Source organism: Allomuricauda sp. CAU 1633, assembly GCF_017313225.1.
Taxonomy (GTDB): domain Bacteria; phylum Bacteroidota; class Bacteroidia; order Flavobacteriales; family Flavobacteriaceae; genus Flagellimonas.
In genome coordinates, this window is sequence record NZ_JAFLNE010000002.1 from 574,325 (window position 1) to 631,995 (window position 57,671).

Sequence of the window (57,671 nt, forward strand, 5' to 3'; positions counted from 1 at the left end):
ATTGTGTGGTTCGAAGAAACCGTCCACGGGAATGATGCACCGCTGGTTCTCCCAACAGTAGCGGTACACGAAATGGTCGAAGAGCTTTTCGGATTTGGCATTCAGCCCCCCAAAGGTCTTTGGGTTCTTGAAATACTCCGTATAGTTTTCCTGCTTTTCCTTGGGGGGCATGATGCCCCACATCGCCGGGAGCATATTGTTGGGCTCTTCCTGGCCCAAAGTCCACATAACGGGATGGCTCCATCCATTGGCATGGAAATAAATGAGTTCCAGGTCGGTGTCAATGTCACCGTACATGGCCTTTACGGAAAGGAGTTTTTCCAGTTCCTTCCGTTCCCGGGTCTGTCTGGTCGAGTAGCACATCTTGAGGTTGAATTATGCTGTATTAAGATAGGCAAAATTGTTAAAGTTTTGAAACGGGTCAACCCTTTCCGTACATTTGGATATTTTCCATATTATAGGAATAAATCCAATATTTGTATGAAACCCACCATTCTCCATCTCGATTTGGATACCTTCTTCGTCTCCTGTGAGCGGCTGCTGGACAATCGTCTGATGAAGCGGCCCCTCTTGGTCGGTGGGTTGGGGGACAGAGGAGTGGTCGCGGCCTGTAGCTATGAGACCCGACGCTTTGGGGTGCATTCAGGGATGTCCATGAAAGTGGCCCGTAGGTTATGCCCAGAGGCCACCGTCATCAAGGGCAATGCAGGGACCTATATGAAGTTCTCGGACAATGTGACCGAAATCATCAAGGAGAGTGTTCCGGTCTTTGAAAAGGCCAGTGTGGACGAGTTCTATGCGGACCTTTCGGGTATGGACCGTTTTTTTGGCTGCTATAAGTATGCCTCCGAAATGCGCCAACGGATCCTGAGGGAAACAGGACTGCCCATTTCCTTTGGGCTCTCCCAGAACAAAGTGGTCTCCAAAGTGGCCACAGGGGAGGCCAAGCCCAACAACCAGATGAAGATCGACCTTGGACTTGAAAAGGAGTTCTTGGCGCCCCTACACATCCGTAAACTGCCCTCGGTGGGGGAGAAGACCTATGGGCTTTTGTCCAATATGGGGGTGACGACCATACAGACTGTACAGGAGCTGCCCCTTGAAATGCTGGAAAGTGCTTTTGGGTTGCACGGGCGGACCGTATGGATTCGGGCCCAAGGGCTGGACAATTCCCCCTTGGTCCCGTTTCATGAGCGGAAGTCCATTTCCACGGAACGTACCTATGGGAAGGATACCACCGATATGGTTAAACTGGAGACCACCTTGTTCGCCATGGCGGAGAACCTGGCCTATCAACTCCGAAGGGCCAACAAGATGACGGGCTGTGTGAGTGTGAAGATTAGATATAGTGACTTTAAGACCTATACGAAGCAGAAACGGGTACCCTATACGGCTGCGGACCATGTTTTGGTGCCCTTGGTGAAGGAGCTCTTTACCTCCCTTTATGACCGGAGGATGCTGATCCGACTAGTGGGGGTCAACTACAGCCATATCGTTGGGGGACATTATCAGATCGACCTTTTCGCCGATGATGAAAAACTGCTCAACCTCTATCAGGCCATGGACCGGGTGCGGAACCGTTTTGGGGAGTCCAGTTTGATGCGGGCCTCGGCCATGGGCGCCCATAGTATAGGAAGGGGAGGCAACCCTTTTGACGGACAACCGCCCATCTTATTGGCGCATAGACAACAATAGCATGTACCTGAACTGCCACACCTATTATTCCCTGAACTACGGGGTGCTCTCCGAATCGGAGCTCTTGGAGTTGGCCCGTTCCCATGGGGTGGGCGTGCTGGCCTTGACCGATATCAACAACAGTTCAGCGGGGATGAACTTTGTGCGACTGGCCAATGAGAAGGGAATACGTCCCATTCTGGGGATTGATTTTCGGAATGGGAATGTGCAGGAGTTTGTGGGGCTGGCCCAAAACAACGAGGGGTTTCGGGAAATCAATACCTTTCTATCCGAACACCTGCACAAGGGAACTCCCATTCCCTCCGTGGCACCGGTTTTTGAACATGTGCATGTGATCTATCCCTTCGAGAAGATCCAGGAAGAGGAACGGACGGATTTCAAAACCTATGAGTACATTGGGGTATCCATCGAAGAGCTTCGGAAATTGCGGTTCTCCAAGTATCGGGAATTTAAAGACAGATTGGTGTTGTTACAGCCCGTGAGCTTTCGAGGCAAAAAGGATTTCAATACCCATCGCTTGCTCCGGGCCATAGGCTTGAACACGCTGTTGAGCAAACTCCCCCAGTCCGAAGAGGCCAGACCTACTGATACCATGCGGTCTATTGATGCATTGAGAAAGGCGTTGGCCGATTTTCCGCATATCTGGAAGAATACAGAGCGGCTCATGGACTCCTGTTCCATTGCCTTTGGATTTAGAAGTGAGCGGGTTTCCCAGAACCAGTCCCGTTTTTTGGAGTCCAAGGCCTTGGATGTGCAGCGGTTGCGGGAATTGGCCTTGGATGGGTTGCCCCGATGCTATGCCCATCCTACGGAAAAGGTCAGGGAACGTATGTTCCGGGAACTGCGTACCATCCAAGAGTTGGATTTTGTGTCCTATTTTTTGATCAACCATGATATCGTCTGCTATGCCAAGTCCAAAGGTTATCCCTATGTGGGCAGGGGGAGTGGGGCCAACAGTCTGGTGGCCTACCTGATCGGGATCACCGATGTGGATCCCATTGAACTGGACCTGTATTTCGAAAGGTTCATCAATCCCTTTAGGGCCTCGCCCCCGGATTTTGACATTGATTTTTCCACCTGGGACCGAGATGATGTGACGGCCTATATTTTTAAACGTTTCGAGCACGTGGCCCTATTGGGTACCTACAACACCTTTAAGTACCGGGCTGCCGTTCGGGAACTGGGCAAGGTGTTCGGCCTGCCCACCGAGGAAATCGATAAGCTCAGTGCGGGTAGGTACGAACAGGGCACATTGGATGAACTGGCCCGATTGGTACTGAAATATGCCACCTATATCCATGGGATGCCCAACTACATCAGTGTGCATTCCTCGGGGATTTTGATCTTGGACCGTTCCGAGCACTATTATTCGGCCACCACCGTTCCGCCCAAAGGGTTCCCGACGGTGCAGTTCGATATGATCATTGCCGAGGATGTGGGCCTGTTCAAGTTTGATATTTTGGGGCAACGGGGATTGGCCAAGATCAAGGAAGCTGTGGAGGTCATTAAGGGTAACCAACCCGATGCCTTACTATGGGACATCAAGAGTATAGAGGCGATGAAACAGGATGCCAATATCAACCGGTTATTGAGCCAGGGGAGGGCCATAGGGGCCTATTATGTGGAATCCCCTGCCATGCGGGGGCTGATGAAAAAACTACGGACCCATGACTACTTGGGACTGGTGGCGGCCAGTTCCGTAATCCGCCCAGGGGTGTCCTCCTCAGGGATGAAGGATGAATATATCCGAAGGGAGCGGGAAACGGAGCGTCGAAAGGAGGCCAATCCCATACTTTTAGAGATCATGCCGGAGACCCATGGGATCATGGTCTATCAGGAGGATGTGCTGAAAGTGGCCCATCTGTTTGCAGGACTGGACCTTGGGGAGGCCGATGTGCTGAGGCGGGGGATGAGCGGAAAGTTCCGCTCCCGGGAGGAATTCCAGGCGGTGAAACTCAAGTTTTTTGAAAACTGTAAGCAGAGGGTGCATGATGCCGCACTGACCCAAATGGTCTGGGAACAGATAGAGAGTTTTGCAGGCTATGCCTTTGCCAAGGGGCATTCCGCTTCTTATGCCGTGGAGAGCTACCAGAGCCTGTATCTGAAATGCTACTTCCCTTTGGAGTTTATGGTGGCCGTGCTCAACAATGGGGGAGGGTTCTATGATACGGAGCTCTATGTCCATGAGGCTAAGATGTGGGGAGGCATTATCCATCCGCCATGCATCAACCGCAGTGACCATGTCAATGTCATTTATGGGAAGCATATCTATTTGGGACTGGGACAGCTTCGGAGTCTGGAACGTTTGGTCATCCAACGCATTTTGAACGAAAGGCAGCTCCATGGCAAATTCCGGGATTTTGATGATTTTATCGACCGTGTCCCCATTTCCATCGAACAGTTGACCATCTTGGTGCGTATCGATGCCTTTCGGTGTTTTGGGGTGCCCAAGAAGCAAGTGCTTTGGCAGGCCGTGTTCAAGACCAAGACCCATCGAAAGGATACGGTCCAGAAACTGCTCTTTAAACCTAAACACAGGCATTTTACACTACCGAATTTGCCTTCCCATCCCATTGAGGATGCCTATGACCAAATGGAACTCTTGGGCTTTCCGCTATGCGGGTATTATGAACTCATGGACGGCAAGGTGAAGAGCCGCTTGACCGCCGGTGACTTTGAGGCCCATGTCAACCAAAGGATTTGGATCTATGGATCCATGGTACATACCCGTTTGAACACCACGTCCAAAGGGGACACCATGCGCTTTACCACCATGCTCGATCTGGAAGGCCACTTTTTTGATTGTGTCCACTTTCCCCAAACCATGGCATCCACACCCATTCACGGAAAGGGTATCTATCTATGCCACGGAACGGTGACCGAAGAGTTCGGGCATTATAGTCTGGAGGTGGTCACGACCCTCAAACAACCCTTGCAACCCGACCCGAGGCAAGTGGACCGAGCTGTTTTAAAAGGCTAGGGGATCCATAGCACTTAACTGTAATTAAAGTAGGTCATTTTAAGGACCATCCAAAATCGGTGACTGTGTTCATTCCACTCGTTCAATGGATTGGAAATCTTTTATTTTGATGGGAAAATCCCATCGATTGTTTCCTTTTTGCTTCACCGTGATAACAATTTCGTGGAGCCCTTGAATTTCTGGGGAATAGTTTTCAATATGGTCAAAATCGTTCTTTGAGGATTGGATGATTCCCGAAAGTATTATGCCATCACTTGTTTCCAAAGTGACCAATTCATTGGTAAAGATTTTGATATATTTTGCTCCCATGGGTACCAAAGATAATCGATTAATGGGTGCCAAATAGTTGTCCACTTCAATCTCATTGAATCCGATCAATACTGCCCAAAGATAAACCCGGAAAATATTTCTCGGACAAGGGACGGCATAAAGCCGTTGCCATTGTCACTATTTATTCCGTTTCCTTCCCACTCCAAAATTTTCACTTGCGTTTGCTGGCCTGCCACTATTGTTCAATTTAAAACGCAGATCATGGAAAAACAAAACGTAGTGCAACTGGATTTTGGCTTTGAACTGGAGCCAGCGAAAACACCCACTCAAAACCTAAGCCCCAAGTCTTTCAAAAAGGCTAAATCCGATTTTGTCCTTGACTTTATGGACTTATTGCAAAGTCCCATCATTGTGTATCCATCACAATGGCAGGATGCCGTGCCCAAAGACCTTTTAAACAATATCACAATGGCCCGGATGTTGACCCAGGTGCGTGGGGAACACATGGCCTCCTTGACCGAGGTTGTGGCCTATATGATGCCCAGGACATTCGAATCTCCCATGCCCAGTGAATGGGTGAACATTTACACATGGTGCGGGCTCCAGTATGCCAAGACCTTCAAAAAAACAGGGCAGATGGAGGCCATGGAGGAAGTGGCACCAAAGCAACTGTCCGAATATGAGATTGGACTTTTGAAAAGGTTAAGGGTCTGGATCTATGAGAAGCGACGAAAGGCCTTAAAGGATAGCATGAAAACTTCAATGCCCAAGTTGAGTGGACCTTCCCCTAACAATCAGGGAGAGCTGTTCCAGAAAGACTAAAAGGAAACCGAGTTCCAAAATTACTGATCCATTACTATCGCAATAGTTGATGTATTAACATTTGGCCAATATGGAAGTCGTCCAAACGGATTTTTGGTACGACCTTTCTTTGCAAACCCTTCTTGGGGCTTTGCCGGAAAAGGCCGCAAATCCGTCCGTTCGCCCAACAAATTTTAAGGGGTCCTTAATAAAAGAAGCCCTTGTTGTTTTTCGGGGCATCGAAAAACAGGGCAGGGCCCAAGGACTTCCCATCAGGACACCATCGCCTGCAGTCGCTTAACTTCCCGTACGCTCCCTTGCCAATGGGTCAGATGGAATTCCTATGGCCCTCATTGAACCTGTCAAGGCCAAGACAGGTTTTGTCTAGAAATAGGGTTTCCACTTCCTTGAAAACCTTAAGGTTTTGCTACGTCGCGGAGCCTCTCGATTTCAGTCCAAAAGCCTTGACAGAACCCCCTTCTTTTATTGTGCTACGCACGTAAGAAGCAAACAAACGCCCCTTAAAATTTGGGAAACAAAGACCAAAAAAATAGAGGGGAAATTTTTAACCCTGTTTGCTGATCTGTCCAATAATGGAAGTCGGTAGACCTTTAAAACTTTTTATCATGAGTACATTGAGAAACAAAGTGCAGTTGATCGGAAACGTGGGGCAGGACCCCACCATCACAGACCTTGACAAAGGCAAACGTGTGGCACGGTTCACCATGGCCACCAACGAACATTACAAGAACTCGGAAGGGGAACGGGTGACCAATACCGAATGGCACACCATCATCGCATGGGGGAAATTGGCCGACATCATCGAAGGGTTTGTGACCAAGGGCAAGGAAGTTGCCATCGAAGGGAAATTGACCTCCCGTTCCTATGAGGACAAGGAGGGAAATAAAAAGTATGTGACCGAAGTGGTGGCCAGTGAGATCCTGCTTTTGGGTGGTGGTGATAACAATACCACCGAGTAAAATGGATAGGGGGTGTCCAAGACACTTGGCACCCCTTTCTTTTTTAATCAATAATTCAAATGAAATGGAACATCATGTCAATGAAATACAGATCAGTTACCGGGAAAAACTAAGCACCCTCAAATCACTTTCCATAACCAATTCCAAGGATGTGGCTGAGCTTCTCTTCAAAAATTGGGATTCCGATACCATCGGTTTGAACGAATGCTTTAAAATCCTTTTGCTCAACCAATCCAACAAAGTCAAAGGAATATACCCGCTCTCCATTGGGGGTATCACGGGAACCTTGGTAGATATGCGCATCCTTTTTGCCATTGTCCTAAAGACCCTTTCCGTTGGGATCATCTTGGCGCATAACCATCCATCTGGCAAGTTGAAGGCAAGCACACAGGATATACAATTGACCCAAAAAATCCAACAAGCGGCCCTGCTGTTCGATGTTAAGGTTCTAGACCATATCATCCTTGCACCCGATGGCCGATACTACAGTTTTTCAGATAACGGATTGTTATAGTGTGTTGGACGATAATGGGACAAACTATTGCTTTGGAACAAGCAAAGGACAACAAAGGAACCCAATCAATATGATTGGGTTTTCCTATGCTCAATTACTAAGTTTTTCTATCTTTAGCTTGTTGCTGAATGGCAATTAAAATATACGGCGATTCAATTTGACTTTCCTTTTGTCCGTATTCTTCGATTTGGCTTTTCGTAAAAATGCAACGGGTTTTTTTAACCTGGTTGTGCGATTCATTTTTGTGCTTCCGCACAAAAAGGAGAAGCAAGAGGATAGCGTGCTGGCGCAGCGCTACCGATCATATTTGCTCCGCAAGGTCCCTGTTTATAGGGGTTTTGTGGGATTTTTAGAATAAGGGCCTTGGGCATTTTTAGCGTAAAAATGCGCTGGGGCCAGTAAAACCAAGGAATTTTTAAGCTAAAAATGGACAAAGGATACGAAAAGGAACCATTTCGGACCGTGTGCATCAAGATATCGGTGCTCCAAAAATTCAAGGGCTTTTCCAAACGACAGGGGAAGTCCCATTCCATGACCCTATTGGCCATGGTGGAGTTTTTTGAATACAATGGGATCTCTCCCAACGAACGAATGCACGAGACGATCGCAAGTCTCAAATATTTGATAAAACGTAGGTTCAATGCCATGGTGGCCATTATGCGCAGTATAGAAAAGGAACAGACCCTGCCCACGGTCAGTATGATCCAGGCCCTCTTTGAGCAGGAACTGGAACCGGAAGAGGGTGATGAATGGGAAGGGGACTTTGAGTTTTTTGAAAAGCAATTGACTGAGATCAACACCCCGACCAATCCCGAACTCTTGGACAAAGAGACCACGGTGCCCAAGATCGTGCATGAACGGTTGAAGGAACAACTGGAGGAACTTAAAACTGATTTTGGCCATGTATTGGACCATGTTTCCGTGGCCAAGAACCACTTTGGAAAGGACCACCTCAAACTGGATCTCAAACTAGGGGCCATCGAAAAATACCGCACAAAACTCAAAAATATATAAACATGTACATCGCCATCACACGCCAACACTTGGGAGACAATTACCATGGTAGTTCCCGGGACTTGGTCAATTATCTGGAAAAGGAGAACGAAGGAAAAGCTCCAGAAGACCAAGAACTGTTCTTCAACCAAACGGAAAACAATATCGATACGGAGCGTGTCATTACCGAGATCGATGCCAATACGTCCAAATTGTCCAAACGAGACCCCAAGTTCTATTCCATAATGGTCAGTCCCTCCCAAGCCGAGCTCAACCATATCGGAAACGACCCCGAAAAACTGAAACAGTATACCCGGGAACTGATGAAGACCTATGCGGCCTCGTTTTATCGGGACAAGGAAGTGACGGTAAAAGATGTGCTATATTTTGCAAAATTGGAGCGGGAACGTACCTATTCCGAAAAAGACAAAAAAGTCAAGGAGAACCAAGTCTATGCCAGTAAGATATTGGAACTGCAACACCAGATCAGGGCCATCAAGGAGGGTAGGGAGCAAGGGAATGTGGCCAAATTTCAAGAAAGGATAAATGCTCTGGAAATAGAAGCACCCCATAAACTCAATGGCAAGCGCATCGTTCCCGGGATGGCCAAGGAAGGTCACCAGAGCCATATCCATATTATCGTAAGCCGAAAGGATGTGACCAATTCCCAAAGCCTTTCCCCGGGCTCCAAGTTCCGAACTTCGGAAACAGTGCTTAACGGCGAAAAAGTGAAACAGGGGTTTGACCGGGACAAGTTCTATCGAGCTTCGGAGAAGACCTTTGATAAACAATTTGCCTACAGAAGGAACTTTGTGGAGACCTACCATGCCCGAAACCTCATGGACAAGGACCCCAAACAATTCTTTGCGGCCCTCTTGGGGCTTCCTGCCAATGAGAAACAGGCTGCCAGACAATTGTTGTTCAAGGCAGGGGTAAAAGTGTCCAGTATTCCTGTCAACAAGGCACAGTTGGCCTATAAGGCCATGATGAAACTGAAAAAAGCAATCGGAAAGGCCATGGAATCGGGATCTATTGGAATTTAAAAAACAGTTTTATGGAAAATTTAGGGTGGGTCTGGATAGTAGCTTTTTTGGCAATCGGAGGGGTTATTTCCATTGTGGTCAATCGATACCTCAAATATGGGTTTGTTATTTGGACTTTGGTGATTGTGATATCGATCTTGGTCGATAATTTGATTTTTGGACGTGATGGTTTTTTAAAAGATGCATTGATCCTGTGGTTGCCCATGCTATTTGTGCATGTGGTGATTTATGGTCTGGTGGACCACTACAAATTGGATAAGAATCCTTCCAAGGTCTTTGAAGTGAAAATGAAGGTAAGGGGCAGGTCCTTGGTATTGGGGAATATTCGGCGTGGTGTATCGGTGATGGCCTCAGCAGGGAGTGGAAAGACCGAAAGTGTCATCTATACTTTTTTGAAGCATTTTCAGAAGGAGAATTTCTCTGGGGTCATCCACGACTATAAGGATTTTGAGATCACCGAAATGGCCTGTCCCTTATGGGAACGGGAACAAATACCTTTTAAGATCGTTTCCTTTGGTCCGATCTATAACCGGGTGAATCCAATTGCCCCCAAATATTTGCCCGATGAGGAAAGTGTGCATGAGGTGTCCCGGGTGCTACTGGAGAACTTGATGGAGCATCGGGACTCTGATGAGAACAGTACGTCCAGGTTCTTTAAGGATGCAGCTGAAGGTTTGGTCAGTGGGTTGATTTGGCGATTGAAGACCGATTATCCACACTATTGTACCTTGCCCCATTTGATGGCCGTATTCCAACAATTGGCCACGAAGAGCTTGATCAAGTTTTTAAGGGGGAATATTACGTCCCGGGCCATGGCCGATGCCTTTATAAGTGGTATTGGATCAGAACGACAAACGGCAGGGGTGCTAAGTACCTTGGCCAATGGGTTCAAAAAGATCAGTACCCGGAAGATTTTTATGGTGCTATCAAAGGATGAGATTTCCTTGGATATCAATAATGAAGACAACCCATCTGTGATGGCCTTGGTTAACAATCCCCAAAAGGATGCTTCCCTTTCCCCGGTGATCGCTACGATCATCCATACGATTTCCAAACAGATGAGCCAACGGAACCGGAAACCTTCTTTTATGTTATTGGAAGAAGCCTCGACCTTACGGCTGTTGAACATGCACCGCATCCCGGCCACCTTGCGGAGCTATGACATTGTGAGTGTCTATGTGTTACAGGATAAGATCCAGAATGATATGATGTACGGGGAAAAGGCCAGTAAAGCAATACTGTCTAATTTATCGTACCAATTCTTTGGGAAGGTCAATGACCCGGACACGGCTAGATACTATGAGCGGTTTTTTGAGTTGGTCAAGATACCCACTAGGAGCGTGAGCAAGAGTTCGGGATTAAACTTGGAGCGGCGGATCACGGAAGGGGAGAAGGAGGTGTCCAAACGCAGGGCCGAAGTGTTCTTTCGGTTGAAACAGGGGGAGTTTGTGGTATTTGCCGATGGGCGGGACCGGAAGGTCCGGTTTCCAAGGCCGGAAATTGAAAGGAGTTTGCCTGAGCCTTTGGGGATTTCAGAGTTGGAATTGGAGCAACATTACCTGAAAGTGCATCATGATATTGGGACTATTTTTAAGTGAATAGGAAGGTTAATTGTGTTTTTAAATTATACATTATGCTTTGAAAGTGTAAAAAATCAATTGAGATATTCCCTGTTTAATGGCATTAGCAAAAAATGTTTTAACCTTTTTTAAATAAGTGTTCGGTAGTATAATAAATTGTTTGATCAAATCTTCTTTCTGGGCTTAGATTTTTTTCACCTCCATTAAGGATTATGTCTTTTAGCACAGAAGGAGGTAAGATTGGATTAAATCTTCTAGCGGATTTCATATAATTGCGAGTGACCTTTCCGCTTAAAGCAAATTCTTTGTCACTTTGAAGTCCAAAAGTCATTTGGGCATAGATGTTTTCAATATTTGTTTTGCCGCCTCTTGAAATTTCATACAGTATTCTTGCTAATCTTGCGGAACTTCTTAAATACCTATTTAAATCTTTTTTTGAGTTTTCTGAACGGTCAATAAAAGTTCTACATAAGGCAAAGTCACTCCAAACAAAAATATCAAATGCGCTATCACTGAGGATTGGTGACTGTCCTTGGGTTTTCCATATTGGTTGTAATAAGAACGGTTTTTGCTTTACATAAAAGTCTTTTTGAAAATTATTAATTGTATCAAGTAGTTCTTTTTGATGCGAATATATTTCTACTTTATTATCCCAATGTTGAATACTTGAACACACGGGCTCAAATATTTCTCGTATTCTTACAAAATCTGACTCGCAGGAAGAAGCCATTCCTAGGGCGCAATAGGAAGTTGTGGCAGGTCTAATAACAAGTTCCGAGCCCCAATTTTCTTCTTTTTCCTTATATGTAGTTGAGTCGGGAATCACCGTTAGTTTAACTTCTAAAGGCCGGCACCATTTATCTTTATCCTTAATTACTAAATCTATACCTTTTATATCATCAAAAGCATATTTCTGGTAAGGATCATATTTGGATTCAAAGTTAAAGGTAATTTCAGATGAAGGTTTTGTTGTATTGAATAACCTGTCAATTGAAATTTCATCTGCTACAACATTTAAATTTTCATCCAATTTAAGATAAACAGCCTTTAACATCTTTTCCCTCATATAGCATGCGAGGGAAGCAGGAAAAGAAGAATTGAACTGATTCTTTCCCCATAGGTCCTTTCCTTTTCTATTAGAGTTATGTATGCCGAATAATGATGGTTTGTCCATAAAATGTTGACGTCAATATTTTGACGTCTAATTTTTTACAACTATTTTAGCAAATGTAAGTTTTCTAGAATAAAGATTAATAAATATGAGAACCATCGATTTGTTTGCCGGCTGTGGAGGTTTATCCCTCGGATTTCAAAATTCAGGTTTTGAAATTTTAAGGGCTTATGACAATTGGGACAAGGCGGTTGAATGTTATTCTGGAAATTTTGATCATGAAATCTACCAGCAAGACTTAAATGATGTGAATCAATTGATAGACAACTTGAAGCATATTCAAGTTGATATTATCATAGGTGGACCTCCTTGTCAAGATTTTTCTCATGCAGGTAAACGAAGTGAAGGTGCTAGAGCTGGGTTAACTCAATCATTTTCTGAAGTAATTTCTTCTGTTAGACCCAATTGGTATGTAATGGAAAATGTTGATAGGGCCGTCAAAAGCCAATCCTATAAATCTGCGAGAAAAAAGTTTAAAGAATCAGGTTATGGTATAACAGAAATTGTTCTTGATGCAAGTTATTGTGGTGTTCCGCAAAAAAGAAAGAGATTTTTTTCCATAGGAAAGTTGGATGAGAGGGACGGTTTTTTATCAGAAAGAATAAAATTATCTCAAAGTACAACGCCTATGTCTATACGAGACTATTTTGGTAATTCTTTGGGTTTCGAATACTATTACCGCCACCCAAGAAATTACAATCGTCGAGGGGTTTTCTCCATTGATGAGCCTGCACCAACGATGAGAGGTGTAAATAGACCGATCCCTGCAGGATATCCTGGACATGCAGGGGACCCTGTTGATATCAATGACGGTGTTAGGTCATTGACTTATCAGGAGAGGGCGTTGATCCAGACCTTCCCAAAGAATTTTAAATGGGTGGGAAGTAAAACCGCTATTGAACAAATGATTGGCAATGCTGTTCCAGTGAATTTGGCTGCTTTTGTTAGTAGAATAATAAGAGACTATCAAATTGAAGAATGGAGATTAATAGAAGAGGGGAGTTTAGCCGTGAATTTTTGAAATGGCTACAAGAAAAAAAAGCCCTCAAGAAACGTTCCTCACAGGATGTTATTTCACATTTAATCAGGGCAAGTAAATTTATCAATTTGTTTCAGAGTGAACTAAATGGAGAGGATTTGGTATACCTTTTAGGTAAAAATGCTGAATTTGTTACATTGAGCTCCGGTGTTAAATCTCATTTGAGAAGATCAATAAGGCTTTTTTGCGAGTTTAGAGAGTATTTTACAAAGGCAAATTCTCCAAAACTTTTTTGATAGATTAAACTTTTAGAGCGAAGGCTTACCACTTATGTAATGTACCAATAAGAATTTGGTGAACTTTAAGGCAGTTAATTTATTGTGCCCTTTGGGTTTGCGGCTTTGATGTTCCTATATTTTTCCTCAAGAATTGATTTTTCCGGCCAAAAGTCTTTTGGTGAACAATTTAAGGCCGTGGCTATTAAATTCAAGTGAACTATGTTGTACTTTGCTTTTTTTGATGGAGCTTCAATTTGTGAAATAAAGCCAATATTTTTTCCGATGGCTAAAGACAATTCTTCTTGGGTTATCCTCTTAGCCTCCCTTATATCTCTAACTTGAGATATAATATATCTTTCTATTTCATCCAAAGAATCATGCATTCATCAAATTGAAACAAAATCCAAAAGAAAAATTATGTACTATAGTACATAATGAATAAAATTGTTATATTCGTCACTATAAATTTATATTGCGATTCTTCGTATAGATAATATTTGAAGCTATCGCTTTGAATCTCGCTTTTGAAAACTGGTAAATTTTAAGTACACGAGACGATAAGCAGATTGGCTCACGACCCGGGCGTGGGCTCTCTTATTCGTGTACGGGTATACCAGTACCTCAAAGGCGATAAGTTGAGTTTTCACGCCCAACTTATTTCTTGGCGTTAGTTTTCTTTTAGTTATTCTTTTTCGATGTGTCGCTGACCTTAATTTGGTTATGGGAAACATTTGGCAATTCTTTTATGTAGGTTTCACTCCGTGCTTTTGTCCTGTTTTTGGGACATCGCATTCGGTGTTCGATATCCTATTCAAGAAAAAGCCCAAGAATCCCATTTGATTCAATCTTTGGCTATAGTTATGGGATACACGCTGCACTTTTCTCGGTTTATCGATATTCTTTTGTCCCATAGCTGACACATCCATTTTGGGGTATCCAGCCCTAACACAGATTCATAGTCTTTTCAAAAGGAATCCAATTTCCAAGGGCTTTTGCTGCTTGGACAGGGCGGCCTTTGTCCGAACCTTGATCCTTTAGGGAAGTTACGATTTTGTTGTGATTTCCAGCAAGAAAGCATAAAAAACCCTGGACAGGGTAGTAGATGTCCAGGGGGATTCAATTAAAACTAACGCTTTAATCAAACGAACTCAAAATTATGAAGAAATCATTGAAACTTTTAGGTAGGAAACCGTTGTTCCTGCTCTTTTATCTTTTTTTATCGAGCCTGTCCATGGAGCATCTGATAGCAGGCAACCCCTTGGAGCCACCCCAGGCCATGGTCACTGGAAAGGTTACGGATATTGGGGGATTACCACTTACAGGGGTCAATGTCAGGGTGGAGTCCAAGAATATAGGGGCCATTACTGGACTGGACGGTACCTATTCCATTGATGCCGATGGCAGTGATGTGCTGATCTTCTCCATAGTGGGGTTCAAGTCATTGCCCATGCCCATTAATGGAAGGGATGTGATCGATGTAACCATGGAAGAGAGTGTGACCGCATTGGGAGAAGTGGTACTCAATGCAGGTTATTACACGGTTTCTGGGAGGGAACGTACCGGTAGTATCGAAAAGGTCACCACAGTGGACATTGAAAAACAGTCCATTTCCAATCCTTTGGCCGCCCTTCAAGGTCGTATGGTCGGGGTGGAGATACAGCAAACCTCGGGTTTGCCAGGGGCCAATTTCAGTATCCAGATCAGGGGAAGGAACAGTATCCGGACCGGGGGGAGTGAACCCCTGTACATTGTCGATGGGATGCCATATGCGTCGGAATCCCTAGGGGAACAACAGGCTTCCCTTTCCTTGCCAGGTAGGGGGATCAGTCCCCTGAACAACATCAATCCAAATGACATCGAGAGCATTGAGGTGCTCAAGGATGCCGATGCAACGGCCATTTATGGTTCCCGTGGGGCGAACGGGGTGGTGCTTATCACCACCAAGACGGGAAAAGTTGGGAAGACCAAGGTCGAGCTCAAAGTAAACACGGGGCTTGGTAAGGTCTTTCGAACCATGGACCTCTTGGATACAAGGGAATATCTGGCCATGCGGAGGGAAGCCTATGCCAATGATGGGATATCCGATTACCCGAGCAATGCCTTTGATGTGAACGGGACTTGGGATTCTGACCGCTACACCGATTGGCAACGGAAGTTTTTTGGCAGGACTTCATTTTTGACCAATTTCCAGGCATCCGTATCAGGTGGCGATCAATACACGACGTTCCTGATCAGTGGGAACTATTATACGCAGACCAGTGTGTTGCCCAAGGATTACCGGAATGAAAAGGTATCCGGTCTTGCCAATATTAGGCACCGCACCGTAGGTGGTAGGTTGTCGTTGCAGCTATCCACGCAGTTTGTGGCCAATGTGAACAATCTGCCCGGAGATGCCTCCTTGGTACGCCAGGCCTTTTCCCTTGCCCCCAATGCACCGGACCTCTACAATGGGGACGGTTCACTGAACTGGGAGAATTCCACATGGGTCAATCCCGTCGCTGTTCTGGAGCGTGACTATAGGTCCAATGCCTCCACCCTGATCAGCAACCTCAAAGTGGACTATCAGCTGTTCGGCCCATTGGCATTTAAGGCCAATTTGGGCTATACGGAGAACCATCTCAAGGAGATTAACACGACCCCTTCCACAATATATGACCCCATATACGGGGTAGGACCGCAATATTCAAGTGCCGTCCACAATACAGGGAAACGGACATCATGGATCGTGGAACCACAGCTCCATTTGGACCTTTCCCTTGGCTCCACACAACTGGATGCCCTGGCCGGGGCATCATTTCAGGAGAGCAGAAGCAATAGGCTGTCCATCAGGGCCTCCAACTTTAGTAGCAATGACCTGATTGAGAACCTGACTGCTGCCAGCAGTTTTTTCCCCTATGCCGATGTACAGGACCAATATCGGTACCAAGCCGTTTTTGGTCGAGTCAACCTCAATCATTTAGGACGGTATATCCTCAACCTGACCGGCCGGAGGGACGGGTCAAGTCGTTTTGGGCCCAATAGGCGCTTTGCCAATTTCGGGGCCGTGGGGCTTGCATGGCTGTTCTCAGAGGAAGGGTTCATCGCCAATGCCCTGCCGTTTTTGAGCCATGGGAAGCTCAGGGCGAGCCATGGTTCATCGGGCAATGACCAGATCGGGAACTATCAATACCTCGATACCTATTCCTTTGGCAGTGCACAGTACCAGAATGTCATCGGGATCTATCCCACTCGGCTCTTTAATCCTGATTTCAGTTGGGAGACCAATAAAAAGTCGGAGGTGTCCCTTGAACTGGGATTTTGGAATGATCGTTTGTCCCTGAGCGGTAGCTATTACAGGAACCGTTCCTCCAACCAATTGGTGGGCATCCCCTTGCCAGGGACCACTGGTTTCGGTTCGGTCAATGCCAATCTGGGGGCCACAGTGGAAAATACGGGATGGGAACTGGGACTGACCATGGTCAACATCCAAAATGGAGACTTTCTATGGACCACAGGGCTGAACCTGACCATTCCCAAAAACAGGCTGGTGGCCTTTCCCGATCTAGAGGAATCCACCTATGCCAACCAGTTGGTGGTGGGAAGTCCGCTTAACATCAACAAGGTATACAGGCTCAATGGGGTGGATCCCGAGTCCGGACTGTTCACTTTTGAGGATTTCAATGGGGACGGTATGATCAGCGCACTGGAGGACCGAGAGGTGGTCAAACGACTGGACCCCAAGTTTTATGGTGGTCTGGACAATCACATTGGAACAGATCGGTTCTCTTTTGATGTTCTGTTCCAGTTCACCAAACAAATGGGTTGGAACTTTTGGTCCTCGGCCCCAATCGTAGGGGGCGGCACCAACCAGCCCATCGAAGTATTGGCCCGATGGCAGGAACCTGGAAATGTAGCTCCCTACCAACGATTTTCATCGGGCAGTGATTCCATGGCCAATCAGGTCTTCAGGACATTTGCCCAGAGCGATGCGACCATAAGTGATGCCTCCTACATTCGGTTGCAGAACGTATCGGTATCCTACCGGTTGGCCGATGGGCAAAGGGATGGTTTTGGATGTGAACTGTTTCTCCGGGGGCAGAACCTATGGACGATCACCGATTATCTTGGGTTGGACCCGGAGACACGCAACAAACAGACCGTACCCACCTTGCGCATCCTTTCATTAGGGACACGTTTAACCTTTTAAAATGACACATTATGAAATTTAGTTATAAAGAATTGATTATGTGCAGGGTGTTGCAACTAGGTCTTTTGGCCATGCTCACCTGTGCGCTTTCCTGTGAAAAATATTTGGAAATAGATCCACCGAACCATCAACTGATAGGGGAGGTGGTGTTCCAGGACGGTTCGACCGTTGAGGCCGCTTTTGCCCATATTTATGCGGAAATGAGGGACTATTCACCCGTCTCGGGCGATATTTCCGGTATATCCTATGTCATGGGGCTTTATGCCGATGAATATGATCATTTCAGTGAGTACCAACAGAGTGCCCGGAGTTTTTATGACAATGCCGTTCTACCATCGAACACTACCGTACTCAGCCTTTGGAATTCCAGTTATGGGCTTATTTATGCCGTCAACAGGATATTGGAGGGCGTGGGCTCTTCCACATCCCTGTCCCAGGTCGAAAAGGACCGGTTCATGGGGGAGGCCTATTTTTTGAGGGCATTTCTGCACTTCCATTTGGTCAACCTCTTTGGGGATGTCCCATATCTGGATTCCACGGATTATCGGGTGAACCAGGATGTCTCTAGAATGGATACGGAATCGGTGTACCAAAGGCTCGTGTCGGATCTGACCTTGGCCAATGAACTGATGTCGACATCGGCTGATGATGCACTGCACTTTCGCCCAGATCCTTGGGTGGCCAGTGCACTCTTGGCACGGGTGTACCTCTATAGGGGTGATTGGGCCTTGGCCTTGGAAGAATCCATTGGGGTCATTGCGAGCAGTGGCCGTTCCTTGGAAGCGGAATTGGGGTCGGTCTTTAAAAAGGGGAGTGCCGAGACCCTATGGCAGTTGGATCCCGGGACCCAGGGGTACAATACCGTGGAGGCCTATACCCTTGTCATCCTCAGTTCCCCGCCCGCGAACATTGCCTTGGCCCAACCGCTATTGGACAGTTTTGAGGAAGGGGACCAGCGCTTGGTTGATTGGGTCGGTTCCTTCTCCGATGGAACGGATACCTGGCTTTTTCCCAATAAGTACAAGCTTTATAATGCCACGGCCGAAACGGAGGAATGCTCCATACTTTTTAGGTTGTCGGAACTGTATTTGATCGCAGCGGAGTCCAGTGCCCAACTGGGGGAGCTTGACCAGGCCCTTGGGTACCTCAATGCGGTCCGTGCCCGTGCCTCGCTTCCATTGCTCCCGGATATGGGACAAGAGGAGGTCTTGGATGCCATTTACCATGAGCGGCGCATTGAACTCTTTTCCGAGTTGGGACATAGGTTCATGGATCTCAAAAGGAGCGGTAGGGCAGACCTTGAACAGGGCATTTCCAAACCAGGGTGGGATGCCACCGATATCGTACTTCCCATACCCGAACAAGAACTCATTAAAAACCCAAACCTATTACCACAGAATGATGGATTTTGAAATACAAAGCGGAATAATTGTGAAACGCTTGAAAGGGAAACAATCTGAAATACGTTTGTTTTTATTTATTATTTGGTTAGCGGCCTGCCCTTTTTTGGGGCAGGCCAATTGTGGGATCAAGGGGACAGTGGAGCAAGGACGACTGGTCTTTGAAGTGCTGGAGGAAGGGCTCGATCTGCCCATGCTCCTTGTACGGCACGGTTCCAGTCAATTACAAGTGGTCTGGTCCCGACAGGGCGATTTCATCGAACTGCGTACAACTTGGATCAATTCCCTTGCGGGCGTACGCATACCCATGTACGGAAACACCCGCATCCGTTCGAACATCCTTGGACGTTATGCCATAATAAGGGAGCGGTCTTCCAAAGACTCCTTTTTTATCGATGTGACCGATCTGTTCCTAAAGGCCGAAATCCCATGGCCCTTTTCCAGCAAGGAAACCGTAATTCCATCCTTGTCCTATATCAAAGGGGTACGGTATTTTGATAATGAGACCATTATTGAGACCACCCGGACGCAGGCCTATAAAGAAAACCGAACGAGCCTTGACATGACCTTCAGCCTATACCGCCTGCCAAAGCCCATGCAACCAAGATTGTTCGACCATAGGATGGCCTATTCATACGAAAATCGATATAATAGTCAAGAAAGCATGCCCCTGACCGCCAAGGGAAGCATTATGCGCTGGCGGTTGGAAAAAAGGGACCAAGGAGCGGAGACCAGCGTACCTGTTGAGCCCATCGTATTTTATTTGGACCCCAAGATCCCTGAAAAATGGAAACCGTATGTTAGGGCAGGGGTGTATGAATGGCTGCCTGCTTTTGAAAGGGCGGGGTTCAGCAATGCCATAGAGGTAAGGGATGTACCCAAGGGGGATAAGGATTTTTCGCGTACCAGCTTGAACCGGTCCATGATTCGTTGGAAGGTCCTTGAGGATGTGCGTGGCAGTGAAGTTGGCGGTTCCACTATATGGGCCGTTACCGACTATCGCAGCGGGGAGATCATAAAAGCGGATATCTTGTTGGGCATGGACATCAACGACAAGAGTGACGAATATTTTGTCCGCTGTGCACCCTTGGACAAGCGGGCACAGGCCTATCCTTTTCCTGATGACCTTTTAGGGTCGCTCATCCAATCCACAACGGCGCATGAGGCGGGACATGCCTTTGGGATCCGTGATGCCAATTTTGGGGAGTTCGCCTATCCGCTTGAAAGGGTAAGGGATATTGAATGGTTGAAAACAATGGGGCATACCCCGAGTATCATGAATTATTCCCGACACCACCATATTGTACAGCCCGGGGACAGTGTGCCGCCCTCCCTGTTACTACAACGGGTGGGCCCCTTGGACAGGTATTATATCCAATGGGGCTATCAGCCTTTTCCACAGGCGGACGGGCCGGAAGAGGAACTACCCTTTTTGGAGCCTTTGGTACGGCAACAGGACTCCCTTCCATGGTATCGGTACAACTCTAGGCTTTTTGAATTTCTTGGCCCAGGTAGTGCGGAGGAGGTCTCCGATAATGATGATCCCATCGGGAGTACCCTGCTTGGCCTTAAAAACCTGGAACGAGTCATGGGTTTGATTCCCAGTGCCAATCAAGATAAGAGGGACGACCAACTGGTAAAGCGGCTCCATAGGAAAACCCTGGATTTTTGGTACAAGCAGATGCGCCGGGTCCTTTCAATGATTGGGGGCTATGCCATCCAGAACAGATCGGGTGCGCAGAAAGGAGCTATATACTCAGCGATTCCCATGGTGGATCAAAAGAAGGCCTTGGCATTTCTGTTGGACCATGCCTTTGAAGTCCCGAAGTGGTTGGCCGAACCTGATTTTCAGAAAAAGTATGGTTATTCCACCAATGCGGATTACCTGTTGAACCGACAGCACACGTTGTTGGAGGAATTCATGGATGCACTCCGTATGAAACGCTTGGAATATACGGAGGAGTCCATCCTTGGGGAAGCCGTCGTCCAACCCTTGCTTTCTGACCTGCGGGCGGGGCTTTTTAGGGAGCTTGACATACGGTCGCCGATTGTGGATCGACGGAGACAATGTCTGCAAGGGGCCTATCTCTCCCTGTTGGTGGAAGGGGTTTCTCAAGGCAATTATTACAGTAAACAAGGGATGGGGAACACCAATATGATTTATTCCGATTATTCCAAGAGTGTGATGTTTTCTGAGCTTATGGCCTTAAGGGTATCCTTGCACGATGCATATGACCGCACATCGGACACCAATACATTGGGGCATATTCGGATGTGTCTGTTGGAATTGGAAAAAATGGGGCTGCCCTGAGTGGAATGTAAAAGGAGCTTCAAAAGAAGCTCCTTTTTTTGACCTAAAGATAGTCTCTCTTTAACTCGGTGTGGCACGATGTCCCATCCTTGAAACGAAAATAGGTGTCATTCCCAATGGTACAGGAATATTCCCCATTTGCCTTACATTGGACTTGCACCTCGTTACAGGGCTCGGAAGGATTGGTGTTTGGGACATAACCAGGAATGAAGGCATTATCCTCATTCATCGGTTGGTCGATGGCCGTAAAGGCACTGGCAACAATGGCAAAGACAATGGCCATGGCCGGAATTAAAAACTTGATCGCTCTTGTTTTCATAATAGTAATATTTAAATGTTATGATCTACTCTGTTCACGGGTTTTCGATCTTTCCCCCACTACTGGCCAGTAGGATTTTTATTTTTCGTGGTCAGGGTTCCCTGTTGATTTGGTAAAATAGGCATCGACCAATTGATATATGGAGAGGTGGCGTCCCATCAAGGCCACCAGATGATCACCGAACAATTTGAATTCCTTTAGGCGTTGTCCCTCGACATGATGGATGTAAAAACTGAATGCATAGGTGCCTTCTTTCCAATCGTACACATCGATGATGGAGGCCTCATCCAACATGTCCGTGGGTTCATTCTTGCCTAGACGGTTGGAGTGTATCATAAGGTACCGGTCATATAGTGCGGTTTCCAAATTGATGAACAAGGGTGGGGCGGACATTTCTGTGGTTCCCTTTTCCGATAGGGAGGTCAGTTTGATCTGGGGCTCTTGTACGGTGTCGATGGTGCTGCGCTTTTGGAGGGTGTGGAGCCGATCGTCCAAGATCAGATATTGGTTCCGATAGAAATATACATAACCGATATGTCGCTGGTCAGGAGTAATGGTAAAAGCACCGTCCACATCAAAGATCCCATCCAGTTTTCTCTCGAGTATGTCAGGGTGGAGGGTTACCGTGAGACTGTCGTCCCTTTCCATGAGCCCGAGTACGGACCTTCCTGTTTTGGCACTTATGGACCTGATGGCAATACGGTTGCTGTCGATGGCTTGGGCCTTTGAAAAATACGCCCGGTCCTTGGCCCATACCGTGGCCTGCCAGTTGTCGGTACTGCCCCGTAGGATCATTGGGGTGATTCCATCCAAGGCAAAGAAATAGGGGGGTAGGACCTGAATGTTCAGTATTTTGGTGCGCACGGAGTCCAAATCGGTTTCCAGGCTCAGTTCGATGTGTGTGGTGTCCCTGTCCCCTAACCGGATACGAAGCAGGTGCAGGGGCGCGGTACTGTTCCCGAGGTAGAGTATGTCCTTATCAATTCCCGCAATGTAATACGAATTGTACCCAAGGTCAAGGTCATAAGATTTGATGACGGGATGGGGCGGGTACCTTCGTGTAAAGGCATTGTTGCGGTGTACCTGTTTTTCGGAGGCAAGAAAAAGAAGGATGACCACTGCTATACTTACGCTTAGGGTTCCAAAGAGTTTGAAGTATATGGGTTTTGTGCTCATGATCGACTGGTTTTTGAGGTTGACTTTGTTCCTGTGGCAAGAATGGCCGATAAGGCCATAAGGATGAAGAACAGGTTGAAGGCGATGTGCTCCGTCCAGCCCAGATCCTCAAGGACGCCACCACAGGAACAGGGAACATAGTCACTGAAGTTGAGCACCAAGATGATATAGGTGGTGAACATGGTCATAAGGCCAAGGGTGGCATATAGTGCCTTTAACCTTGTGGTCTCCCACAGTAATAGGAAGGCCAAGATATATTCCGTAACGGGAACGTGCCAGGCCACCCAGTCCGCATAGGCCGTCAGAACCGGGGACTGTCCCAGTTGTATTTTGAACTGTCGAAAGTCCCACAGTTTACTGGTGGCCGCATAGATGAACAAAATGACATAGAGTATACTGACCGAGTAGGGCAACCAGATCATGATGTATTTTGAACCTTTCATATCTTTTGTATCGATATGGCAAAGTTCGGGGGTCGGATTTATTTGTAAGGGAGTTTTGCTTGTCCCAGAGGGAGTAAATGGGAACTATCGGGAGGTTTCCCTTAATTCACTTGGGGACAGCCCGTACTTGTCCTTGAAGGCCCGGGAAAAATGGGCCGGGCTCTTGAATCCCGTCATATGGGCAATCTGCTTCAGGGAAAGGTCACTGTGCTGGATCAATGTCCTGGTCTTTCGCAGGCGTTCCTGGACCAGGCACCGGAATATGGTGATGCCGTAAAGCTGTTTGAAGCCATATTTCAATTTATACTCATTGGTCCCCATTTGTAGGGCCAGGTCCTTCAACTGCGGTAGATCTTTCTCGAGGTTGTTGAGGATCATATCATGGACATCCCTGATCATTTGGATGTCCCTTGGGCCCAAGATCACCTTGGGCTCCTTGATGCCCTTGGTCAGCTTCATCGTTTTTTTGGGTCGCCCCGTTTCAAAGGGTTCCCCTTTGGAAAAGAATACGGTGTTCAACAGGATTTTTCGGCCTGCCCCATCAAGGGATTTGAAGACCGAGATGTGGCAATCATTGGAAAGCAAGAGGCCCTGGTGGGTCATCAACTCCAAGTGGAGGACCGTTTCAGAACTATCCCTTTTCAAGAGTTTGGACAGCTCTTTGGCCCATTTCTTTCGGGAAATTTCGGTCATCAGATCGGTGAGGCCCTTTCCGATCACGTCCTTGGGCAGACAGGACAGGAGGGAACAGGAACCATTGGTGACCATCTCAATGGTGCCATTGGCATCCATGAGCAGGGAAAGTTGTATGATGCACTGTGGGGTATGGTGTGCATTGGCAAAACCTTGGTGGACAAAGGAGGCCCGGATCTCCTCGTTGACCATGTTGAGCATGACCACCAAGGAGGCGATATTGTCATTCTTTTCCGAAGGCTCAAGGCTATGGAAGAAATTGCCCTTGGCCATTTCCAAGAGCATGTTATGAATTCGTTTTACCCTAAAGTCATCACTGTTTGGCATGCGATTTATGGTTTGTCATTGTAATCATCTTCCACTCCCAAGAAGGCAAGGGCTTCCGATTTATTCGTAAAGGAACGCGTTGGGACACTTTTGGGATGGGTCTCCAAGTAAATGGAACTGATCACATCCGTGATCGGGGGGTCGATCAAAAATGCGATTGTGGTGATCCATTGTGAGCCTTCCAGGGCAAGATAGTCCCTTGCCGGTTTGTTGATGTTGCGTACCTCACGGATATCGCACAGCACGGGCAATTCCCTCCCCTGTTGCAACTGCATCCGGTCCCTGACGATGATCTCGGCGGCCTTGAGGTCGATATGGGATACCTTCTTGTATATGATATGTAACAGCTCATCGGTCAACAGGTAAATGGCATAGTTGTTCTCATGTGTTTTTCTCATCTTTTGAAAACTGGTTAGCATTTTCAATTTACAAAAATAGTGGCAATGGGTTTTTTGTTGGATAGTGATTGCTTGAATGAAAAGGAGTTTTACTTGCCTAAAACGGAATAATGCTTGACTGAAACGGAGTAATATGAATTATCAGTTCATATAATCCGACAATTGCCATTACTTTTTATGATAATTCAAACCAAACACGATGGCAAAGATCAAACACCACAATTTTTTGAACACCGTACATGAAGTATTTACCGATGCCAAAAATGCAGGGGTGCTCCATCTGTATGCTGGGGGCAACTCCTTTTCGGGCAGGACCATTGAGGTCAAGGGCAGGGAACTGTACCATTTCGGGACCACGGGCTATCTGGGACTGGAACAGGATGTGCGGTTAAAGAGAGCGGCGATGGAAGCCATTGATAGGTACGGTACCCAATTCCCATTGTCCAAATCCTATATTTCGAATCCCTTGTACAGGGAACTGGAGGAGTCCGTCAAAAAAATGTACGGGCAGCCCATTGTCATCACCAAGAACAGTACCCTTGGTCATATGGGGGTCATTCCCAGTGCGGTGGACGACGATGATGTGATCATTCTGGACCATCAGGTACATTGGAGCGTGCAGAATGCCGCCAAGATGCTCAAGACCCGGAGTGTTCCCATTGAGATGATACGTCACAACCATTTGGAAATGTTGGAGGACAAGATCAAGAAGTACCGTGATACGAAAAGGCACATTTGGTATATGGCCGATGGTATCTACTCGATGTTCGGGGACTATGCCCCGGTCAATGATTTGATGGTGCTTTCCAAAAAATATCCACAGCTCCATTTTTACTTTGACGACGTGCATGGCATGAGTTGGGTGGGCAAAAACGGTACGGGCTATGTTTTGGACCAATTGGGCGAACTGCCCGAAAATGTCCTTTTGTTCGGGACCCTGAGCAAGACCTTTGGGGCCAGTGGGGCCGTATTGGCCTGTTCAAATCCACGGCTGTACGACAAGATCAAGACCTTTGGTGGACCGCTCACATTTTCGGCCCAATTGGAACCGGCCTCCGTGGCCGCAGCGATGGCCTCGGCCCAAATACATCTATCCCCCGAGATATATGAACTGCAAAAGGAACTGCGCAAGCGTATTGATCACTTCAATGGATATCTGTCGGATACGGGACTGCCCCTTATCGACCAGAATGGATCCCCGGTCTTCTACATTGGAACAGGAATGCCCAAGACAGGGTACAATTTTGTGAACCGTCTCATGCGGGAAGGGTATTTTGTGAACCTGGGGATATTCCCCGCGGTCCCTGTCAAGAACACAGGGGTCCGCATCACCATTTCGCGGCATAACCAACTGGAGGAGATAAAGACATTGGTGGAAGCCATTGAGCATCATTTTCCGAAGGCGCTGGAAGAGACCCATACGAATGCTGACCGGGTGTTCCATGCCTTTAAATTGGAACCCCGCATCAAAAGCGTTCAGAAAGTTGTGGATGGGCCACAAGTCGAAGTGTTGGAATCCATTGAGCAGGTGGACCGGGCGGAGTGGAACTGTTACTTGGGGGGACAGGGCGTCTATGATTGGGACGGTCTGAGGTTCTTGGAAGTGGTATTTCAGGGAAATGCGAAACCTGAGCACAATTGGATGTTCCGGTATGTGATGATACGGGACAATAACGGGGTTCCCATTTTAGTGGTCTTTTTGTCCCTGTCCCTCTGGAAGGATGATATGCTGGCCGATGCCAAGGTGTCGCAGGCCATAGAAGAGGAGCGTTTGACCCATCCTTACCATCTGTCCTCACAGGTGCTTTCCATGGGATGCCTGTTCACTGAAGGATCCCATATGTACTTTGACCCGTCCCATCAATGGTCGGGGCGGGCAAAGCATGCTCTCTTGGAATGGATGGAAACGCAGGAACGGAACTTGGGCGCCAAAATGACCGTGCTACGGGATTTTCCAAAGGAGACTCCTTGGAACGATACGTTGTATGGCCATGGGTTCTTGAGGGTACGAATGCCCAATTCCTGTGCCGTGCAACTTAAGGGAGCGGAATCCATCGAAACCTATGTGCAAGGCCTGTCGTCAAGGAACCGTAGGCATTTCAGAAAGGATATCAAGCCTTTTCTTGGACGGGTCAACAAACAGGTACTTCCAAAACTTGACCGTTCACAGTTGGTACAGGTCAAAAAGCTGTTCGGGGAGGTACAGGCCAGAAATTTAGGCCTGAACACCTTCTCCTTTCCCGATTCCCTATTTGAACGAATGAACGAAAGCCCTTTATGGGAGTTCATCCTGTTGAACCCCCTTGATCAAACGAATAGGGTACTGGGGGTGATGTTCTGTTACAACAACATTGGTAAGGTATATGTACCGGCATTTGTGGGGATGGACTATTCCACATTGGAGGAGTATGCAACCTATCGGCAGTTGTTGTACCGGACCATCGAACGTGCCATTGAACGGGGTTTTCCCAATATCGATTTTGGGATGACCGCCGCGTTTGAAAAAAGAAAACTCGGCGCTACGGTACAGGATAAGTACGCCTACCTTCAGACCGATGACAATTTTATATTAGAACTGCTCGGGGTCATGGAGGGCCAACATTGAGGGGAAGCTGTCATGAAATACCAAAAGCTGCTATCTGAATTCGAGGCGCAATTGGATGCACTGGAAAATGGGAACGGGGATGTCCTCTTCAAAGCGGAAAAGGGAATCGTGCTGGTGGAGAAGAGTATCCGGAAGCTGCAAAAACAAATTGCGGGGAAGACCTTTGTCACCCAAGCGGATGAAATCTATTTCTTCAAGCACGTCAAGCCCCAGATATTCAGCAAACTGATCTATTATGTCAAGCTCTTCAATATCGAGAGCAAACGCCCACGAGGGAAGAACCCTTCCCAGATCAAATACCTCCAGCACCAGATCGATAAGTTCCAGACCTTTTTCAACGATAACCTTGAATTCTATAATTATTACCGCCGTGGTGCCATGTCACTGGACGAACGGTATTTTGTCAGGGGCAACCGAGATCTGCGGCTTCCCCTAGAATCTTTCCACTTTTTGATCGATGACCAGTTCTCGACCTGTCAGGACGGGACCGTGGCCACCATTATGGCCTATGATATGCTCATCGTATACCTGAGAAAAGAAGTGGATGACCTGAACAATTCCCTCGAACCCCAAAAGAACACACCTATGGAAAAACCCTCTAAATTATTCTGGACCGGTAGCAAGACCGACCTGATCGAACTGCTCTACGCACTCCATGCCAGTAGTTCCATCAATAGTGGAACAGTGGACATCAAGGAACTGGCTTCCCATTTTGAACATTTTTACAATGTGGACCTCGGCAATTACTACCATACCTTTATCGATATACGCTCCAGGAAAAGTAGCAAGACCCGCTTTTTGGACAAGCTCATCGAGATGCTGAACCAACGGATGGATTCCTTGGATGAGTGAGATACATTTTTTCCCAAGTTGGTACCAACTTGGGAATTTTTGTTTGGTATCATTTTGATGCCCAATATTCCGAATTATTGTTTTAATGTTGTTTGCAGTGTGGCTCAAAACCAACCGGATAGCACCCTATTTTATTAAAAAAAATCGTTACCAAGTTGGTACCAACTTGGGATATTATTCGAAAAAGCTTTTTCAGTTTTGTACTTGAAAGTCAAATCTGTGGAAGGGCCGCCAAATGAAATTAAAGTAGTATGGTGGTCCTTCTTTTAAAAATACAAAATTATGGGAGCAACCATCATCACAACTGAAGATTTAAGAGAATTCAAAATGGAACTCTTGGATGATATCAAGGAGCTGATACAAAAGGAAAACGGAGACCACAACAAGAAATGGCTCAAATCAAACGAAGTAAGGGAACTATTGGGGATTTCCCCGGGGACCCTCCAGAACCTCCGTGTCAATGGTACACTGCCCTATACCAAGATAGGCGGGGTTCTGTATTATGAGTACCATGAAATCATGGAAGTTCTTGAAAGGAACAAGATCCATAACCGAATCTAAGTTTTGGAGGAAATCAATTATATCAGACATTTGAACGGGGTCTTTGGCCAGTTTGCCAAGGATGGCCGTTTGAACCCAACCCATATCAGCCTCTATATGGCCCTCTTCCAACTATGGAACTACAAACTGTTCCGGGAATCGTTCCATGTGGATAGGGAAGAAGCCATGGATATGGCAAAAATCGGCTCCAAATCCACCTATCACCGCTGTATCAAGGAGCTCTCCCATTGGAGCTACATCAGGTATGCCCCATCCCATAATCCCTATAAGGGAAGCAAGATCAAGATGTTCAATTTCGGGACAAGTGATGGACAAGCACCGTACCCGGACCATCCCAAAAATGGGACAAGTAATGGACAAGCACTGGTACCTAACAACAAACCAGTACAAACCCCTGAAAACAATAAAAACGATTTCAAACAGAAAAAAAATAATAAAAAACAATCCAGTTCCAAGAAAACATTGGCAAAACAGGATGGCACTGTTCCAAATGGGGACAACCTTAGGACCAGTAGGGACAAAGACTACAATCAACCACTTTGAAGTACAGTGCACCACATATCATCACAGAGGGCAGTTCCCAGTATGAATTGGGATTTCTTAAAGGACGTGAAATCCAATATGATTTTGAAAAGATTTTGACCTATCTCGATGCCAAGGGTAAATTGGTGTTCGGCAAAAAGTTCAAGATCTATCGTGAAGATCGTGAAATCTTGTATAAGCTCAGTCTTTATTTTATCCGAGACAAGGATCGGTGCGAACAATTGGGCATTGATGTGGATAAAGGATTACTGTTGTCGGGCCCCGTGGGATGCGGTAAAACCAGTCTGATGAAACTTTTGAAGCTTATGGTACCGCATAGGAAACCCTATGAGGTTATCCCGAGTCGCAATATTGTGTTTGCCTTCAACCATTTGGGATTTAAGATCATTGGGGACTATGGGAATTCCCATTCTTTTTGTTTTGATGACCTAGGGGTGGAGCCCGACGGGGTTCATTTTGGTAAAGAATGCAACGTGCTCGCGGAAATATTGTTGTCACGTTATGAATTGTTCATGGGTCATCGTATCAGAACCCATGCTACCACCAACCTGAATGCCCGAGAGCTCGAGGAACGCTATGGCAATCGAGTGCGGTCACGCATGCGGGAGCTATTTAATTTGGTCGCATTCAATGGAAATAGTAGGGATAAGAGAAACTGAAAAGGTTCATTTGGCAGCCATTTCATATACAGCTAAAATGTTTTCAAGGAACAGATTCAAGATAAGTACCGCCGCTGCATAAATTACAAAGGTTCCCAGTAATCGTACCCATGGAAGCGATGCATTTGCCCTAATATAAACTTCATCAAAATACTCTTTTTGTTTGTTTAGGTATGCTTCCTTTTGAAAGCTTACAAATCTTGGGTCTGTCTGACTATCCTTGTATAATTTCAATAATTGCTCGGTTTCATTTTGGTCCATTTTGTTCAGTTTGCCTTGTTCGACCAAATAAAGTGTAGGATAACCCGATTCATTGAATTGCGAATAATTCCTAAACTCCTTTACAATGTGGGGGCAACTGGCCATGTATATCATATTGGCCAAGATAAAAAGAAGACCCACGGCAAAAAGTACATACCATCGGAACGGAAATTCTAAGTTTATCGGAATGGGCTCCATGGAAATGAGGTCAAAAGAAATTTCAGGTGGAACATTTTCTAAAAGTTTGGCAAGCATTGGAATAATAAAAAACCAGATATAACTCTGCTTTGCAATCTTACTGTTACCTATTCTTTCAATGGCCGTCCACTTTAAAAGCACCTTTTCCCTAAGGAACTTTTTTATTGAAAATTTGTTGGTCGTCGCTTTTGTCATGGTATCATAGAATTGAGATTTTGAAGGTGTCAGGTCTTTGTCATGGCCTGTGCAAAAGCGATATCATTTTCGCTGTTGACTGTCATGGACACTCCTTCCAGGGACCAATCAATATTTAGGTGTTCTTCAACCAATGAGGCCAACACCTCACGATCGGTATGTAATAAAACTTTATATTTCATTTGACTTTTGGTTTATACATTTGTTTAAGCCTAATTTCAGTCTTCAATTTCCTGCAACAGCCTTTTAAGTTTTGCCATTGCCTCTTTGTTGTCGGCAAGGTTCTCCTCCATGGCCTGAATCACTGTTCTTGACAAATGGCGTCCTAAGGGCAATTCTGGGGTGACCTCTTTGCCAACAGTACTAGTAAGTTGTAACGCTTCCCTGGTCTCCTTGTCCAAAATGATGGTAACCTTTTTTGACTCCACGAGATATTCGTCACCAAAAGTCTTTTTCATTTCCTCTGCTTGCCAAAAGGTCGCATTAAGTACCCCTACCGCAGGTGCCACAATCTGTGCCCTATAGGGAACCGAGTCTTGGTCTGATGGCTTCTTTTTATTGGAATCCATGTTGCCAATGGTCAGGAAAAGGGGACACATTTTATCACGGATGTCCTTAAAGTCCGGATCATTCTTTACGATAGCCTCAAAGGCATTGTAAAGTCTTCTTGTGACCGTTCCGCCAATATTGTCATAATAACCTGCATCCATAAACTGTCCTACCCCTTTTACCCTTCCCACCGGACTTAAAAATGGGAAGCGTGCGGACAGGGACATCGCCGTTGAATATTTTATGGATTTGGATTTATGTAAACTATCCCTGTTGAAATCGTTTAAAAAATCATTGAACACATTGAGATTTCTATAATCCTTGGAAAAGTCCACTGGGCTTATCAAGGAGTAGTTACCTTTTTGGACATTTACGGTGTTGATAATGAGTAGGGGTGGGGTCCCAAGAGTGCTTGGGGGCTGTTTGGACAAAAATTCCTCACCAAGGTCGATGTCCTTGAAAACCGCCGAATAACCCTTCTCCCATTCAAGTTCCAATAAACTTGACCTATCACAAAAATCCCAAATACCTAGGATGCTCTGAAAGAAATCCCTTCCCAAGAGTGCTGCAACCGAAGTGGATAGGTAATCGTTAAAGTATATGCTACTTGCCTTATAGGTGAATACGTCACCCTTTGGGTTTTTTAAATTTATGGTATCGTTCTTATGATAGTTATGCGATGCAACGGCATAGAACATGGCATTGCCTACCATTCCCCCTGATGCGCCGGTCATGGAAAAAAGATTTCGGTCAAAATAAGCTTTGTTCTCCTCATAAAGATAACTGTTGACCAAAAATGCCCATAGTCCCGCCCTGGATCCACCCCCTTCGGAGGAGACAAAAACAACAATGAACGGTTTTTCGTGGCTATGGGCCTCTATTGAGGGCCTTCGTTCCTGTATCCATTGTTTGATATAGGTCTCCAAGGAAGGCCTTTTGGTGTATTCAATGGTCTTCGCTGTGGTACTGACATCATAATGGTCAAAATTGCTCTTTGAGGCAGTCATGATGCCCACGGTCACCAATGCCAAAAGGGTCATGGAAACCACCGGAAGCCCTGTCTTTTTTCCCAAGGCCCTGAGCATGGTCAGCAAAGTGAAAATACTCAGCAAACAGACATTTATGGTGGTCAGGGGATTGAGCTCGATATTCGTCGGAATCCTGGGTTCAACCAATAGGGCACAGTAAAACAAGAAGGTCGCTACCATTATTGACAGGACCAAGTGGCCCCCGAACCTATATTTAATACGAAGTATGATCTTGGAATATGAGGTTGTCACCAGGAAGAACAGGAAGGCCAAAAACAAAAGCGAGAAAAACAACCGAATTAGATCATCGTCGTTTCCTCCTTCATTGAAGAATCCCAATAGGGTTATTCCTAGCACTAAGATGACTGCAAGTAGGAAGGGGTACCAGTCATGGCCCCCAGCCTTGACCATAATGGCATTCAAGGCATTGGAAATGTCTTGGTTAAGGGATAGTATCAGGGGAATCATGGCGACCAGGAATAATTTACCCGCCGTGTTGTCGATATTCGTGGCCTGTATCTCAAAGAACGAGTTTAAGGAGGCAAAAGCGGTAATTAAGATCAATATGGTGCCCAAAACCTTGGGAAGCATCCTTTTGATAAAGTTCTCCGGTGTCTCTGATTCCCTGAGGTCTTTTTTGTGGGACATCAGTGTTTTGTTGTCCATGGACAAAAGGGGGCGTAAAACCTTCTCTTTGCTATCAAGCGCCATGAGGGATTCCTTGAACCCTTCCGTTGAATCACTGAAATCATGTGCGTTGCCCACAAGAAAGGCAAAGACCACAAGACTCGAAAAGAAGAATGTAGTAGCGACCCAATGGTTCTCACTTTGGTTCAAAATCATCAGCAGATCCTTCGTTTGGGGAAATTGCCACAAAAGGATGTATAGCAATACAAGGAAGAAAATCGAGACCCCATGACTTGGTAGCTGGGAAATAATCATTTTTAACCATTCACTTAAATAGCGAACGAACCGCCATACTTGATGCAATGTTTTCATTATGGATAGCCTGAACAGCGTTCTGGAAAAAGCTGCTTGTCATATATGTTCACAAAAACAAGGGGGATGTCTAAATATAAGATTTTTTTTAAATAACTGAATATTAGATTTTTAAAGTATGAAATAACCCTAGAAACATTTTTAGGCAATTGGTCGCAGCAGTAAATTTCTAAGTGACATTGATGGAAAAAGAATGATTGACCTTAGGGAAAGAAAAGGACAGTCTTTGCTATCAACACAGTGTTCCACGAAATCCATTTAATATGAGGTCAAGTAAAGACAATTACATCCATATGGAAACAATATTAATTTTATACACAAATATCTGATATTCAGATATATGAATCAATATTACTGTTACTTTTCACATATCAAAAATCGTCCAGTAATCAAACATTTACGATATGCGAAAACCTTTTTTAATTACCCTATTGTTTCTTTTTACTTCGAGTGCCCTTTTAGCCCAAATCGGTGGCATTGAGGATTCGGTCAATGATATTTCGGATACCATCCGGGCCATCTTCCCCATCATTTTAGGGGTCATCTTCTTGGTGGGCTTCCTATTCAATGCCGGTCATTTTTTTGGCGAGAACGCAGACTTAAAAAAGGGGATTACACGTGTCCTGGTCTTTGTCTTGATTGCCGGGGCCGTTGTGGGCATCTTTACCTATCTCATAGGAATCGTGGTCTGATGAAACGGTACAAGGTCTATAGAAATATTCGAATGAGGGCCCTGATCATGGGCCTACCCATTCCCTTTTTTGCCCTGATGATGGTCTCTGTGGTATGCTCCCTATTGATTGTCATATTCACATTTCATTTTGGTGTCATCGTGGGCCTGCTGTTGTTCAATGTCCTGCTCTATGGGGCATTGGGCCAGTGGGTCAAAAGACCATTTCAGATTACGGTCAGCAAGACATTTCCTGATATGATCAGCAACAAACACTTAAGTCCCTTGTCCCATGTCCAGTATTGATTTGAATACATATCATCCCATATTGGACATCCAGAACCATGTGGTCTTTGCCAACAATGGCAATGTGGTGCTGTGCCATGAGGTCGATCTGCCAGAGGTCTATTCCCTTTCGGAGAAGGACTTTGAGGAAATACACGGTATTTGGTTCCAAGCCTTCAAGGCTTTGCCCACCGGGACGGTCATCCATAGGCAGGATAGCTATCAAAGGACCCTATTTTCAGGGGAAGCACTACCCAAGGAGACTTTTTTGTCCAAAGCAACCCATGATTATTTTAAGGACAGGGGATACCTGCTTCATCGCAGTCGTCTTTTTTTTGTGCTGCCCTTGGATAAGACCTTGAATGCTTCCAAATATGTTAATCCCTTTCGAAAGATGGAGAAGGGATACCACCGGAAATTGGATGTGCAGGTGGCCGAGTTTATTACGGCGGTCCATGACTCGGTAAGCTATATCAACAACTCCAAATGGATTACGATAAGCCCGATGACAGCGAAAGGTATCTTGGAGCATACCCATGATTATTTCAATGGGTTTAATGCAGATGTGGATACGGATATCCTATTGAACACGAAGGGTATTGAAATCGGGGACCATTATTTTGATGTGCTGGCCATCAACAATGAACTGTGCTTCGGTGGGGAGGTGCAGAGCAGTAGGCCCAACAACGGGTTTGCCTCGGACGATTTTGTATTTCACCAAGGGTTCATCGATAGGCTTGGCTTGGAATTGAAGGAGAACCACATTGTCAATCATATCCTGTACCTCGAGGACAACCATAAATGGCGCAAAGTCCTCGATAAGAAAATGGAAGAATTATCCAAGAGTTCCAATTTTGGGACACAGAACAAGGTGGTCCTTAAAAAGATCCAAAAAGTTGTGGACCAGATCAATTCGGATGATAGTTCCCGTATGGTCCGGGGACACTTGAACGTGGTGTTTTGGCATCAAGAAAGGGAAGGATTGAAACGAATGGCCTCCAAGATAAAGGCAGGGCTCAAGGAATTGGATATTCGGCCCTATGCGCCCAGTGGGGAAGAGCGCAAACATTATTTCCTGAATTCCCATCCTTGCCATGCCACCCATTTTTCCAATGGGGACCTCTATGTCACCGATCTCAAGCATGCCCTATGCCTGACCATCAATAACACCAACTATCAATCGGATAGTGGAGGCATCCTTTTCAATGATAGACAGTACAATATTCCTGTGTTCAAGGATGTGTGGGATGAGGGGAAGCGGCGTATCAAGGCACGTAACTTTGCGATTTTTGCCCCGACAGGGGAAGGCAAATCGTTTTTGGCCAATAATATCCTACGACAATACTTTGAGGCCGGTGTTCGGCTGGTCATCATTGATCTGGGAGGTTCCTATGCCAAGTTTGCCAAACTGTACCCGGATGACCATGTGATCCTGCGATATGAACAGGGAAAAAATCTGGGCATCAATCCCTTTTTTATTTCAGAGGATTCGGACCTGACCCCGGAGCGATTGGAGGACCTTGCCTTATTCCTTGCGGAACTCATGGACGAGGATAAGGCATCCAAATCCAAACAAGTGGCTATCAAGAAAGTATTGTTGCATTATTACAAAAAGGTCAGGACCGGTTATTCCCTTACTTCCTTGTATCAATTTGTGGATGCCCGTAAGGATACATTGATACAAGAAACCCAGGTCCATGAGGCGGATTTTAGCGTCTATTCCTTTTTACACATCCTTTCGGAATATGTGGAAGGTGGGTTGTACAGTTTCTTGTTCAATGTAGGTACCGATCAGACCTATAAAATCGAGGACAAGCGTCTCATCGTCTTTGAATTGGACGAGGTACGTGACAATAAGGAAATCCTATCGGTCATGCTGAAATTGATCAAATCATCCATCCAGCGGACCATTTGGCGGAACCGTTCTGAGCGGGGCATCATCCTGTTTGATGAATTTGCCAAGCAATTGAAGTTTCCCAGTGTGTTGGAGAGTGTGGAGTTTTATTATCAAGCCATCCGAAAACAGAACGGTGCCATTGGTATTGTACTCCAATCCATCAACCAGTTACCTGAAAATGCCACCTCGGCCAGTATTTTGGAGAATACACAAGTCATATACAGTTTACGCAATGAGAAGGGTTATGCTGGACTCGCAAGGAGGCTGAACCTTTCCAACCATGATCTCAATCAATTGAAGTCTATCCGAAACCATCTGGCGGGGGAACGCAAATACACAGAAATCTTTATCAAGATTGGCAGGGAGAGCAACATCTTCCGATTGGAGGTGCCCCCTGAAGTATATGCTGCTTATCTCACCGATGGCGTGGAAAACGATGAGATCATGGCACTGTATGATCAATTGGGATCCATGGAAGAAGCAATTACTGAATTTATTAATCAAAAAAATATTGGAACATGAAAGCAAATAAGAAACGAAACCGTAAGATCAATTGCCTGACATTCGTATTGGTCCTGACCATGGTATTATACCTGCCCGGCCGTGCCACGGCCCAGGGGATGCCGGTGTATGACAATACGAACTTTATCAGTATGACCAAATCGCTGTTGGAGTCAGCAAAACAGACCACGGAACTGTTGAAAACCGTGGAGTTTTTAAAAGAACAGAAGGACAATATTGTCAAAGTGAACAATACCATTAAACAATTGAAGGCGGTGCGGGAACTGGCACGGAACAACGAGATCTTGTTTCAAACTGTCCAAAATGAACTGAGGGATATCCTGAATTCCCCGTATATCAAAGCCGAGGAAATAGAACAGGTGTCCCGTTCCTTTGAACGGATTATGGAAATGGCCATCGATGATCTGGATTTTGTGAACCAGATCTTGTCCAGTGATTTCTTGAAGATGACCGATGCGGAGCGTACGACCATTTTGATGGAAAAGAAAAAGTTATCCCAGGAGATGGTGGCCGAGTTGGAAGTGAAGACCCGACAGTATCGCGAGATCATCTCCTTCCGTCGGATGCAGGATATCATCAATAACCGGGAAACGAACTACTGATGGGAGGCTTCTTTTTGGGCATCGGATTGGAATATGTGGATGCGGTCTTCCAGACCATCAAGGACAGTGACTTTTCCCAATATACCATCGTTGGGATGAAGACCTTGGCCGTGCTGTTCTTTTTGGTCAATGTGCTGAAGAAATACAATGAGGGCATTGCCAGTACGGATGGCCATACTTGGGGGCTTACCCCGACCGAACTGGCAAAAAACTTTTTGGTTGTGTTGTTGGTCATCTTTTCTACCGAGGTGTTGGGGATGTTCGATGGCATCTTGGTGGCCATTGAGGCCCAATACCGAGATACGGCTCCGGCACTCCTCCCATTGCAGCTTCAGAATGTGGACCTGGAACGGGATGTGGGTGCCTTGGAAGCCGCCAAAAAGGCCATGGCGCTTTTGTACGAGGCCCTGGTCACGCCGCTGTATGGATTGAAGGTGTTGGCCTTTATCATGGGGGTCATCCTTTGGTTGATGGATCTGTTCATCTATCCCTTGTTCCTGGCAGAGCGGTATTTCCTGTTGGGGATTCTACAGGCCTTTTTTCCCTTGGTGATCAGCCTGGCCGTATTTGAAAAGTTCCGTTCCCTGGCCTATGGCTACTTTAAACTCTATGCAGGGGTCTATATGTTGGTCCCCGCCTTTTTTCTGGTCAATGTATTTGTCAATAATCTCTATACCGAGATCAGTACCAATTTCTGGGTGAATCTGTTCGGATTTGACTGGGGCAGTGAGTTCTTTGCCCCGATCATTGAACTCGGGACCATTGGATTTATCGTGTTGCTCAAATTCAAGCTCTATCGTCGTGCCACTAATTTCACCCTTCGATTGTTCACCGGATAATTTAGATACTTATGAAAACACCTTTTAAGAGTATACAACAACAATTGCGGTTGAACCGATGGGTGGTGCTTGCTGTGGTCATCGTTTCGGGGATGGTATGCATGGCCACAATCCTCTTGATGTACAAAGTCCACCGGGAAAGTTTGGAACATGTCTTTGTGGTCAATGGGGAAGGGGAGGTCATTCCCTTGGTCTGGGTGGAACAACGCAAGAACATGGAAGTGGAAGCCTTGGCCCATTTGGAACAGTTCCACCAATGGTTCTATGGTGTCGATGCGGGAAGTTATGAACATAATATGGAAAGGGCCCTATGGTTGGGGAACGCGACTGTTGTCGAGGTCTACCAACAAAAAAAGGCAGATGGGTTCTATAATCGATTGTTGCAGTATTCCCTGGTCCAAAAAGTGGAGCGTATCGATACCAAGATCAACATGGGAAAGGAATCCATGAATTTCCAGACCCGGACCATTCTAGGGATCCGAAGAGGTTCCACAACGGATACCTATGAACTGATCACCACGGGCCGCCTTATTCAGGTCGAACGGAATTTCCCGCACAACCCCCACGGATTATTGATCACTGATTTTTTTGAAAACTCACTCCGTAAAATGGAAACAAATGAAAGCACAGAAGAATAAGATTGTTTTTGTCCTTGTAATGGTCTGCGTGGTGCTGTTCATCACGGTTTATGCGTTGGTCACTTTTGGAAAGGACAAGAAAACGGAATTGAACCCGGACCGCATCCCTATGCCGGACTTGGATGGGAACACCTTGGAATACGAATCCAAGATGGAAGCCCTGGATGCCATCAAGGAAGAACGGGAGACCACTGCTCCCCAGCTGTACCCGGACCATATGGTAGATGATAAGGGATACTTCAACCCGGATTATATGGAATATGAAAAGCACCGCATTATTGATAGTATTTACCAATCCAAGAGTTTTGTCGATGATGAGCCCCCATTGCGAGTGGAAGAGACTCTTGTATCAAAAGACATTGAACCTGAAGGGGAAAAAGAAAGGGTAGCGGGGCTAAAGAAATCTATTTCCCCACAAGAAATGGTGTTGAACCACCAAGTCTTTTTTGCCTCAAAGCCGGTCCTTTCCAAGGATGTTGGTGATACTAAATTGTTGGCCTATGTGGATGGGGAACAGACCCTCAGGGAAGGCCATCGATTGGCCATGCGATTGGAAGAAGATGTTGAAATCAAAGGGGTAACTCTTGCCCGAGGTACCCAGGTCTATGGTTTTGTCAAGTTGAGACCCAATCGGGTCATGGTAAAAATTGACCAAGTCGGAGATTATCAAATGAAGCTTCAGGTCTACGATCTTCAGGATAAGAAAGCAGGCATTTATGTGGAGAACCACCTTAAAGGGGAAATTGTCCAGACCAGTATGGATGAGACCCTTGGTGGGGTGAACCTTCCCGGTTTGCCACAGGTCGGTGGTATCAAACGGATCTTTCAACGGGACCGTCGGGCCATTAAAGTGGAAGTATCGGATAAGTATCAAATCATTTTAAAACAGCAATTATGAAAAGAAGTGGATGGGCAATGTGTGCGGTGACAATGGTTTGCTTGAATATGGTGTGGGGGCAAAGGAGCTTGGATACGATCTATGCCAATGCATCCAAGAATGTGGCCCTGTTCTTTCCAAGTCCCATACGTCAGGCTATTGTGGGTAGTGAAGATTTTGTCTTTTCCTATGATAGGGAAGAGGCGGGTTATTTTGGATTGTTACAAGGGGTGGAGGGCGTAGACAGCAATTTATTGGTGATTACTTCAGATCATCGGATATATGCCTATATCCTGAAATACGCCAAGAAACTTCCCCAATTGAACCATTTTATCAGGGAAGGGGACGGTATTGGAAAGATCGGACCAACAAAGGGATTGCAGGTGAAAGAGGATTCCATGAAAGATGAGACATCTCATTTTGATAGGATTAGCAAGTTGTTGCTCGATGGAAAACCAAAGAATATAATGACCAAACATAAAAAGGGCATCCGGCTTCGGTTGGAGGATATGGTGTATGATGGGAGAGAGGTGTACCTTGTCCTTGGGATACGGAACCGTTCGGGCATCGATTTTGAGGTGGACCGTTTGGAGGTCTTTCGGGTCAATGGCAGTTCCAAGCGAAGGGCCTCTTATCAAGAAATCCCGTTGAACCCCATCCATAGGTATGGTATGCCGAAAAGAATCAAGGATGGGGAGATGGTACGGATTGTCTGTGTTATGTCCAAGTTTGTGCTTGGCGATAAGGAACGGTTGAAATTGGTCTTGGAAGAACTGCACGGGAGTAGGCGCATGGAGTTGAGACACTAGGTTTTTTGGGATATGTTAAAAAGTGACCTAAAAGGCGACCTGTTCGTGGTGTGTTGAGTGCAAGTGTTTTGTGTCCAGTAGATTGATTGTTGGGGTTCGAATCAGGGAGCATCTTGAATTGAAAGAAATTTGATAACTCATGGAATACATTTATGCCTGGCCCATCTCGAAATTGAATTTTGCTTAATAATTGTTGGTCCTAATGCACAATTTTTAAATGTGAACCAAGTATGGGACCTTTTCATTTCACCAATTTTCATTTGATCCAGCCGGAAGTCCGATCCATTTTTTTCAATTTTATTATTAAAGTGCGATATTCTCAATAAAAAGCGAAGATTAAGGAAGACTTTACCCAAGGTTCAATTTGATTTGGCCTATATTTAAGGATGCTTTTACGTGTCCGTTCAATTGTGGCTTGGACAAAAAAGGAGTACATTGAATTTTTATATCCATCTGGTCTATTATGAAACAAATTATATCAGGATTATTTTTTTTTGTTGTCAATGTATCTTTGGCCAGTGTCGTATTGCCTTCTGTATTTTCAGATCATATGGTCCTCCAACAACGACATGAGATTAAAATTTGGGGTTGGGCGAGCCCGGGTGAAATGGTTGCCGTATCCCCATCATGGACCGAACAGGTCTATACCACGAAGGGAGACAATCAGGCACAATGGGAACTTATATTACGCACGCCTCAATATGGGGGTCCCTACCATATAAAAATCAAGGGGAACAATGAGATTCTTCTGAAGGATATTTTGATTGGTGAGGTTTGGTTGTGCTCGGGGCAGTCCAATATGGAAATGTCCGCCAGCTGGGGAATTGACAATGGAGATACCGATGTTGCCCAGGCCCATCATCCACAGATCCGTTTTTTTAACGTTCCCAAGAAGTCTGCCAGGACACCTCAGGACGATTTGCCTGCACAATGGGAAACCTGTAGTCCCGAAAGCATGAAAAATTCAAGTGCGATTGCCTATTTTTTTGCCAGAAAGCTCCGCGAAGAGCTAGGGGAAGTGCCTGTTGGCCTAATAGTTTCCGCTTGGGGAGGGACACCCGCAGAGGTTTGGATACCAGAGGAAACCATTGAAAAAAATACAGAGCTTGCTTCAGCCGCGAATCAGTTGACCCCAGTGGTCTGGGGTCCAGTTGAACCTGCTAGGGCATACAATGCTATGATCCATCCTTTGGTGGGATACGGGTTGGCGGGCACCTTATGGTACCAGGGTGAAGCCAATACTGGATCTCAGGTTTATGAAAAGACACTTGGGGGGTTGATCGGTGCGTGGAGAGAAAAATGGGAAAGTGATTTTCCCTTTTATTTCGTTCAGATTGCCCCTTACCAATATGGTGGGGACAATGTTAACGGGGTCGAGATCAGGGATGCCCAGCGACGTGTCCTGGAAAATGTGCAAAATACCGCAATGGTCGTGATCAGTGATGTTTCCCCAGTGGATGACATTCACCCAAAAGACAAAAAATCAGTTGGGGAAAGGCTTGCCAAGGTGGCTTTAAAAAAGCACTATGGCAGTATTCATGGTTTGGTTGAAAGTCCCTTATTCAAGCAAGTTACCTTCAACAAGAACAAGGCAATAATTACTTTTGAACATGCAGATGGTCTCTATGCCAAGGATAAGAAATCCCTGTTCGAGATAGCGGGCCATGACAAGAAATTCTTTCCCGCAACTTTTGTTGTAGAAGATAAAACCATTGTGGTTTCGTCCAAAAAGGTCAAAGATCCCAAATATGTCAGGTTTGCTTGGGGCAATACCCTTCAGGCCAATATTTTCAATATGGCCGATCTACCCGCATCAAGTTTTACCACATTGGAGTGAAACCTTTTATTGCCTTAAAAGACCGGTGAAAAACATTATCTAGTCAATAAAAAACCACAAATTGTGAAAAATCAGGTTGGGACGTAAAATGGATATTAAGAAATACACAAAGTGGTTCTTTCCATTGACCCTTGCAGTATCGATCTTTGGCATTTTTTATGTGATTTTATTCTTCCCCAAGAGAGATCGACAGATGGTTCGTGTTGAGGATGAATATCAAATGTATTGTGGCAGTTGTCACATCGCTCCCGAACCGTCCAATGTTCCAAAGGGCATTTGGGAAGAGAACGTTTTACCCGAAATGGCCGCGCGGATGGGATATCGCTATAACGATTTCAATCCATACAAGTATTCGATTGAAGAGAATCATTATGTTCGACTGAGCAATGCATATCCGGATAGGCCCATCTTGGACAGTGTGACATGGGAACGGTTGCGGGATTATATTCTAAGTCAGGCTCCGGATAGTGTTCCCAACGTGCCGATACGAAAGGGGCGGGCCTCGAAACTTGTTCAATTTGATGCCACGCCAAGGAAATTGGGCATGGGTCCTTCCGGTGGCATCGTAAATATTGGATTTGATACTGTAAATGGGAGAGTGTTCATCGGGGATGTGTTCGGTCAGGTACTTGAATGGGAGAAACTATCGCCCATAGCCGAAATTTTTGAATCACCTGTAGTTTCAACGGTCCTTGGGCAGGATACCCTTTATATCACGGAATTGGGGAAAATGGGACCAAGTGAGATTCCAAAAGGGAAGATGCACCGCGCCAATAGTGGGGTCATCCCTGGAATGGAAAAATTGCATAGACCCGTTTACAGTCAAGTGGTTGATTTGAACGGAGATGGCCAAAATGAGATACTTGTTTGTGAGTTTGGGCACCATACAGGAGAACTTTCCCTATTTGTAAAAAAAGATTCAACATTCACCAAGAACACATTGATGCCATTGCCAGGTGCCATTAAAGTGGATGTATTGGATATTGACGGTGATGGGAAAAAAGATATCATGGCACTGTTTTCCCAAGGCAGGGAAGGATTATATGCTTTTGTCCAAAAAGATGACTTACAGTTTGATGTTGAGCGGTTGATTGGGCTTTCCCCCGAATTTGGCCTTAGTTGGTTCTCCTTGTTGGATTATAATAAAGATGGTCATTTTGATATTGTCACGGCCAATGGGGACAATGCAGATTATTCCAATTTCCTAAAACCGTACCATGGGATCCGATTGTACTTGAACAATGGTGAAAACCAATTCACCGAAAAGTGGTTTTTCCCCATTAATGGTGCGACCCGGGTCTTGGCGGATGATTTTGACCTGGACGGTGACATTGATTTTGCAGCCATGTCATTCTTTCCGGATTTTGAAAACAATCCCGAGGAGGGATTTGTTTACCTTGAAAATCAGGATCCCTTTTCCTATAGCTTTACACCCTATGTTACTGAAAAGGCAAAGACCGGGAATTGGCTTGTCATGGATAAGGGAGACTTTGATAAAGACGGGGATGTTGACCTTATGTTGGGAAACTTTAATATGTTGAAGAGCCTATCATTTAGGGAAGAAAATGATTTTGACATTTTATATCTTGAAAATAGGACAATCCAAAAATAGCTGTAATTGGATTTACACTTCCATGGTTCATGCTTCCTTCAAGTCAACAGGTTTCCATCTTGATCCCATTCCGCGACAGTGTTCCGTTGGCTTTGATCCACGCATTTTGCCAACCACTCCTCGTCATAGGAAATACCATGTTGGGCCAGGATATCGTCGGGAACACCATCCCATACATTGGGCGTATTGCCCTGATACCCCAATTCCTCAATTCCTATTTTGGAGGTGTAATATCCCGTCAAGGTAAGATTTCGCAAAAGGGAAAAGAACTGTTTTTCGAGAGGTTGCTCTTCATTTGGTATCGCCGGGTCCGGATAGGCAATCGAATCCAAGAGGGCTTCCTGTTGCTCCAGTGTTGCCAATTTAAATGGGGTGTTATGGTCAACATTGCACCTATGGTCCAACCACATCAGACCCCCTCTCAAGGGAATCTGCATTTCTGGGATATCTTTGGACATGAACTCTATGAATTCCGCAACGTTGGCATCCGTTGCACTTTGCAATCCTTGGTCTTGATCGGCGGGGAGAATCAGGTCACAAAGTATGGTGATGGTCTCCATCTCATGCGCATTGAAGAATGTTTCCCCAAAGAGTTCATCGTCATAAGCTTTTTCCTCTGGTGTCCTTCCATAAGTGTATTTTGGGGATTCAATGATTTCATTGTCCGCACTAATCATATCGGGTTTGCACCCGTGGGCCGCCAAACCTGTTGCAACTCCACCGAATATGATCGATTTTAAACTTTTTCTCCTATCCATTTTTTAGATGTTCTGCTGTTTCAGTTGTTCCACAATATAGTCAGAGGTTCTCCATGAGAGTGCCAAGATGGTCCATGTGGGATTCTTGTCCGCTTGGGATACAAAAGGCCCGGCATCCACGATAAAGACGTTGTCCACATCGTGCAATTGTTGATATCTGTTGACCACTGAGGTCTTTTCATCATCACCCATACGGGTGGTGCCCACTTCATGGATTATCATACCCGGGGCCTCGATACCGAAGTTTTGCTCCTTGCCAGGTCTTTCGCCCAAGGGTTCTGCGCCCATGTTGTGGAAGATTTCTTCAAATGTGTCATGCATGTGCTTCACTTGCTTGATTTCATTGTCGGTCCATTGATAGTTGAACTTGAGAACGGGTATGCCGAATTCATCAACTTTTGTGTTGTCAATTTCACAGTAGTTGCCTTTCTGCGGTATCGATTCCCCCCTTCCCGACATTCCCACGATGGAGCCATAATACTTTTTGACATCTTTTCGCAAACTATTTCCGTAACCGCCTACCTTGAGATCAAAGAATGTATTGAATTCGTTTGGATCGAAACCAAAACCATAAGCCGGCATCTTCATGCCTCCCCATATCTCCAGATGGTAGCCCCTTGGAAAATCCAAGTTCTTATTGTCCAACCACCAAGGTGTGTAGATGTGCATGCCCCCAACACCATCCTCATTGTAGCTTGGTTTTCTGTTCATGAGATCGGGGACAAAACTAGCGCGGCCTGTCCCGGTGGAATCATGGAGGTACTTCCCGACAATATCACTGCCATTGCCCAAACCATTTGGATGCTGTCTGCTCTTGGAATTCAAAAGTATTCTTGCGGTGCTGCATGCAGATGCGGCCAACACCACTATTTTTCCCCTTAATTTGTATTCCTTCCTGTCCTCCTTGTTGATGTAGGAAACCCCTGTGGCTTTTCCTTCGTGGTCCGTAGTGACCTCACGGACCATACAGTTCACGAAAAGGTCCACCTGGCCACCATTCTTTTGGGCCGGGAATATCAAACAAGTGCCTGCGGAAAAATCAGCGTAGACCTGGCAGGCCCTTGAGCATTGCCCACAGTAAAAACAGACCCCCCTGTCATTATTGATTCTCTTGGTAAGCATGGACATCCTAGAAGGATACACCGGAATATTCGATTTTTTTGCGCCTTTTATAAAGAAGAGTTCATGTAACCTTGGTTTTGGGGGAGGGAGGAAGAACCCATCAGGGTCGTTGGGCAAACCTTCGTTGGTCCCGAAGACACCGATCAATTTATCCACCTTGTCGTAATAGGGTTTTACATCCTCATATCCAATGGGCCAATTCTCTCCCAGACCGTCATGGTCCTTTCCCCTGAAATCCCGTGGACCAAAACGGAGCGAAATCCGCCCCCAATGGTTGGTACGTCCGCCCAACATCCGTGAGCGGAACCATCTGAAATTGCTGTTCTCGGCATTTGTGTAAGGTTCCCCCTCTATATCCCATCCTCCATAGGCTGAGTCGAAATCACCAAATGGCCTCTTTGTGTTCGCGCCTCTCCTTGGAGACTCATAGGGCCACTTCATTTGGGTTCTTTGTTCGGGGTCTGCTGGATCAAAGAAGGGGCCGGCCTCGACAACGGCCACCTTCAGTCCGGCCTCCGAGAGAATTTTAGTCGCCATTCCACCTCCTGCACCCGAGCCTACAATGATGACATCGTAGACAACGGTAGATTCTATTATCTGCACTAATTGTTTATTTTTTTGCCAAAGTATAAAAATATGAAGGGAACTAATGTCGATTTCTTTATATCTGAACAAAAATGTTAATAGAATGACAAAATAGTTGTAAGAGAGCTGATGGACAAGCCATATTTTCCAACAGGGAAAATTCCCGTTCACAACGTATTGGGAGAGAATCTTCTGGAAAATTTGTTTGTAACGGTTCCGGTAGGTTGAAAATTTGGAGGTTATTTGACCGCATTATGGATTAGATATTCTCTTTTTTTTTGCAAACGTTTGGATCTGGGGTTTTTAATCAATAAAGATGGGGCAATTCAAGAGTCAACGAAGAATGGCTCAATAAAGACTCGAAATTGAGGTGAACTCCCGTACGGTTGGACGCTGTCAACGAGGTGGGATCTTGTGGAACGGTTGAACAGAAAACTTTGTTATTTTTATAGGAAACGCAACGGCAAATTGGTTCGGGTGTTTCCGATTTGATGAGGAAATGGAAAAAAGAAAAGTATGGTTGTTCGGGGCCATTAACTGCTTTTTGGTCACCGGATTTATAGGGACCATGTTGTTGGCCTTAAAACAAAACCGCTGGGAACGGCAAGGTCATTCGGTATGGGGAATGCCATATGGCGTTTCCATGTTATTGCAGGACAGTGGCGTAAGGCCAGATAAATTATTGATAATCAACAAATAGATGAAGAAAAATCGGAGAAGTTTCATAAAAAAGAGTGCCTCGATGGCAACCATGGCCTCCTTAGGGGGTATTGCATATTCCCGTACATGGGAAGGGCACCAAGCACCAAAAACGTTAAAACAAACTGCGGAATTGAACGAACTTTCAAAGGATGCAGGGATAGAAATGAGCAACGCGTACTTCTGGGGAATGGAAGACCATGCCTATTTAATAGAATTGGCGAAACAGATGGGTGCTTATGGCGCAGTGGCCGGGATAGATGGAAGACTCTTTAAGAATCCTGGCGGAAACCCCTGGGAATACGAATCTATAAAAGATGTGGTGGATGCCTGGAAATCCGTTGGGCTCAAGTATAATGTAGTGGAAGGCCCCCCATCTTTGGGCAATAAAACAAAACTTGGCTTGGAAGGAAAGGATGAAGAAATAGAGAACTTCATCACCTTTATGAAGAACCTCAAAAAAGCTGGGGTGGATGTGATCTGCTACAACTGGATGCCGGTCATTAGTTGGGCGAGGACCGACATGGCCAGACCGGGAAGGGGCGGGGCCCTCATGACCGCCTTTGATTATGATGCGGTAAAGGACAAACCTTTGACCGAATATGGAGAATTCACCAAGGAGACACTTTGGGATAACCTAGAATATTTCCTAAAGGCAGTGGTCCCAGAGGCAGGGCAGATCGATATGAAGTTGGCCTTGCACCCAGATGATCCACAAGTGCACAGCATACAGGGAATCCCCCGGATCATGAACACTGTGGAGAATTTTGATCGAATGTTGGACATCGTTCCAAGCGATTATAATGGAATTACCATGTGCCAGGGAAACTTTTCTCTAATGGGACCTGATATCCCAACATTGATCAGGCGATGGGGAAAAGCAGGTAAAATACACTTTGTACATTTTAGAAATGTCAGGGAACTCAGCGGTGAACTGCCCAGTACCAAATTTACGGAAACCTTCCATGATGAGGGAGATATTGATATGTATGAGGCCATGAAAGCCTATTATGAAATTGGTTTTAAAGGTGCGATGCGCGCTGACCATGTTCCCACCTTGGTAGGGGAGGAAAATAAAAGGCCTGGATATATGGACCTCGGAAACCTGTTTGCCATAGGTTACATGCGAGGATTGGCTGAATCCGTGAGCAAAGAAAAAAGGGGGGGAAGTTAGTATCAAATACCATTGAAAAACCGCTAGGTGGATATGGAATGCCTTTTTGGTACATGGATAACAAAATGTTGGGGCAATGCAATGTCCACAATCATCGGTTTTATGTTGGCCATTGTGCTCTATGGGTTCTCCCAATGATTATTTAACCCAACACCTAGATGTAACGTCTATTCTTTGATCAAGGTCAAGGTTAAGTTGATTCCACTTTCCATTATTGGGAAATCTTTTACAATAGGTGGTATTGTCTAGGTTTTCGGGACCTATTTCTTATGAAGGTAGTTCCCACAATCAATTCCGATAAAATTTCGACCATAAATTGTAAATATTTAACCTCTCTCAAGACCACGGGAATTACATTTAACCTTGTCTTAAAATGATGTTGCATCACCCTAGTTCTGGAGAAGTGTACATCGAAACCATATTTTAAAAATCTTTACTACCGTGAAAAAATTAAGATTGAGTATTTGTATTGTATTTTCAACCATGTGCTGCTTTGCCCAAATTGGGGATTTTGAACAGGCCTCGGACATCGGAGATCCCGCTGTAACGGGATCCTCCACATACGATAAGGCCACCCAAACCTATACCCTGAAGGGAGGGGGCAGCAACATTTGGTTCAACCATGATGAGTTCCATTTTCTCTTTAAGAAAATAAAAGGGGATTTCATCCTAACGGCCAATTTTGAACTTGTTGGAAATGAGGATGGCAACGGTCATCGAAAGACGGGGTGGATGATCCGTGAGTCGACCGAGGATGACGCTGTGAGCATAAATACGTGTTTGCACGGTGATGGATTGGTGGTGCTGCAATGGCGTTTGATGAGTGGGGCCTACATGCGGGATCCAGAAGATGAGATTTTTTTCCCAAAACAGTACTTTGGGGAGAATGTCATTCAATTGGAACGGATTGGAAAGACCATCACCATGCGGATAGCCCACCCCGGTGAGCCCTTAGAGGAAATGGATACCTTGACCATGCCCGATTTAAAGGATGAGGTTCTGGTTGGGCCCTATGTGTTGGCCCATGACCCTGGGGATAGTCAAACGGCCAAAATATGGAATGTAAGGATTTCCAAACCCGTTGCCCCAGATTGGCACCCAAACCATTTGGTGGAAACAGCATCACATGAAGGAGTGGTCAGGGGAAGCAGGTTGGAAACCGTTGATATAGAAACCGGAAAAAGGAAAGTTCTGCACACATCGGATCATGGGTTGGGCTCCCCAAGTTTTTCAAAGGATGGAACATCCATTTATTTTCTTGATGGGAACAGGACCTATTCCGTTCCGGTGAATGGACTGGGCAACCCCGTTGTAGCAGAAGATAAAATGGATGGGCCCGATATAAAGGGCAAAACCAAGTTTGTATATTATAATGAAGGGAAAACATCGACCAACCAAATTTGGAGAAAACGGGCCAATGGCAATGAACCTGTTCAATTGACATACGGATTGGACCATTCCTGGCACCCGCATCTATCACCAGATGGGAAATGGGTGGCCTTTTTGTCAATGCCACATGATGCCAGACCCGATGAACCGGTTCGGTTCCAGAACGTAAGTGTCAAAATCATGCCAACTGGGGCAGGAGCGCCGAAGACAATTGCCCATTTCTATGGGGGTAAGGGCAGTTTTGATCAATATGCATGGTCCCCTGACAGTAAATCCTTGGTCTTCGTGAGCACCTCACAATAAGGAAATGCAATAGGGAAGTTAAGTTTTAAAAAAAACAACGGTACTGGCCATTGATCAGAAAAAAAAGCAGCCTTGGAGATAAGGCTGCTTTTTTTGTATTTGGTAGGCTGTGTTGTTGCTTGGAAGGGACCTATAAGTTGCTCATATATTCCATATTGTGCCGCATACTTTCCAATGGGGTAGTTGCATATTCTTCCTGCTCAATGAAAATATGTTTTACACCGGATTTCGCTGAATTTTTTAACATCAGGGGAACATCCAGACCGCCCTTTCCAAATTCGGTGCTCACCTTTTCCTCCATGTTCATGTCCTTGAGGTGCCATAACGGAAAACGTCCTTCATATCGGTTGAAATAATCCAATGGGTCCTTGCCTGCCACCACGGCCCAACCTAGATCGAGTTCCATGTGCACAAGGTCGGCTTCCGTATTGTCCAAGAGGACATCATATAGGACTTCTCCGTTATGTGATTCAAACTCATATTCATGGTTATGGTACCCAAACTTGAGTCCTGCCGCCTTGCAGTTTTCCCCGGCCTTATTAAAGGCCTCGGCCACTTTTTTGTAATTATCGGGCGTTTGTCCATGGGTGGGCATGGTGGAACAGATAAGATACTCCTGTCCGGAAACTACGGCCTCCTCAATGGTCTGTTCCCACTGGTCATCCAAATGGATGTGCCCACTCACCAATTTCATCCCCAATGCTTCGCAGGTGGATTTCATCTCTTTTGGGGACAGTCCATAATAATGGCCCTTATTGCTCCTAGCGGTCTCAATTTTTTTGATCCCTATTTTGGCGATCTGTTCCAAAGTACCTTTTGGATCTTTCATCATCTGATCTCTAAAAGTATAGAGTTGGATACCCAATTCCTCATTTACTTTATTTCCGCTCATTGCACAAGCAGAGGGCAACAGCAGAGCTCCCAAAGTAAAGGCCCCTGATTGCCATAAAAATTCTTTTCGTGTAATCATCCTATTTAAATTTTTGTTGTTATTCAATTCCCTTACCGGTAGCAGCGTAAAAAATACCTCCGTAGAGATGTGCCAAGAACCATGGGTTTTCATATGTTTTTTCAATATGTCCAAGGGCCGTGTAAAATGCACGTCCTCCATCAAATTCATGATACCATGCTATGGGGTGGAAATTGCCCATCCCCTTACCAACACGGTCAATTTTTTCACCGGAGGCGGTCAAGTCCCGATCGGCCCAAATTACCTCTGGGTCATAGGTGTTTTCATCTACGCTGATGAGATAGTTCAATCCACTCACATTTTCCTTGCCGAACTCATACCACTCATCCGTCCACAATAGGGTTTCGGGAAAGTGTTCAAGACCGGGAAAATTATGGTCAACTATTTTTATTTTGGCAGTTTGTTGGACTGGATGGATATGGAACATACGTCCGACCAATTGGGTGTACCATTCCCACCCATATTCTGTATCGGATGCGGCATGAATGCCCACATATCCCCCTCCTGACCTTATATACCTTTCAAAAGCGGCCTGCTCCCCCTCATCGAAGATATTGGCCGTGGTGCTCAAAAAAATGACCACATCAAAACCTTTGAGGCTTTCATCCGTAATTTTTCTGGCTTCTTGTTGTCGGTTGAGGTCAAAATTATGGGTCAGTGCAAGTTCTTCCATGGCCTGAATGCCATTGAGAATGGATTCATGGTGCCAGCCAGCAGTTTCTGTGATCAATAGGGCCTTGAACTGTTTTTGTGCCAAAGTGCTTTCAGTAACGAAAAGGATTACGAACAGAAGTGTTCCAAAATGAAAGAACAGGTTTTTCCTGTTGCTTTTGAACTGCGATTCGATAGGTAAGTTTGTTTTCTTCTTCATGTACTAGATAAATTTTGTTTTTTAGCTTGGAAAAATGAGAAGGAAAGCTGGTGACCTTCCTTCTCATGCAATTCAAACTTGGTAATAACTAAACTAAAAAAAACTAAACTTAAACTCTCATTTACCCGAATTGCTTACAAATGCTATATGCTTACTGTCAGGTGACCAGGAATTTACATTGATGGTACCTTGGCCTCCATACAAATGCGCGATTACTTTAGGTGCACCTCCCGATGTTGGCATCAAACGTAACATTACCCGTTTGTATGATGGGTGTGCGTTCAACGTGATGTCCGGCATAAAAGAAATGAAGGCGATCCATTTCCCATCAGGTGAAATATGGGGAAACCAATCGTTATATTGGTCAAAGGTCAACTGCTCTTTTTGACTTCCATCAGGTTTCATCCGCCACAGTTGCATGGTTCCACCATTTTTGGATCCGTTGTAATAGATGTATTTTCCATCAGGGGAATACTCACATCCGTCAACATGTTCCAACTTTCCATTATTGGTGAGCTTCACTTCATTTCCGCCCCGTATCGATTTTTTATAGATATCATAAATGTCGGACCCATTGCGTCTGGCCACATAAACCAAGTCCCTGTTGTTTGGGGCCCATCCATGAAGGTAGGAAGGGGGAGTCGTTGTCACAGGTTCTGGTTCCCCTCCCTCGAGCGGTAAATAGAATACATTGGAACCGTCTCCATCGTTGTGGCTAATGCCCAACAGCTTCCCATTGAAGGAAATACAATGGTCATTGTTCAGTCTGTCTGCCGAGCCGGTATCCAACTTTTCCAGTTCGCCCCCGGAAACAGGTATGGTATAAAGTGACCCTTCCATGTTGAATAACAGTTCATCGCCGTTTGGCATCCAATTGGGTGCTTCAAAACGACTGTCCTTTTCAAGGATGACCTTACGCTTGCCATCAAAGACATTCATGGTTTCCAATCTACACCCGATCCACCCTTCGGCACTTGGATCATAATCTTCGGCAACCGGTTGATCGATTCGCACATTCCATACGTTGGCAGTTTCAATGACATCCTCTACGTGGGAACAAATAACGATTCCCAACAAGACTTCTTCCGGCATGAACTCCAACTTTTTTGAGCTTATGACCTGTAAGGGTTCGCCCTCATGGGCAGCCCTGACAATAAAGGTATTGCCGCGCCTTTCCAGTTGAATGATATCATAATAGGATTTGGCGGCCCAAACATCATCAAAGGGATTTTGCATCGCTGCTCCTTGTCGTTCCCTCCATTGACCTGCGGTCAAGCCATCACCGTGTAAAAATCCTCCCACCATGACCGAATTGTCATCTTCCGAGGCACGGGCCATCCAACCGATTTTACGGTGCACCTCATTGATGCCCTCAAATTTGAAGTTGCCAGTGGCAATGAAATCACCCTTGACCTTATTGTACAGATAACGATGCTCGTCACGTTGTCCCCATATGTTATATCCAGCACCTTTGATGGTGTAGGTCTGGGTGGCTTCATCGTATGTGGCCGAACCTGCCAATTTCGGATGGCCAATATCTTGGTTGTATTGAAAAATGCCTAAAGGATTTTCTTGGGCCATTGTGATTAGGGATAAAAGGAAAAACGAAAGTAAGGTAATCGTATTTTTCATGGGTTTAAGAGCGGGTTTTAGTGAAATGATACATTCTTGATCAGTTATAATTTAGATAGGACAATATTATGGAGCCCGGCCACTTGTAAGGTTGAAAAGCTGTTATTAAAGGTTGAAATTATATCTTTTGTGAATGAATTGGTCAGGATACAAGATCAAGATTTGTGAATATGTGAACCTGTTCCATTGGAAGTATTTATTAGTGAAGGTTGTTACATGTTATTGCTTTTTTAGATCAATGAACAGGGAATGATTGTGAAAGTAATTCCAATGGTCCCTGGTTGTTGGCAATTACTATGTTGAACCCGTTGTCCTTCTTTATCAAACCAAGGGTCTTAACGTCATATCCCATGTTTATCCCACTTTTGGAATAGGGCATTGGGCTAAAACCACATTCACCGTCACCCAGCAACAGTAGGCCTATTGAGGCATCATTGCGAGGGGTCTCGATTTCCGACGCGTATAGATTTCCTCCGATGATCACATCGAGAAGGCCATCATTGTTGAAGTCCTCGATTAGAATATCATTGATGGGTGACAATTGGGCCATCAAAGGAAGTTGCTTGGAATCGTAGCTGCCTTTCCCTTTATTTTCCAATAGGACACTGGCGAAGGACTTTACTGTAAAATGTTGGGACTCCTTAAGGTTTTCCTTGCCATATACGTCTTCCAAAGAAGCTTGGGCAAACGAATTGTAATCCTTGAACTTAAGTTGGATTGCCGGTATTTGTTCTGAGGAGCATTGCCGCCCCCTTACCGGATAGAGAACCCCTTCATTGTGATATCCGAGGGCAATATCCGTGTTTCCGTTCTCATCAAAATCATTGGCATATAGCTCAAAGGAAGCCTCTGGGGTCGCCTGATATTTATAGTTCAATCCGAGATTGCCGGCAAGAATATCAATATCACCGTCCTTATCAAAATCCGCACCTTCGATACTGGACCACCACCCTGTGGTATCCGCAAAACCAAAATCCGATGTCCTATCGATGAATTTTCCATTTTCTTGACTATAAATGGTCAAGGGCAACCATTCCCCCACCACAATTAGGTCCGTGGTGCCATTTCCATCAAAATCATTCCAAAGCGCATCGGTGACCATGCCGATATCGGCCAACCCAGGGGCCAGTTCACCCGTGGCATCCACAAATTTTGGAACACCTTGGTCCATCTGGTTGACCAACAAGTAGCTTCGACCTGGATTTGGATAATTCTGTGGTGAGATCCTTCCCCCCACAAAAAGATCGATGTCCCCATCATGATCTATATCTGATGGGATAACACGGGAGCCGCTTCCCGTGATCTTTGGAAGGATCCCTTCCGATTTCTGAAAAGTCCCATTGAAGTTCAAATATAGCCTGTCCTGGAACATATCCTCATCCGTAAACCCATTGCCTCCACTGACAACATACAAATCCTGGTTGCCATCATTATTGGCATCAAAGAATAGGGCGCCCAAGTCTTCATATTTTTGGTCCTGTTCCCAGATTCCATGGGTCAAAACAAAAGTTTCATCAGCTTGCTGTACATACATGGCAGCTGGAAATCCGGCGCCATTTCCGACGTAGATATCATCAAGTCCGTCCCCATTGATATCGGCAATGGCCATGGCGGGGCCAAAGTTTGATAATTTGTGCGGAAGCAGTACTTGTTTGCCAAAATCGTTGTATGGGTTTTCACTGTGCCAGAAAATCGTGTCAAATTTCTGATTGGTCAATTGGAACATCTGTTCCATCGGGGCTTCTGATTTTTCCAATTGTTGGTTTTTACCTTTGATAAGGGTCAGGGTTTGGTCCGCATTGATGTCCACGGACACTTCCCGGGAACCATCGCCCCAATCCACCATCAATGTGTCGATCCTATTGCTCTTCCCCAAGCCGAAATGAAGCACGGGCTCCATAAAGGATTGGAACCCTTTGGTTGGATTCAAATGGAAATATTGGGTCAGGTCGTCACTTACGACCGTTACCTTAGCGCCTATACCCATGTGATTTGGTCGGTCCGATACCAATTTGATCCTTAGGTAGTGCCCATCCTTGATTTCTGAGGTATTGTTCTGGAACACACGGCACGTATCATCTATATTGTTCACCACCAAATCCAAGTCTCCGTCATTGTCCAGGTCACCATAGGCGGCCCCGTTGGAAAACCCTTTGTAGCTCAGTCCCCAATCCTCGTTCACTTTTTTGAACTGCAGGCCATTGGTATTCTTGAAAATATAATTGTCTATTTTTTCTGAGGGCATCTCATTGACCAAATCGATCAATGAGGCCTTATTTAGATCAACATGGTCTTTTTCAAGGTTCTTAAAAAAGTCCTTGTTGTTGATTTCCCTGCGGGTTCCGTTGGTGATGAACAAGTCTTTCCAGCCATCATTGTCGAAATCGGCTATCAGGGGACCCCAGCTCCAATCCGTTGAGGAAATGCCGGCCATCCATCCAATGTTGCTAAAAATAGGAAGGCCATCGGCACCCATGCCTTGGTTGAGCTGAAAAGAATTGTACATGTACTGGTAATGGAACCCATGATTGACCGTGCTCCAAAAAAGACCTACATTCATGCTGGCCATATTGGCCTTTGACCGGCGATTGTCCTCTGGGGCCATATCCATTTGTACGAGGTCCAATAATCCATCATTGTTCACGTCTTCGGCGTCCGTCCCCATCCCGTAAAACGAAACCTGTTTTGTGGCTTCGTTCAGCTTATCGGTAAAAGTGCCGTCCCCATTATTGATGTAGAGGTAATCCGGTGTGCTGAAATCATTGGAAACGTAGATGTCGTCCCATCCGTCGTTGTTGTAATCCGCAATGGAGGAACTCACCGAGAGGCCAAAATTCAATAAACCGGACTTTTCGGTAACATTGGTAAATGTACCATCGCCGTTGTTGGTGTACAAATGATCGCTTTTTGCCATATCTGGGCGGTTTATCATCATTCGATATACCGTATTGGCCGTTTTAAAGTCCGTTATCGGGTAATTGATGACGAATAAATCCAGATCTCCGTCTTTGTCATAGTCAAAAAATGTGGATTGTATGGATTGGCCGATGTCGTTTATGCCATATTCTTCGGCCCTTTCCGAAAAAGTCAGATCCCCATTGTTGACATAGAGTTGATTGCTTTTGTTCCCATTTTTTCCTGAAACACTGAGATAGATGTCCAAGTGGCCATCATTGTTGATATCCACAAGGCTCACACCTGTATACCACCTGGAATCACCGCTGATTCCTGAAGTTTGGGTAATGTCCTCGAATTTCATTCCCCCCTTGTTCAGGTAAAGCTTGTTCTCCACCATATTTCCGGTGAGGAAAATATCGGCAAGGCCGTCATTGTTGATGTCGCCAATGGCAGTGCCGCCACCCATATACATATACTGGAACGTAAAGTAATTTAAGGAATCACTCTCCGTTAATTGGTTGGTGAATGTAATTCCGGTGGATGCACTGTCAAGCAAGGTAAACCTTTTTATTTCGCTCTTAGGATTTTGATGCGTGCAAGCTGACAGAAAAATGGACATTGCCAGAAAGAGAAGGCTTTTAATCAGGGTCTTGATCATAATATGGACAAAATGTTTTTAAGTGATTCACTTTCTATACCATTCTATGGTATTTGTAAGGAAGTTTTTGGAAATGTCATGATTTGGCCCATACCATTGCTTCTAAACAAATTTCATCGCCTCTGGATCCCAATGTATTATTTTTTGCTCAAAATAACTTTTGTTGGCCCCTAGGGCAGCGGCAGCGGCACGGAACCCAAAAACAGCATCTTCCACTACGGTACTGCCCGTGCGCATGGAATCGAAAAAGTTTGAAAAATGGTTCTCATGATCACTATAGTTGTTACTGATCCTGAACTCCATTTCCCCACTTTCCGCAACATTGGCCGGAGGAGTGGGATATTTTTGTTTGTACCATTTTTCGAATTCCCGTTGATTGGCCTCGTCAAACGTATCGAATGAGTCCCAACCATCGTATCCTGGTTGATCGGATACTTTGCTCCGGGTGACCCTGACGGAGTTCCCGCCAACCGTCATGACCCCTTCGGTGCCGACCAATCGGATTCTTCCCCCGCCACCTCCACCATCGATGAAGTTAACGCGGATCTGCATATTGAACGCGGGGTGGTTTTTGCTCTCAGGATAATCATAACACCCAATCATGACATCGGGAACGTCACGACCATCCTTCCAATAGCGCAATCCTCCCGTAGTGTACATTTTGGAGGGTCCCGAGGAGCCGATAACATAGTGGATGCCCGAAAATAGGTGGATGAACAGGTCTCCGGCCACACCGGTGCCATAATCCTGATAGTTGCGCCATCTAAAAAAGCGGATGGGATCAAAGGCAATCTTTGGGGCATCTCCCAAAAAGCGCTCCCAGTCAATGGTGTCCGGTGAGGCATCCAATGGTATGGAATAATTCCAGGCACCAAGGTTCGATTGACGATCGTTCCAGGTTTCGGCCAGCACCAATTCGCCTATTGCACCATCTTCGTACAGTTCCTTTGCTTTTTTATAGACCAAAGAACTTACCCGTTGACTGCCCACTTGGAACACTTTGTTGTTCTTCCTTTGGTTTTCAATGACGGCCCATC

51 protein-coding genes (2 of these 51 running past the window's edge) are annotated in these 57,671 nt (G+C 45.6%); 31 read left to right on the top strand and 20 right to left on the bottom strand.

Going from position 1 to position 57,671, the window contains the following annotated elements; genetic code table 11:
• A protein-coding gene (locus J0X14_RS07560) for an SOS response-associated peptidase (RefSeq protein WP_207097149.1) crosses the window boundary here: on the bottom strand, positions 1 to 363 show its start. 396 nt of this gene lie to the left of the window's left edge; only the first 363 of its 759 coding nucleotides appear in the window; the start codon lies at positions 361 to 363; its stop codon lies beyond the left edge, outside the window.
• A gap of 117 nt (positions 364 to 480) precedes the next feature.
• On the opposite strand from J0X14_RS07560, the gene dinB reads away from it, so the two are divergent.
• The gene (dinB, locus tag J0X14_RS07565) at positions 481 to 1,695 is read left to right on the top strand and encodes a DNA polymerase IV (RefSeq protein ID WP_207097150.1); all 1,215 of its coding nucleotides are present in this window, start codon (positions 481 to 483) and stop codon (positions 1,693 to 1,695) included.
• Position 1,696: 1 nt separating this feature from the next.
• The gene (locus tag J0X14_RS07570; protein ID WP_207097151.1) at positions 1,697 to 4,675 is read left to right on the top strand and encodes a DNA polymerase III subunit alpha; all 2,979 of its coding nucleotides are present in this window, start codon (positions 1,697 to 1,699) and stop codon (positions 4,673 to 4,675) included.
• Positions 4,676 to 4,744: 69 nt separating this feature from the next.
• Here the strand turns inward: J0X14_RS07570 and J0X14_RS07575 are convergent, their stop codons facing one another.
• Complete coding sequence (locus J0X14_RS07575) at positions 4,745 to 5,053, bottom strand: hypothetical protein (RefSeq protein ID WP_207097152.1); 309 nt, start codon at positions 5,051 to 5,053, stop codon at positions 4,745 to 4,747.
• Positions 5,054 to 5,206: 153 nt separating this feature from the next.
• Here J0X14_RS07575 and J0X14_RS07580 point away from each other — a divergent pair, with 153 nt between their 5' ends.
• The 7 genes from J0X14_RS07580 to J0X14_RS07610 all read left to right on the top strand — a co-directional run bounded on the left by J0X14_RS07580 (position 5,207) and on the right by J0X14_RS07610 (position 10,874).
• Complete coding sequence (locus J0X14_RS07580; RefSeq protein WP_207097153.1) at positions 5,207 to 5,767, top strand: hypothetical protein; 561 nt, start codon at positions 5,207 to 5,209, stop codon at positions 5,765 to 5,767.
• 70 nt (positions 5,768 to 5,837) lie between these two features.
• On the top strand, positions 5,838 to 6,047 hold the full coding sequence (locus J0X14_RS07585; protein ID WP_207097154.1) for a hypothetical protein: 210 nt from the start codon (positions 5,838 to 5,840) through the stop codon (positions 6,045 to 6,047).
• 325 nt (positions 6,048 to 6,372) lie between these two features.
• Positions 6,373 to 6,726 (top strand): single-stranded DNA-binding protein, encoded by a 354-nt coding sequence (locus J0X14_RS07590; RefSeq protein WP_036385938.1) that lies wholly within the window; start codon positions 6,373 to 6,375, stop codon positions 6,724 to 6,726.
• A 64-nt stretch (positions 6,727 to 6,790) separates the two neighbouring features.
• Positions 6,791 to 7,240 (top strand): RadC family protein, encoded by a 450-nt coding sequence (locus J0X14_RS07595; protein ID WP_207097155.1) that lies wholly within the window; start codon positions 6,791 to 6,793, stop codon positions 7,238 to 7,240.
• A gap of 426 nt (positions 7,241 to 7,666) precedes the next feature.
• On the top strand, positions 7,667 to 8,254 hold the full coding sequence (locus J0X14_RS07600) for a BfmA/BtgA family mobilization protein (RefSeq protein WP_207097156.1): 588 nt from the start codon (positions 7,667 to 7,669) through the stop codon (positions 8,252 to 8,254).
• 2 nt (positions 8,255 to 8,256) lie between these two features.
• Positions 8,257 to 9,276 carry a MobB family relaxase gene (gene mobB / locus J0X14_RS07605; protein ID WP_207097157.1) on the top strand — a complete coding sequence of 340 codons (1,020 nt, stop codon included), beginning with the start codon at positions 8,257 to 8,259 and terminating at the stop codon, positions 9,274 to 9,276.
• A gap of 11 nt (positions 9,277 to 9,287) precedes the next feature.
• Positions 9,288 to 10,874, top strand: coding sequence for a type IV secretory system conjugative DNA transfer family protein (locus J0X14_RS07610; RefSeq protein WP_207097158.1), 1,587 nt, complete (start codon positions 9,288 to 9,290; stop codon positions 10,872 to 10,874).
• Between the two features lie 100 nt (positions 10,875 to 10,974).
• On the opposite strand, the gene J0X14_RS07615 is transcribed toward J0X14_RS07610, so the two are convergent.
• Positions 10,975 to 12,030, bottom strand: a complete 1,056-nt coding sequence (locus J0X14_RS07615) for a HindVP family restriction endonuclease (RefSeq protein ID WP_207097159.1) — start codon at positions 12,028 to 12,030, stop codon at positions 10,975 to 10,977.
• An 85-nt stretch (positions 12,031 to 12,115) separates the two neighbouring features.
• Here J0X14_RS07615 and J0X14_RS07620 point away from each other — a divergent pair, with 85 nt between their 5' ends.
• Entirely contained in the window at positions 12,116 to 13,048 is a 933-nt protein-coding gene (locus J0X14_RS07620) for a DNA cytosine methyltransferase (RefSeq protein ID WP_207097160.1), read from the top strand.
• 328 nt (positions 13,049 to 13,376) lie between these two features.
• Here the strand turns inward: J0X14_RS07620 and J0X14_RS07625 are convergent, their stop codons facing one another.
• Together J0X14_RS07625 and J0X14_RS07630 are read right to left on the bottom strand one after the other, a co-directional pair.
• Entirely contained in the window at positions 13,377 to 13,667 is a 291-nt protein-coding gene (locus J0X14_RS07625) for a helix-turn-helix domain-containing protein (protein WP_207097161.1), read from the bottom strand.
• Positions 13,668 to 14,027: 360 nt separating this feature from the next.
• Positions 14,028 to 14,195, bottom strand: coding sequence for a hypothetical protein (locus tag J0X14_RS07630; RefSeq protein ID WP_207097162.1), 168 nt, complete (start codon positions 14,193 to 14,195; stop codon positions 14,028 to 14,030).
• 245 nt (positions 14,196 to 14,440) lie between these two features.
• Between J0X14_RS07630 and J0X14_RS07635 the strand changes: the two genes are divergently transcribed.
• The 3 genes from J0X14_RS07635 to J0X14_RS07645 are packed head-to-tail and all read left to right on the top strand — an operon-like array spanning position 14,441 to position 21,181.
• On the top strand, positions 14,441 to 17,470 hold the full coding sequence (locus J0X14_RS07635; RefSeq protein WP_207097163.1) for a SusC/RagA family TonB-linked outer membrane protein: 3,030 nt from the start codon (positions 14,441 to 14,443) through the stop codon (positions 17,468 to 17,470).
• An 11-nt stretch (positions 17,471 to 17,481) separates the two neighbouring features.
• Positions 17,482 to 18,882 carry a RagB/SusD family nutrient uptake outer membrane protein gene (locus J0X14_RS07640; RefSeq protein ID WP_207097164.1) on the top strand — a complete coding sequence of 467 codons (1,401 nt, stop codon included), beginning with the start codon at positions 17,482 to 17,484 and terminating at the stop codon, positions 18,880 to 18,882.
• Positions 18,800 to 21,181 (top strand): zinc-dependent metalloprotease, encoded by a 2,382-nt coding sequence (locus tag J0X14_RS07645; RefSeq protein ID WP_207097165.1) that lies wholly within the window; start codon positions 18,800 to 18,802, stop codon positions 21,179 to 21,181. Before J0X14_RS07640 ends, J0X14_RS07645 begins: the two co-directional genes overlap by 83 nt.
• Positions 21,182 to 21,224: 43 nt before the next feature.
• On the opposite strand, the gene J0X14_RS07650 is transcribed toward J0X14_RS07645, so the two are convergent.
• From J0X14_RS07650 to J0X14_RS07670, 5 genes are all read right to left on the bottom strand, one after another.
• Positions 21,225 to 21,500 carry a DUF6520 family protein gene (locus J0X14_RS07650; protein WP_207097166.1) on the bottom strand — a complete coding sequence of 92 codons (276 nt, stop codon included), beginning with the start codon at positions 21,498 to 21,500 and terminating at the stop codon, positions 21,225 to 21,227.
• 78 nt (positions 21,501 to 21,578) lie between these two features.
• Entirely contained in the window at positions 21,579 to 22,676 is a 1,098-nt protein-coding gene (locus J0X14_RS07655; RefSeq protein WP_207097167.1) for a hypothetical protein, read from the bottom strand.
• Positions 22,673 to 23,119 (bottom strand): MauE/DoxX family redox-associated membrane protein, encoded by a 447-nt coding sequence (locus J0X14_RS07660; protein ID WP_207097168.1) that lies wholly within the window; start codon positions 23,117 to 23,119, stop codon positions 22,673 to 22,675. The genes J0X14_RS07655 and J0X14_RS07660 overlap by 4 nt, the downstream gene beginning before the upstream one ends.
• 84 nt (positions 23,120 to 23,203) lie before the next feature.
• Positions 23,204 to 24,139, bottom strand: coding sequence for an AraC family transcriptional regulator (locus J0X14_RS07665; protein WP_207097169.1), 936 nt, complete (start codon positions 24,137 to 24,139; stop codon positions 23,204 to 23,206).
• Between the two features lie 5 nt (positions 24,140 to 24,144).
• Positions 24,145 to 24,537 carry a hypothetical protein gene (locus J0X14_RS07670; protein WP_207097170.1) on the bottom strand — a complete coding sequence of 131 codons (393 nt, stop codon included), beginning with the start codon at positions 24,535 to 24,537 and terminating at the stop codon, positions 24,145 to 24,147.
• Between the two features lie 199 nt (positions 24,538 to 24,736).
• On the opposite strand from J0X14_RS07670, the gene J0X14_RS07675 reads away from it, so the two are divergent.
• From J0X14_RS07675 to J0X14_RS07695, 5 genes are all read left to right on the top strand, one after another.
• Positions 24,737 to 27,142, top strand: a complete 2,406-nt coding sequence (locus J0X14_RS07675) for an aminotransferase class I/II-fold pyridoxal phosphate-dependent enzyme (RefSeq protein WP_207097171.1) — start codon at positions 24,737 to 24,739, stop codon at positions 27,140 to 27,142.
• 12 nt (positions 27,143 to 27,154) lie between these two features.
• Entirely contained in the window at positions 27,155 to 27,994 is an 840-nt protein-coding gene (locus tag J0X14_RS07680; RefSeq protein WP_207097172.1) for an RteC domain-containing protein, read from the top strand.
• A gap of 282 nt (positions 27,995 to 28,276) precedes the next feature.
• Positions 28,277 to 28,555 (top strand): helix-turn-helix domain-containing protein, encoded by a 279-nt coding sequence (locus J0X14_RS07685; RefSeq protein ID WP_207097173.1) that lies wholly within the window; start codon positions 28,277 to 28,279, stop codon positions 28,553 to 28,555.
• A 3-nt stretch (positions 28,556 to 28,558) separates the two neighbouring features.
• On the top strand, positions 28,559 to 29,098 hold the full coding sequence (locus tag J0X14_RS07690; RefSeq protein ID WP_207097174.1) for a hypothetical protein: 540 nt from the start codon (positions 28,559 to 28,561) through the stop codon (positions 29,096 to 29,098).
• Positions 29,095 to 29,757 (top strand): ATPase, encoded by a 663-nt coding sequence (locus J0X14_RS07695; RefSeq protein WP_207097175.1) that lies wholly within the window; start codon positions 29,095 to 29,097, stop codon positions 29,755 to 29,757. The genes J0X14_RS07690 and J0X14_RS07695 overlap by 4 nt, the downstream gene beginning before the upstream one ends.
• Before the next feature lie 6 nt (positions 29,758 to 29,763).
• Here J0X14_RS07695 and J0X14_RS07700 read toward each other — a convergent pair whose 3' ends face one another.
• Genes J0X14_RS07700 through J0X14_RS07710 form a run of 3 tightly spaced genes read right to left on the bottom strand, consistent with a single transcriptional unit; the run spans position 29,764 to position 32,831 of the window.
• Entirely contained in the window at positions 29,764 to 30,411 is a 648-nt protein-coding gene (locus J0X14_RS07700) for a hypothetical protein (RefSeq protein ID WP_207097176.1), read from the bottom strand.
• Positions 30,412 to 30,440: 29 nt separating this feature from the next.
• Positions 30,441 to 30,593 carry a DUF1737 domain-containing protein gene (locus J0X14_RS07705; protein WP_207097177.1) on the bottom strand — a complete coding sequence of 51 codons (153 nt, stop codon included), beginning with the start codon at positions 30,591 to 30,593 and terminating at the stop codon, positions 30,441 to 30,443.
• A gap of 36 nt (positions 30,594 to 30,629) precedes the next feature.
• Complete coding sequence (locus J0X14_RS07710) at positions 30,630 to 32,831, bottom strand: hypothetical protein (RefSeq protein WP_207097178.1); 2,202 nt, start codon at positions 32,829 to 32,831, stop codon at positions 30,630 to 30,632.
• 560 nt (positions 32,832 to 33,391) lie between these two features.
• Here J0X14_RS07710 and J0X14_RS07715 point away from each other — a divergent pair.
• The 10 genes from J0X14_RS07715 (at position 33,392) to J0X14_RS07760 (ending at position 43,575) form a co-directional block, all read left to right on the top strand.
• On the top strand, positions 33,392 to 33,679 hold the full coding sequence (locus J0X14_RS07715) for a hypothetical protein (protein ID WP_207097179.1): 288 nt from the start codon (positions 33,392 to 33,394) through the stop codon (positions 33,677 to 33,679).
• Entirely contained in the window at positions 33,679 to 33,963 is a 285-nt protein-coding gene (locus tag J0X14_RS07720) for a hypothetical protein (RefSeq protein ID WP_207097180.1), read from the top strand. Before J0X14_RS07715 ends, J0X14_RS07720 begins: the two co-directional genes overlap by 1 nt.
• Positions 33,950 to 36,361 carry a TraG family conjugative transposon ATPase gene (locus tag J0X14_RS07725; protein ID WP_207097181.1) on the top strand — a complete coding sequence of 804 codons (2,412 nt, stop codon included), beginning with the start codon at positions 33,950 to 33,952 and terminating at the stop codon, positions 36,359 to 36,361. The genes J0X14_RS07720 and J0X14_RS07725 overlap by 14 nt, the downstream gene beginning before the upstream one ends.
• Positions 36,358 to 36,963 (top strand): conjugal transfer protein, encoded by a 606-nt coding sequence (locus J0X14_RS07730; RefSeq protein ID WP_242527950.1) that lies wholly within the window; start codon positions 36,358 to 36,360, stop codon positions 36,961 to 36,963. The genes J0X14_RS07725 and J0X14_RS07730 overlap by 4 nt, the downstream gene beginning before the upstream one ends.
• Entirely contained in the window at positions 36,963 to 37,802 is an 840-nt protein-coding gene (locus J0X14_RS07735) for a hypothetical protein (protein WP_207097182.1), read from the top strand. Before J0X14_RS07730 ends, J0X14_RS07735 begins: the two co-directional genes overlap by 1 nt.
• A gap of 11 nt (positions 37,803 to 37,813) precedes the next feature.
• A complete protein-coding gene (locus tag J0X14_RS07740; protein WP_207097183.1) occupies positions 37,814 to 38,440 on the top strand; it encodes a conjugal transfer protein TraK in 627 nt (208 codons plus the stop codon).
• Entirely contained in the window at positions 38,421 to 39,338 is a 918-nt protein-coding gene (traM, locus tag J0X14_RS07745; RefSeq protein ID WP_207097184.1) for a conjugative transposon protein TraM, read from the top strand. The genes J0X14_RS07740 and traM overlap by 20 nt, the downstream gene beginning before the upstream one ends.
• A complete protein-coding gene (locus tag J0X14_RS07750) occupies positions 39,335 to 40,126 on the top strand; it encodes a DUF4138 domain-containing protein (RefSeq protein WP_207097185.1) in 792 nt (263 codons plus the stop codon). The genes traM and J0X14_RS07750 overlap by 4 nt, the downstream gene beginning before the upstream one ends.
• A 463-nt stretch (positions 40,127 to 40,589) precedes the next feature.
• Positions 40,590 to 41,963 carry a sialate O-acetylesterase gene (locus tag J0X14_RS07755; RefSeq protein WP_207097186.1) on the top strand — a complete coding sequence of 458 codons (1,374 nt, stop codon included), beginning with the start codon at positions 40,590 to 40,592 and terminating at the stop codon, positions 41,961 to 41,963.
• 88 nt (positions 41,964 to 42,051) lie between these two features.
• Entirely contained in the window at positions 42,052 to 43,575 is a 1,524-nt protein-coding gene (locus J0X14_RS07760) for an FG-GAP repeat domain-containing protein (protein WP_207097187.1), read from the top strand.
• Positions 43,576 to 43,613: 38 nt separating this feature from the next.
• Here J0X14_RS07760 and J0X14_RS07765 read toward each other — a convergent pair whose 3' ends face one another.
• A complete protein-coding gene (locus J0X14_RS07765; protein ID WP_207097188.1) occupies positions 43,614 to 44,333 on the bottom strand; it encodes a gluconate 2-dehydrogenase subunit 3 family protein in 720 nt (239 codons plus the stop codon).
• A gap of 3 nt (positions 44,334 to 44,336) precedes the next feature.
• On the bottom strand, positions 44,337 to 46,058 hold the full coding sequence (locus J0X14_RS07770) for a GMC family oxidoreductase (protein ID WP_207097189.1): 1,722 nt from the start codon (positions 46,056 to 46,058) through the stop codon (positions 44,337 to 44,339).
• Positions 46,059 to 46,539: 481 nt separating this feature from the next.
• On the opposite strand from J0X14_RS07770, the gene J0X14_RS07775 reads away from it, so the two are divergent.
• The 3 genes from J0X14_RS07775 to J0X14_RS07785 all read left to right on the top strand — a co-directional run bounded on the left by J0X14_RS07775 (position 46,540) and on the right by J0X14_RS07785 (position 49,605).
• Positions 46,540 to 46,740, top strand: a complete 201-nt coding sequence (locus J0X14_RS07775) for a hypothetical protein (RefSeq protein ID WP_207097190.1) — start codon at positions 46,540 to 46,542, stop codon at positions 46,738 to 46,740.
• Positions 46,741 to 47,913 (top strand): mannonate dehydratase, encoded by a 1,173-nt coding sequence (locus J0X14_RS07780; RefSeq protein ID WP_207097191.1) that lies wholly within the window; start codon positions 46,741 to 46,743, stop codon positions 47,911 to 47,913. It abuts the gene before it with no gap.
• A gap of 441 nt (positions 47,914 to 48,354) precedes the next feature.
• Positions 48,355 to 49,605, top strand: coding sequence for a TolB family protein (locus tag J0X14_RS07785; RefSeq protein ID WP_207097192.1), 1,251 nt, complete (start codon positions 48,355 to 48,357; stop codon positions 49,603 to 49,605).
• Between the two features lie 130 nt (positions 49,606 to 49,735).
• Here J0X14_RS07785 and J0X14_RS07790 read toward each other — a convergent pair whose 3' ends face one another.
• From J0X14_RS07790 to J0X14_RS07810, 5 genes are all read right to left on the bottom strand, one after another.
• On the bottom strand, positions 49,736 to 50,575 hold the full coding sequence (locus J0X14_RS07790) for a sugar phosphate isomerase/epimerase family protein (RefSeq protein ID WP_207097193.1): 840 nt from the start codon (positions 50,573 to 50,575) through the stop codon (positions 49,736 to 49,738).
• A gap of 19 nt (positions 50,576 to 50,594) precedes the next feature.
• Positions 50,595 to 51,446 (bottom strand): ThuA domain-containing protein, encoded by an 852-nt coding sequence (locus J0X14_RS07795; RefSeq protein ID WP_207097194.1) that lies wholly within the window; start codon positions 51,444 to 51,446, stop codon positions 50,595 to 50,597.
• 117 nt (positions 51,447 to 51,563) lie between these two features.
• Positions 51,564 to 53,078 (bottom strand): TolB family protein, encoded by a 1,515-nt coding sequence (locus J0X14_RS07800; RefSeq protein ID WP_207097195.1) that lies wholly within the window; start codon positions 53,076 to 53,078, stop codon positions 51,564 to 51,566.
• A gap of 235 nt (positions 53,079 to 53,313) precedes the next feature.
• Positions 53,314 to 56,634, bottom strand: coding sequence for a VCBS repeat-containing protein (locus J0X14_RS07805; RefSeq protein ID WP_207097196.1), 3,321 nt, complete (start codon positions 56,632 to 56,634; stop codon positions 53,314 to 53,316).
• Between the two features lie 102 nt (positions 56,635 to 56,736).
• On the bottom strand, positions 56,737 to 57,671 hold the 3' portion of the coding sequence (locus J0X14_RS07810; protein ID WP_207097197.1) for a Gfo/Idh/MocA family protein. It continues 469 nt past the right edge of the window; 935 of the gene's 1,404 nt are visible here — the last part of the coding sequence; its start codon lies beyond the right edge, outside the window; its stop codon occupies positions 56,737 to 56,739.

Coding starts and splice junctions, on each gene's coding strand:
- J0X14_RS07595 (WP_207097155.1), top strand. CDS start 6,791: ATGGAACATCATGTCAATGAAATACAGATCAGTTACCGGGAAAAACTA.
- J0X14_RS07580 (WP_207097153.1), top strand. CDS start 5,207: ATGGAAAAACAAAACGTAGTGCAACTGGATTTTGGCTTTGAACTGGAG.
- J0X14_RS07720 (WP_207097180.1), top strand. CDS start 33,679: ATGAAACGGTACAAGGTCTATAGAAATATTCGAATGAGGGCCCTGATC.
- J0X14_RS07610 (WP_207097158.1), top strand. CDS start 9,288: ATGGAAAATTTAGGGTGGGTCTGGATAGTAGCTTTTTTGGCAATCGGA.
- J0X14_RS07700 (WP_207097176.1), bottom strand. CDS start 30,411: ATGACAAAAGCGACGACCAACAAATTTTCAATAAAAAAGTTCCTTAGG.
- J0X14_RS07725 (WP_207097181.1), top strand. CDS start 33,950: ATGTCCAGTATTGATTTGAATACATATCATCCCATATTGGACATCCAG.
- J0X14_RS07645 (WP_207097165.1), top strand. CDS start 18,800: ATGCCACCGATATCGTACTTCCCATACCCGAACAAGAACTCATTAAAA.
- traM (WP_207097184.1), top strand. CDS start 38,421: ATGAAAGCACAGAAGAATAAGATTGTTTTTGTCCTTGTAATGGTCTGC.
- J0X14_RS07665 (WP_207097169.1), bottom strand. CDS start 24,139: ATGCCAAACAGTGATGACTTTAGGGTAAAACGAATTCATAACATGCTC.
- J0X14_RS07740 (WP_207097183.1), top strand. CDS start 37,814: ATGAAAACACCTTTTAAGAGTATACAACAACAATTGCGGTTGAACCGA.
- J0X14_RS07625 (WP_207097161.1), bottom strand. CDS start 13,667: ATGCATGATTCTTTGGATGAAATAGAAAGATATATTATATCTCAAGTT.
- J0X14_RS07590 (WP_036385938.1), top strand. CDS start 6,373: ATGAGTACATTGAGAAACAAAGTGCAGTTGATCGGAAACGTGGGGCAG.
- J0X14_RS07630 (WP_207097162.1), bottom strand. CDS start 14,195: ATGGGACAAAAGAATATCGATAAACCGAGAAAAGTGCAGCGTGTATCC.
- J0X14_RS07650 (WP_207097166.1), bottom strand. CDS start 21,500: ATGAAAACAAGAGCGATCAAGTTTTTAATTCCGGCCATGGCCATTGTC.
- J0X14_RS07675 (WP_207097171.1), top strand. CDS start 24,737: ATGGCAAAGATCAAACACCACAATTTTTTGAACACCGTACATGAAGTA.
- J0X14_RS07775 (WP_207097190.1), top strand. CDS start 46,540: ATGGAAAAAAGAAAAGTATGGTTGTTCGGGGCCATTAACTGCTTTTTG.
- J0X14_RS07735 (WP_207097182.1), top strand. CDS start 36,963: ATGGGAGGCTTCTTTTTGGGCATCGGATTGGAATATGTGGATGCGGTC.
- J0X14_RS07790 (WP_207097193.1), bottom strand. CDS start 50,575: ATGATTACACGAAAAGAATTTTTATGGCAATCAGGGGCCTTTACTTTG.
- J0X14_RS07795 (WP_207097194.1), bottom strand. CDS start 51,446: ATGAAGAAGAAAACAAACTTACCTATCGAATCGCAGTTCAAAAGCAAC.
- J0X14_RS07800 (WP_207097195.1), bottom strand. CDS start 53,078: ATGAAAAATACGATTACCTTACTTTCGTTTTTCCTTTTATCCCTAATC.
- dinB (WP_207097150.1), top strand. CDS start 481: ATGAAACCCACCATTCTCCATCTCGATTTGGATACCTTCTTCGTCTCC.
- J0X14_RS07760 (WP_207097187.1), top strand. CDS start 42,052: ATGGATATTAAGAAATACACAAAGTGGTTCTTTCCATTGACCCTTGCA.
- J0X14_RS07620 (WP_207097160.1), top strand. CDS start 12,116: ATGAGAACCATCGATTTGTTTGCCGGCTGTGGAGGTTTATCCCTCGGA.
- J0X14_RS07710 (WP_207097178.1), bottom strand. CDS start 32,831: ATGATTTTGAACCAAAGTGAGAACCATTGGGTCGCTACTACATTCTTC.
- J0X14_RS07660 (WP_207097168.1), bottom strand. CDS start 23,119: ATGAAAGGTTCAAAATACATCATGATCTGGTTGCCCTACTCGGTCAGT.
- J0X14_RS07805 (WP_207097196.1), bottom strand. CDS start 56,634: ATGATCAAGACCCTGATTAAAAGCCTTCTCTTTCTGGCAATGTCCATT.
- J0X14_RS07780 (WP_207097191.1), top strand. CDS start 46,741: ATGAAGAAAAATCGGAGAAGTTTCATAAAAAAGAGTGCCTCGATGGCA.
- J0X14_RS07680 (WP_207097172.1), top strand. CDS start 27,155: ATGAAATACCAAAAGCTGCTATCTGAATTCGAGGCGCAATTGGATGCA.
- J0X14_RS07755 (WP_207097186.1), top strand. CDS start 40,590: ATGAAACAAATTATATCAGGATTATTTTTTTTTGTTGTCAATGTATCT.
- J0X14_RS07570 (WP_207097151.1), top strand. CDS start 1,697: ATGTACCTGAACTGCCACACCTATTATTCCCTGAACTACGGGGTGCTC.
- J0X14_RS07635 (WP_207097163.1), top strand. CDS start 14,441: ATGAAGAAATCATTGAAACTTTTAGGTAGGAAACCGTTGTTCCTGCTC.
- mobB (WP_207097157.1), top strand. CDS start 8,257: ATGTACATCGCCATCACACGCCAACACTTGGGAGACAATTACCATGGT.
- J0X14_RS07705 (WP_207097177.1), bottom strand. CDS start 30,593: ATGAAATATAAAGTTTTATTACATACCGATCGTGAGGTGTTGGCCTCA.
- J0X14_RS07715 (WP_207097179.1), top strand. CDS start 33,392: ATGCGAAAACCTTTTTTAATTACCCTATTGTTTCTTTTTACTTCGAGT.
- J0X14_RS07600 (WP_207097156.1), top strand. CDS start 7,667: ATGGACAAAGGATACGAAAAGGAACCATTTCGGACCGTGTGCATCAAG.
- J0X14_RS07730 (WP_242527950.1), top strand. CDS start 36,358: ATGAAAGCAAATAAGAAACGAAACCGTAAGATCAATTGCCTGACATTC.
- J0X14_RS07685 (WP_207097173.1), top strand. CDS start 28,277: ATGGGAGCAACCATCATCACAACTGAAGATTTAAGAGAATTCAAAATG.
- J0X14_RS07615 (WP_207097159.1), bottom strand. CDS start 12,030: ATGGACAAACCATCATTATTCGGCATACATAACTCTAATAGAAAAGGA.
- J0X14_RS07750 (WP_207097185.1), top strand. CDS start 39,335: ATGAAAAGAAGTGGATGGGCAATGTGTGCGGTGACAATGGTTTGCTTG.
- J0X14_RS07640 (WP_207097164.1), top strand. CDS start 17,482: ATGAAATTTAGTTATAAAGAATTGATTATGTGCAGGGTGTTGCAACTA.
- J0X14_RS07585 (WP_207097154.1), top strand. CDS start 5,838: ATGGAAGTCGTCCAAACGGATTTTTGGTACGACCTTTCTTTGCAAACC.
- J0X14_RS07655 (WP_207097167.1), bottom strand. CDS start 22,676: ATGAGCACAAAACCCATATACTTCAAACTCTTTGGAACCCTAAGCGTA.
- J0X14_RS07765 (WP_207097188.1), bottom strand. CDS start 44,333: ATGGATAGGAGAAAAAGTTTAAAATCGATCATATTCGGTGGAGTTGCA.
- J0X14_RS07670 (WP_207097170.1), bottom strand. CDS start 24,537: ATGAGAAAAACACATGAGAACAACTATGCCATTTACCTGTTGACCGAT.